55 protein-coding genes, 1 other RNA gene and 1 pseudogene (2 of these 57 running past the window's edge) are annotated in these 56,385 nt (G+C 61.9%); 38 read left to right on the top strand and 19 right to left on the bottom strand.

Going from position 1 to position 56,385, the window contains the following annotated elements:
* From recN to LG281_RS17770, 6 genes are all read left to right on the top strand, one after another.
* Nucleotides 1–745: the 3' end of a DNA repair protein RecN gene (gene recN, locus LG281_RS17745; RefSeq protein WP_404403106.1), read on the top strand. The gene continues 929 nt to the left of window position 1, outside the view; only the last 745 of its 1,674 coding nucleotides appear in the window; its start codon lies beyond the left edge, outside the window; the stop codon is at nt 743–745.
* A 228-nt stretch (nt 746–973) separates the two neighbouring features.
* Entirely contained in the window at nt 974–3,112 is a 2,139-nt protein-coding gene (gene ligA / locus LG281_RS17750) for an NAD-dependent DNA ligase LigA (RefSeq protein WP_404403108.1), read from the top strand.
* 29 nt (nt 3,113–3,141) lie between these two features.
* Nucleotides 3,142–3,414 (top strand): hypothetical protein, encoded by a 273-nt coding sequence (locus tag LG281_RS17755; RefSeq protein WP_404403110.1) that lies wholly within the window; start codon nt 3,142–3,144, stop codon nt 3,412–3,414.
* Between the two features lie 123 nt (nt 3,415–3,537).
* On the top strand, nt 3,538–4,182 hold the full coding sequence (locus LG281_RS17760) for a hypothetical protein (RefSeq protein WP_404403112.1): 645 nt from the start codon (nt 3,538–3,540) through the stop codon (nt 4,180–4,182).
* Nucleotides 4,176–4,661 carry a hypothetical protein gene (locus LG281_RS17765; protein ID WP_404403114.1) on the top strand — a complete coding sequence of 162 codons (486 nt, stop codon included), beginning with the start codon at nt 4,176–4,178 and terminating at the stop codon, nt 4,659–4,661. The genes LG281_RS17760 and LG281_RS17765 overlap by 7 nt, the downstream gene beginning before the upstream one ends.
* Before the next feature lie 19 nt (nt 4,662–4,680).
* Entirely contained in the window at nt 4,681–5,136 is a 456-nt protein-coding gene (locus LG281_RS17770; RefSeq protein ID WP_404403116.1) for a hypothetical protein, read from the top strand.
* Here the strand turns inward: LG281_RS17770 and LG281_RS17775 are convergent.
* Both LG281_RS17775 and LG281_RS17780 read right to left on the bottom strand, forming a co-directional pair.
* Nucleotides 5,102–5,611: a GNAT family N-acetyltransferase gene (locus LG281_RS17775; protein WP_404403118.1), complete on the bottom strand. Its 510-nt coding sequence runs from the start codon at nt 5,609–5,611 to the stop codon at nt 5,102–5,104. The genes LG281_RS17770 and LG281_RS17775 overlap by 35 nt on opposite strands.
* A gap of 15 nt (nt 5,612–5,626) precedes the next feature.
* Nucleotides 5,627–7,456, bottom strand: coding sequence for an aminopeptidase P family protein (locus LG281_RS17780; protein ID WP_404403120.1), 1,830 nt, complete (start codon nt 7,454–7,456; stop codon nt 5,627–5,629).
* Nucleotides 7,457–7,660: 204 nt separating this feature from the next.
* Between LG281_RS17780 and LG281_RS17785 the strand changes: the two genes are divergently transcribed.
* On the top strand, nt 7,661–7,804 hold the full coding sequence (locus LG281_RS17785; RefSeq protein WP_404403122.1) for a hypothetical protein: 144 nt from the start codon (nt 7,661–7,663) through the stop codon (nt 7,802–7,804).
* An 80-nt stretch (nt 7,805–7,884) separates the two neighbouring features.
* Here the strand turns inward: LG281_RS17785 and LG281_RS17790 are convergent, their stop codons facing one another.
* The gene (locus LG281_RS17790; RefSeq protein ID WP_404403123.1) at nt 7,885–8,754 is read right to left on the bottom strand and encodes a 50S ribosomal protein L11 methyltransferase; all 870 of its coding nucleotides are present in this window, start codon (nt 8,752–8,754) and stop codon (nt 7,885–7,887) included.
* A 144-nt stretch (nt 8,755–8,898) separates the two neighbouring features.
* Between LG281_RS17790 and LG281_RS17795 the strand changes: the two genes are divergently transcribed.
* Both LG281_RS17795 and LG281_RS17800 read left to right on the top strand, forming a co-directional pair.
* Nucleotides 8,899–9,189: a putative quinol monooxygenase gene (locus LG281_RS17795; RefSeq protein WP_404403124.1), complete on the top strand. Its 291-nt coding sequence runs from the start codon at nt 8,899–8,901 to the stop codon at nt 9,187–9,189.
* Between the two features lie 92 nt (nt 9,190–9,281).
* Nucleotides 9,282–10,124, top strand: a complete 843-nt coding sequence (locus LG281_RS17800) for a GyrI-like domain-containing protein (protein WP_404403125.1) — start codon at nt 9,282–9,284, stop codon at nt 10,122–10,124.
* On the opposite strand, the gene LG281_RS17805 is transcribed toward LG281_RS17800, so the two are convergent.
* Both LG281_RS17805 and LG281_RS17810 read right to left on the bottom strand, forming a co-directional pair.
* The gene (locus LG281_RS17805) at nt 10,121–10,819 is read right to left on the bottom strand and encodes an HAD family hydrolase (RefSeq protein WP_404403126.1); all 699 of its coding nucleotides are present in this window, start codon (nt 10,817–10,819) and stop codon (nt 10,121–10,123) included. The two genes, LG281_RS17800 and LG281_RS17805, sit on opposite strands and share 4 nt — an antisense overlap.
* Nucleotides 10,820–11,010: 191 nt before the next feature.
* Nucleotides 11,011–11,235, bottom strand: a complete 225-nt coding sequence (locus LG281_RS17810; RefSeq protein WP_404403127.1) for a DUF3072 domain-containing protein — start codon at nt 11,233–11,235, stop codon at nt 11,011–11,013.
* Nucleotides 11,236–11,453: 218 nt separating this feature from the next.
* Between LG281_RS17810 and LG281_RS17815 the strand changes: the two genes are divergently transcribed.
* From LG281_RS17815 to LG281_RS17825, 3 genes are read left to right on the top strand one after another with little or no spacing between them, the layout of a single operon-like run.
* The gene (locus LG281_RS17815; RefSeq protein WP_404403128.1) at nt 11,454–11,966 is read left to right on the top strand and encodes a TadE/TadG family type IV pilus assembly protein; all 513 of its coding nucleotides are present in this window, start codon (nt 11,454–11,456) and stop codon (nt 11,964–11,966) included.
* A gap of 23 nt (nt 11,967–11,989) precedes the next feature.
* On the top strand, nt 11,990–12,634 hold the full coding sequence (locus tag LG281_RS17820; protein ID WP_404403129.1) for a TadE/TadG family type IV pilus assembly protein: 645 nt from the start codon (nt 11,990–11,992) through the stop codon (nt 12,632–12,634).
* Nucleotides 12,628–13,941 (top strand): vWA domain-containing protein, encoded by a 1,314-nt coding sequence (locus LG281_RS17825; protein ID WP_404403130.1) that lies wholly within the window; start codon nt 12,628–12,630, stop codon nt 13,939–13,941. Before LG281_RS17820 ends, LG281_RS17825 begins: the two co-directional genes overlap by 7 nt.
* A 28-nt stretch (nt 13,942–13,969) precedes the next feature.
* On the opposite strand, the gene LG281_RS17830 is transcribed toward LG281_RS17825, so the two are convergent.
* The 3 genes from LG281_RS17830 to LG281_RS17840 all read right to left on the bottom strand — a co-directional run bounded on the left by LG281_RS17830 (nt 13,970) and on the right by LG281_RS17840 (nt 17,690).
* On the bottom strand, nt 13,970–14,467 hold the full coding sequence (locus LG281_RS17830) for a 2'-5' RNA ligase family protein (RefSeq protein WP_404403131.1): 498 nt from the start codon (nt 14,465–14,467) through the stop codon (nt 13,970–13,972).
* A gap of 66 nt (nt 14,468–14,533) precedes the next feature.
* A complete protein-coding gene (locus tag LG281_RS17835) occupies nt 14,534–15,244 on the bottom strand; it encodes a hypothetical protein (protein WP_404403132.1) in 711 nt (236 codons plus the stop codon).
* 7 nt (nt 15,245–15,251) lie between these two features.
* On the bottom strand, nt 15,252–17,690 hold the full coding sequence (locus LG281_RS17840; RefSeq protein WP_404403133.1) for an ATP-dependent helicase: 2,439 nt from the start codon (nt 17,688–17,690) through the stop codon (nt 15,252–15,254).
* A 583-nt stretch (nt 17,691–18,273) separates the two neighbouring features.
* Between LG281_RS17840 and LG281_RS17845 the strand changes: the two genes are divergently transcribed.
* Nucleotides 18,274–20,445, top strand: a complete 2,172-nt coding sequence (locus LG281_RS17845; RefSeq protein ID WP_404403134.1) for an esterase-like activity of phytase family protein — start codon at nt 18,274–18,276, stop codon at nt 20,443–20,445.
* 55 nt (nt 20,446–20,500) lie between these two features.
* On the opposite strand, the gene LG281_RS17850 is transcribed toward LG281_RS17845, so the two are convergent.
* Nucleotides 20,501–22,138: a chloride channel protein gene (locus LG281_RS17850; protein WP_404403135.1), complete on the bottom strand. Its 1,638-nt coding sequence runs from the start codon at nt 22,136–22,138 to the stop codon at nt 20,501–20,503.
* Nucleotides 22,139–22,308: 170 nt separating this feature from the next.
* Here LG281_RS17850 and LG281_RS17855 point away from each other — a divergent pair, with 170 nt between their 5' ends.
* On the top strand, nt 22,309–25,986 hold the full coding sequence (locus tag LG281_RS17855; protein ID WP_404403136.1) for an AsmA family protein: 3,678 nt from the start codon (nt 22,309–22,311) through the stop codon (nt 25,984–25,986).
* Here LG281_RS17855 and LG281_RS17860 read toward each other — a convergent pair.
* The 3 genes from LG281_RS17860 to ssrA form a co-directional block, all read right to left on the bottom strand.
* On the bottom strand, nt 25,981–26,187 hold the full coding sequence (locus LG281_RS17860; protein ID WP_404403137.1) for a ribbon-helix-helix domain-containing protein: 207 nt from the start codon (nt 26,185–26,187) through the stop codon (nt 25,981–25,983). The genes LG281_RS17855 and LG281_RS17860 overlap by 6 nt on opposite strands.
* A gap of 41 nt (nt 26,188–26,228) precedes the next feature.
* Nucleotides 26,229–26,720 (bottom strand): SspB family protein, encoded by a 492-nt coding sequence (locus LG281_RS17865; RefSeq protein WP_404403138.1) that lies wholly within the window; start codon nt 26,718–26,720, stop codon nt 26,229–26,231.
* Nucleotides 26,721–26,952: 232 nt separating this feature from the next.
* Nucleotides 26,953–27,307, bottom strand: a transfer-messenger RNA (tmRNA) gene (ssrA, locus tag LG281_RS17870).
* A gap of 81 nt (nt 27,308–27,388) precedes the next feature.
* Here ssrA and LG281_RS17875 point away from each other — a divergent pair.
* From LG281_RS17875 to LG281_RS17910, 8 genes and pseudogenes are all read left to right on the top strand, one after another.
* The gene (locus LG281_RS17875) at nt 27,389–27,745 is read left to right on the top strand and encodes a VanZ family protein (protein ID WP_404403139.1); all 357 of its coding nucleotides are present in this window, start codon (nt 27,389–27,391) and stop codon (nt 27,743–27,745) included.
* A 19-nt stretch (nt 27,746–27,764) separates the two neighbouring features.
* Nucleotides 27,765–28,559, top strand: a complete 795-nt coding sequence (locus LG281_RS17880) for a thymidylate synthase (protein ID WP_404403140.1) — start codon at nt 27,765–27,767, stop codon at nt 28,557–28,559.
* A gap of 5 nt (nt 28,560–28,564) precedes the next feature.
* Nucleotides 28,565–29,545, top strand: a complete 981-nt coding sequence (locus tag LG281_RS17885) for a DUF4424 domain-containing protein (protein WP_404406816.1) — start codon at nt 28,565–28,567, stop codon at nt 29,543–29,545.
* Nucleotides 29,546–29,581: 36 nt separating this feature from the next.
* Nucleotides 29,582–30,061, top strand: a complete 480-nt coding sequence (locus tag LG281_RS17890) for a GNAT family N-acetyltransferase (RefSeq protein WP_404403141.1) — start codon at nt 29,582–29,584, stop codon at nt 30,059–30,061.
* Nucleotides 30,058–30,576, top strand: a complete 519-nt coding sequence (locus tag LG281_RS17895; protein ID WP_404403142.1) for a dihydrofolate reductase — start codon at nt 30,058–30,060, stop codon at nt 30,574–30,576. Before LG281_RS17890 ends, LG281_RS17895 begins: the two co-directional genes overlap by 4 nt.
* Nucleotides 30,577–30,721: 145 nt before the next feature.
* On the top strand, nt 30,722–31,837 hold the full coding sequence (hflK, locus tag LG281_RS17900) for an FtsH protease activity modulator HflK (RefSeq protein WP_404403143.1): 1,116 nt from the start codon (nt 30,722–30,724) through the stop codon (nt 31,835–31,837).
* Nucleotides 31,834–32,733 (top strand): annotated as a pseudogene (gene hflC, locus LG281_RS17905) (protease modulator HflC); the annotation flags it as partial. The gene hflK and the pseudogene hflC, both read left to right, overlap by 4 nt.
* A 284-nt stretch (nt 32,734–33,017) precedes the next feature.
* Nucleotides 33,018–33,203 (top strand): DUF2065 domain-containing protein, encoded by a 186-nt coding sequence (locus tag LG281_RS17910; RefSeq protein ID WP_404403144.1) that lies wholly within the window; start codon nt 33,018–33,020, stop codon nt 33,201–33,203.
* A gap of 273 nt (nt 33,204–33,476) precedes the next feature.
* Here LG281_RS17910 and LG281_RS17915 read toward each other — a convergent pair whose 3' ends face one another.
* Both LG281_RS17915 and serB read right to left on the bottom strand, forming a co-directional pair.
* A complete protein-coding gene (locus LG281_RS17915; protein WP_404400978.1) occupies nt 33,477–34,448 on the bottom strand; it encodes an IS110 family transposase in 972 nt (323 codons plus the stop codon).
* A gap of 519 nt (nt 34,449–34,967) precedes the next feature.
* Nucleotides 34,968–35,843, bottom strand: coding sequence for a phosphoserine phosphatase SerB (gene serB, locus LG281_RS17920; RefSeq protein WP_404403145.1), 876 nt, complete (start codon nt 35,841–35,843; stop codon nt 34,968–34,970).
* Between the two features lie 10 nt (nt 35,844–35,853).
* Between serB and miaA the strand changes: the two genes are divergently transcribed.
* Complete coding sequence (gene miaA / locus LG281_RS17925) at nt 35,854–36,759, top strand: tRNA (adenosine(37)-N6)-dimethylallyltransferase MiaA (protein WP_404403146.1); 906 nt, start codon at nt 35,854–35,856, stop codon at nt 36,757–36,759.
* Between the two features lie 13 nt (nt 36,760–36,772).
* Here the strand turns inward: miaA and LG281_RS17930 are convergent, their stop codons facing one another.
* From LG281_RS17930 to LG281_RS17940, 3 genes are read right to left on the bottom strand one after another with little or no spacing between them, the layout of a single operon-like run.
* The gene (locus LG281_RS17930) at nt 36,773–37,084 is read right to left on the bottom strand and encodes an NIPSNAP family protein (protein ID WP_404403147.1); all 312 of its coding nucleotides are present in this window, start codon (nt 37,082–37,084) and stop codon (nt 36,773–36,775) included.
* A gap of 48 nt (nt 37,085–37,132) precedes the next feature.
* A complete protein-coding gene (locus LG281_RS17935; protein WP_404403148.1) occupies nt 37,133–38,080 on the bottom strand; it encodes a calcium/sodium antiporter in 948 nt (315 codons plus the stop codon).
* A gap of 12 nt (nt 38,081–38,092) precedes the next feature.
* Entirely contained in the window at nt 38,093–38,575 is a 483-nt protein-coding gene (locus LG281_RS17940) for a YbaK/EbsC family protein (protein ID WP_404403149.1), read from the bottom strand.
* Nucleotides 38,576–38,696: 121 nt separating this feature from the next.
* On the opposite strand from LG281_RS17940, the gene pncA reads away from it, so the two are divergent.
* Nucleotides 38,697–39,296, top strand: a complete 600-nt coding sequence (pncA, locus tag LG281_RS17945; RefSeq protein WP_404403150.1) for a bifunctional nicotinamidase/pyrazinamidase — start codon at nt 38,697–38,699, stop codon at nt 39,294–39,296.
* Nucleotides 39,293–40,606: a nicotinate phosphoribosyltransferase gene (gene pncB / locus LG281_RS17950; protein WP_404403151.1), complete on the top strand. Its 1,314-nt coding sequence runs from the start codon at nt 39,293–39,295 to the stop codon at nt 40,604–40,606. The genes pncA and pncB overlap by 4 nt, the downstream gene beginning before the upstream one ends.
* Before the next feature lie 96 nt (nt 40,607–40,702).
* Here pncB and LG281_RS17955 read toward each other — a convergent pair whose 3' ends face one another.
* Nucleotides 40,703–42,103 carry an MATE family efflux transporter gene (locus LG281_RS17955; RefSeq protein ID WP_404403152.1) on the bottom strand — a complete coding sequence of 467 codons (1,401 nt, stop codon included), beginning with the start codon at nt 42,101–42,103 and terminating at the stop codon, nt 40,703–40,705.
* A gap of 353 nt (nt 42,104–42,456) precedes the next feature.
* Here LG281_RS17955 and LG281_RS17960 point away from each other — a divergent pair, with 353 nt between their 5' ends.
* From LG281_RS17960 to ilvC, 10 genes are all read left to right on the top strand, one after another.
* Nucleotides 42,457–42,729: a YMGG-like glycine zipper-containing protein gene (locus LG281_RS17960; RefSeq protein WP_404403153.1), complete on the top strand. Its 273-nt coding sequence runs from the start codon at nt 42,457–42,459 to the stop codon at nt 42,727–42,729.
* A 455-nt stretch (nt 42,730–43,184) separates the two neighbouring features.
* Nucleotides 43,185–44,945, top strand: coding sequence for an acetolactate synthase 3 large subunit (locus tag LG281_RS17965; RefSeq protein WP_404403154.1), 1,761 nt, complete (start codon nt 43,185–43,187; stop codon nt 44,943–44,945).
* A gap of 20 nt (nt 44,946–44,965) precedes the next feature.
* A complete protein-coding gene (ilvN, locus tag LG281_RS17970; RefSeq protein ID WP_404403155.1) occupies nt 44,966–45,520 on the top strand; it encodes an acetolactate synthase small subunit in 555 nt (184 codons plus the stop codon).
* A gap of 97 nt (nt 45,521–45,617) precedes the next feature.
* Nucleotides 45,618–46,358 carry a pyridoxine 5'-phosphate synthase gene (locus LG281_RS17975; RefSeq protein ID WP_404403156.1) on the top strand — a complete coding sequence of 247 codons (741 nt, stop codon included), beginning with the start codon at nt 45,618–45,620 and terminating at the stop codon, nt 46,356–46,358.
* A 387-nt stretch (nt 46,359–46,745) separates the two neighbouring features.
* Nucleotides 46,746–48,323, top strand: a complete 1,578-nt coding sequence (locus LG281_RS17980) for a diguanylate cyclase (RefSeq protein ID WP_404403157.1) — start codon at nt 46,746–46,748, stop codon at nt 48,321–48,323.
* Between the two features lie 302 nt (nt 48,324–48,625).
* Complete coding sequence (locus tag LG281_RS17985) at nt 48,626–50,143, top strand: diguanylate cyclase (protein WP_404403158.1); 1,518 nt, start codon at nt 48,626–48,628, stop codon at nt 50,141–50,143.
* Nucleotides 50,144–50,477: 334 nt separating this feature from the next.
* Nucleotides 50,478–51,083: an NADPH-dependent FMN reductase gene (locus LG281_RS17990; RefSeq protein ID WP_404403159.1), complete on the top strand. Its 606-nt coding sequence runs from the start codon at nt 50,478–50,480 to the stop codon at nt 51,081–51,083.
* A gap of 95 nt (nt 51,084–51,178) precedes the next feature.
* A complete protein-coding gene (locus LG281_RS17995) occupies nt 51,179–51,700 on the top strand; it encodes a hypothetical protein (RefSeq protein ID WP_404403160.1) in 522 nt (173 codons plus the stop codon).
* A gap of 234 nt (nt 51,701–51,934) precedes the next feature.
* A complete protein-coding gene (locus tag LG281_RS18000) occupies nt 51,935–52,564 on the top strand; it encodes a TetR/AcrR family transcriptional regulator (protein ID WP_404403161.1) in 630 nt (209 codons plus the stop codon).
* 36 nt (nt 52,565–52,600) lie between these two features.
* A complete protein-coding gene (ilvC, locus tag LG281_RS18005) occupies nt 52,601–53,620 on the top strand; it encodes a ketol-acid reductoisomerase (RefSeq protein WP_404403162.1) in 1,020 nt (339 codons plus the stop codon).
* Nucleotides 53,621–53,705: 85 nt separating this feature from the next.
* Here ilvC and LG281_RS18010 read toward each other — a convergent pair whose 3' ends face one another.
* Nucleotides 53,706–54,215 carry an Lrp/AsnC family transcriptional regulator gene (locus LG281_RS18010; protein WP_404403163.1) on the bottom strand — a complete coding sequence of 170 codons (510 nt, stop codon included), beginning with the start codon at nt 54,213–54,215 and terminating at the stop codon, nt 53,706–53,708.
* 38 nt (nt 54,216–54,253) lie between these two features.
* On the opposite strand from LG281_RS18010, the gene LG281_RS18015 reads away from it, so the two are divergent.
* The 3 genes from LG281_RS18015 to LG281_RS18025 all read left to right on the top strand — a co-directional run.
* Nucleotides 54,254–55,426 (top strand): MFS transporter, encoded by a 1,173-nt coding sequence (locus LG281_RS18015; RefSeq protein ID WP_404403164.1) that lies wholly within the window; start codon nt 54,254–54,256, stop codon nt 55,424–55,426.
* Nucleotides 55,427–55,546: 120 nt separating this feature from the next.
* On the top strand, nt 55,547–56,050 hold the full coding sequence (locus LG281_RS18020) for a heme-degrading domain-containing protein (protein ID WP_404403165.1): 504 nt from the start codon (nt 55,547–55,549) through the stop codon (nt 56,048–56,050).
* 280 nt (nt 56,051–56,330) lie between these two features.
* Nucleotides 56,331–56,385, top strand: partial view of a PhzF family phenazine biosynthesis protein gene (locus tag LG281_RS18025; protein WP_404403166.1) — the start only. It continues 839 nt past the right edge of the window; the window shows 55 of its 894 coding nt (coding positions 1–55); its start codon is at nt 56,331–56,333; the stop codon falls past the right edge of the window.

Below are 56,385 nucleotides of genomic sequence, written 5' to 3' on the forward strand. Positions count from 1 at the left end.
AGCGCGCAAGCATCAGGTCGAGTGCGACGCGCTGCCCGATATTCTGGCACAGTTCGAGGCGGATCTGGCGGCGCTTGAAAGCGGGGAGGAGACGCTGGCGGCGCTCGAGGCCGAGATGAAGGCGGCGGAGGGCGCGTATCACGAAGCGGCTGCAGTGCTGAGCCGGGCGCGCGAGAAGGCGGCGGCGGCGCTTTCGAAAGCCGTGGGCAAGGAGTTGCCGGACCTGAAACTGGGAGCCGCGACGTTCATCGTCGACCGGCAGGTGGACGAAACCAGGATCTCCGGAAGCGGATACGACCAGATTGAATTTCACGTACAGACCAATCCCGGCACGAGCCCGGGACCGATGATGAAGGTCGCTTCGGGGGGCGAGCTTTCGCGGTTCCTACTGGCGCTCAAGGTGGTTCTGGCGGACAAGGGATCGGTGCCAGTGCTGATTTTCGACGAGATCGATACCGGCGTCGGCGGCGCGGTCGCCGATGCGATCGGGAAGCGGCTGGCGCGGTTGGCGGAGGCGGTGCAGGTGCTCTCGGTGACCCATGCGCCACAAGTGGCGGCACGGGCCAAGACGCATCTTCTGATCGAGAAGCAGGCGATCGAGGAAGGGGCGTTCATGCGCACGCATGTCAAGCCGCTCGATACCGACGCGCGGGGCGAAGAGGTGGCGCGGATGCTGGCCGGCGCGACGATTACCGACGAGGCGCGGGCCGCGGCAAAGCGGCTGATGAGCGAGGTGTCGGCATGAGCGGTGTGGCGATTGCGTTTGGGGTTTGCGGAACGCCCGGTATCCCGAGGCGAAGGGCGGCCATGCTGGTGGCCTATGCGGGTGCTAAGGGCACTCTCAAGAATACCTGCATCGCCTCGCTTGTCTTTTTCTCGCCCGGGGCATCGCGCGCCTTGCCGGACAAGAAAAATCCGGCGCGATCCGACGCAGGTATTCTTGAGAGTGCCCTAATCTAATGCCGGAGTTCCAATGAGTGCCGAGACCGCGATTGCCGAACTGACGCAGGAGGAGGCCAAGGCCGAACTCGATCGGCTGCATGAGTTGCTCGCGCGGGCGGACAAGGCCTATTTCCAAGACGATGCGCCCGAGATTACCGATGCCGAGTATGATGCGGCCAAGCGGCGGTATCAGGAGATCGAGGCGAAATTTCCCGAACTCAGGCGGGCGGATTCGCTGTCCGAGAAAGTCGGTGCGGCGCCGGCGGAGGGCTTTGCCAAGGTGCGGCATTCGGTGCCGATGCTCAGTTTGGGCAATGCGTTCGACGATGAGGACGTCGCCGATTTCGTCGCGCGGGGGCGGAAGTTCTTCGGGCGGGAGGAGGCGCTCGACCTCGCTTTTACCGCCGAACCCAAGATCGACGGGCTTTCGGCTTCGCTGCGGTATGAGAACGGGGTGTTCGTGCGTGGGGCGACGCGGGGAGACGGGACCGAAGGCGAGGACATCACCGAGAACCTCAGGACGATCGGCGATATTCCCAAGAAACTCAAGGGCTCCGGTTGGCCGGATATCATTGAGGTGCGTGGCGAAGTCTATATGACACATGCGGATTTCGCGGCGCTCAAGGCGCGCTCGGCGGCAGAGGGGGGGCAGGACTACGTCAATCCGCGCAATACGGCGGCAGGTTCGCTGCGGCAGAAGGACCCCTCGGTTACCGCGAAGCGGAACCTCAAGTTTTTCGCCTATGGATGGGGCGAATTGAGCGCGCCTCTGGCCGAGACGCAGTATGACGCGGTGCAAAGGCTGGGCGATTTCGGCTTCGTCATCAACCCGTTGATGATCCGGACGACTTCAACCGAGGAGATGCTGGAGCATTACCGGACGATCGAAGAACAACGGGCGACGCTGGGGTACGATATCGACGGGGTGGTGTATAAGCTCGATAACCTCAAGCTGCAGGAGCGGTGGGGCTTTGTCGCGCGGGCGCCGCGCTGGGCGATTGCGCACAAATTCCCCGCCGAACAGGCGACGACGATCCTCAAGGGCATCGATATCCAGGTGGGACGGACGGGCACGCTGACGCCGGTGGCGCGGTTGCAGCCGGTGACCGTGGGCGGGGTCGTGGTCGAGAATGCGACGCTGCATAATGAGGACTATATCGCGGGGCGGGATAGTACCGGCGCGCCGATCCGGGATGGGTACGATATCCGCGTGGGCGATACGGTGATCGTACAGCGGGCGGGGGATGTGATCCCGCAGATCGTGGCGATCGTGCCCGAGAAGCGGCCAGCGGATTCCAAGCCTTACGAATTTCCGCATGAATGTCCCGAATGCGGATCCGAGGCGGTGCGCGAGGCCAATCCCAAGACCGGAAAGCTCGATGCGCGGCGGCGGTGTACGGGCGAATTGATCTGCCCGGCGCAAGCTGTCGAGCAATTGAAGCATTTCGTCTCGCGCGATGCGCTCGATATCGACGGGCTTGGAGACAAGCAAATCGCGGCCTTCCACGCCGAGGGGCGGATCAAGCAGGCGGCCGATATTTTCAAGCTCGAAGAGGAAGACGGCAAAAGCCTCAAAAAGCTCAAGGATCAGGAGGGGTGGGGCGAAACGTCTGTTCGCAAGCTCTTCGATGCGATAGACGCGCGGCGGGAGCCCGAGCTCGACCGGTTCATCTTCGCGTTGGGGATTCGCCATGTTGGGGAAACGACCGCGACGCTCTTTGCCAAGACCTTCGGGACCTTCAAGGCGTTCCGCGATGCGGCGCAGGCAGCCGGGCGTGGCGACGAGGACGCGCGGGGCGCGCTTTTGGGCATTGACGGGATCGGGGAAACGGTCGTGCAATCGGTCGGCGCCTTCTTTGCCAACGCGCGCAACGAGGCGGCAATCGACGACCTTTTGGCCGAGGTGACGCCGCAGGCCTATGAGGTAGCCGCTGCGGCGGACAGCGCGGTCGCGGGCAAGACGGTGGTTTTCACCGGTTCGCTCGAAAGGATGACGCGGTCGGAGGCCAAGGCGATGGCCGAACGGCTTGGGGCGAAGGTATCGGGCTCGGTGTCGGCCAAGACCGATCTCGTCGTGGCGGGCCCGGGGGCGGGCAGTAAGCTCAAACAGGCCGAAAGTCTCGGTGTGACGGTGATTTCGGAAGACGACTGGTTCGACATGGTCGGGTAGAGCAGGGTCGGCCGCGCAGGAGGGACGCGATGCGCTTTTTGATTTTCTTCGTGGGCCTCGCCTTGGCCTTGCCATCTGCTTCGATGGCGCAGGCGGGCGATACGGCGGCGTTGCTGCGGGCCAATCTTTACGCCGGTGCGCTCGAGGACGGGCTTGCGGAAATGGAGGCGCGGGCGGCGGAGGGCGATGCCGAGGCGGCCTTCGGGGCCGGGCTTTTGACGTTTCTGACCGCGACCGAGGATCTAGCCCGCATTTCTCACACTCCTTGTGCCCTGCGCTGGTTCAAAGTGGCGGCAGGGTAGCCGGAGAGCGCAGTGCGTATTGGACATACGTGCAAGCTCTCTGGCGTACACTGTCGCCACTTTCAACCAGCCCTTCGGGTCGGATTTTGGCGGCCGCCTCCGGGCACGGCGCGAGAAAACCGTATGCCCGATACGCTTTTTCGCGCCGCACCCGTATGCGACTCGCCAAAATCCGACGCAGGGCGCAAGGAGTGTGAGAAATGCGGGCTAGCGCAGGCCATGCTGAGGCATGGGTTCGACCCGGAGCGCGGGATCGTCGTTTCTCCCCTGTTGGGTGCGTTTTCCGCTCCCGGTACCTCCAGGCGTGCGGTCGAGCCTTTGGACTATGCGCAATTGCGCGGCTATCTCGAAGCGTTCGTTGCGGGCATGGACAGCGCCAAGGCGCAGCTTCTTGCCGCGGGCGAGCATGCGGGGTTCGCCGTCGAAATCGATGTCACGCGCATCCGGTTCGATCTCGACGGCGACAGTGTGGGGGACAACCGGGCGACGGTTGGCGCGCTTCTTTGCGACGGTCTGACCATGTCCGGTACGTTCGACCGCGACGATCCCCGGTGCCCGTCCGACGCCATGTTTGCGTTCGATGCCGCCGATGCGATCTGGCTGGCGGGGTATAGCCAGGTGCTCGCGGTGCAGGTGGATTTCCTTCTGGCGCACGATTTCGAGACGACGTTCGACGTTGCGCTGCACCGGGTTTTCCCGGGGGCCGGCTGCCCATGGGCAATACCGGGCGCGGCAGCATTGCGATCGACCCGGAGACGGACATGCTGATCGCGGATGCCATTGCCGGTATCCACACGTTCAACTGGCCGGTTGTCGACCGCGCGCGGCTTGCCGGCGTTCAGGACCGGCTGTTGGAGATCGTTTCACTCTCGCGGCGGAATTGGGAGGCGATCATTGCGGAGACCGACGACCATCTCGAATTCATGCCGTCACCGGCACAGACGCCGGCTCTTGAAGGGTTGACGATCACCAAGCCGATGGTGAGCGCCTGGCTTGGAACGCTCGATGTGTTCGAGGCCATCGTCCGGGGCGAATTGCTGCTGCCGCACTGGCGGTTCCCGGAGATGGGGTTCGATCTCGACGCTTATTTCGCCGAGGCCGAACGGACCGACGCAGTGATGATTTTCACCGGATATGGCGCGTTGCCGTTCATGCGCGAAGGCGAAGTGGCGGGACCCGGGCATTTCGAAGCGGCCAATGCGGTGTTTGGAAATGCGATCTGGGGCTATGCGCTCTGGTTCAACTGACACTCTTGGGAGATGCACGATGACGGCAGCACTATCGAGGATCGGGGCGGCACTCACGCTGTTTTTCGCCGGGATGACGGGCGCATGGGCATATGACACGCCCGAAGAATTGGTCCAGGCGATCTACAAGCCCTTGCTCAAGGGCGAGATGGGCGCGGAGGATATCACGTGGTTCAGTGCGGAGACGCGGGCCGCCTGGGAGGCTTATCTGGAAGAGGACCCGTATGGGCTCGGGTTTTCGCCCATCGTCGACGGGCAGGATTTCGACCTCACCGCATTCGAGATGGGGGTGGCCCAAACGGTCGATGGGCGCGTGGAGATCGCCGTGCGTTTTGAGAATTTCGGCGAGCCGCGCGAACTCGTCTATGTGCTGGTCGATGAGCCGGATGGTTGGGCCGTCGACGATATCCGGTCGCCCGGCGGCGAATATCCCTGGTCGGTCAGGGAGATGCTGGCGCAGGAGACGGCGGAATAGGCCTGGGGGCCACAGGTTTCGCCATGTCTACGAGGATTTCGCCCGGGCGGTTGGGATGTGGGCGGGTGCCGATCTCGGCGAAGCCGCATTTGGCATAGAGGCGCAGGTTCCCTGTCATGCGGCTGTTGGTGTAGAGGCGGATTTCGGGGCGGCCCCGATCCACCGCTTGGTGCTCGGCGAATTCGAGGAGGCCCGTGGCGTAGCCGCGTCCAGCATGTTCGGGCGACACGGCGATGCTATAGACGAGAAGGTGGCCCGCCTTGTCCTCGAGAACGAGCACACCGATGGGGCGGTCCGTTTCGAGGAGCCACACCTCGCCGCGCGCGATCCGGGGCCGGTAGTCCTCGAAGACCGGTTTGGGGATGGCGCCGATGGTGGCCTGATAGGCGGGAATATACGCGTCGGCACTGATCTGCCGGACGATATCGGCCTCGGCGGGAAGGGCGGGGCGGATGGCGAAGTGCTGAGGGTGCATGGCTTGACCGCGCGGTCAGATCGCCGCGGTTGCCCTTTCCAGCCATGCTTTGTCCTCGCCTTCGAGCAGCGGGCCGATCTCCTCGCGGATGCGGGCGTGGTAGGTGTTGAGCCAGTCGCGCTCGGCCTGTTCGAGGAGCGAGAGGTCGATGAGGCGGGTGTCGATGGGGGTCAGGGTGAGCGTTTCGAAATCGAGGTATTTGCCTTCGCCGATTTCGCTCGTTTTTACGGCAACGAGGTTTTCGATGCGGATGCCGTATTGGCCTTCGAGGTAGAAGCCGGGCTCGTTGGAGAGCACCATGCCCTCTTCGAGGGGAACGGTATAGCGCGGGGCGATGCCGGCGGGGCCTTCGTGGACCGAGAGATAGGCGCCGACGCCGTGGCCGGTGCCATGGTTGTAGGTGAGGCCGGCCTGCCAGAGGAATTGCCGCGCGAGAATATCAATCTGCGCGCCGGTCGTGCCGACCGGGAAGCGGGCGCGCGAAATGGCGATCATGCCTTTGAGGACGCGGGTGAAATGGTCCTGCTGGGCGGCGGTAACCGGGCCGGTGGAGAGGGTGCGGGTGATGTCGGTCGTGCCCGAGGCGTATTGGGCGCCGGAATCGACGAGCATCAATTCACCCGGGACGAGCGTACGGTTGGACGTGTCCGAAACGCGGTAGTGGACGATGGCGCCGTTGGGGCCGGAGCCGGAGATGGTATCGAAGCTGATATCGAGCGCGCCCTGGTCGCGGCGGAAGGCTTCGAGCTTTCTGACGATGTCGATCTCGGTGAGCCCGCCCTGAGGCGCACGCCGTTCGAACCAGGCGAGGAAGCGGCCCAGCGCGACAGCGTCGTTGCGCTGGGCCTCGCGCATGCCGGAGAGTTCGACCGCGTTCTTTTTCGCCTTGGGCAGGAGAACCGGATCGCGCTTTTCGATGAGTTTCGCACCGCCTTCGGAGAGGAGCGTGCGCACCTGGTGGGGCGCGGTCGCGGGATCGAACCAGACGGTTTTGCCCTGCGCGGCGAGCGCGGCCAGCGCGACCTCGAAGCCGGCTTTGTCGGCGAGTTCGGCAATGCCGGCGAGCGCGGTGCGGTGCTCTTCGATGAGTTTCGAGGGGTCGACGAAGAGGGTGGGGATACCCGATTTCGCGACGATGGCGAAGCCCAGAACGAAGGGGCTATGGGGCACGTCGCGGCCGCGGATGTTGAAGAGCCAGCACAGCGATTCGGGCAGGGTGAAGACGACCGCGTCGGCGCCTTCGGTCTGCATGGTCTCGCGCAGCCGGGTGAGCTTGTCGGCGCTCGAACGTCCCGTGCGGTTGTGGCCGAGCACTTCAATGGGGCCTTGCGGCGGGTGGGGGCGGTCCTGCCAGATGGCATCGACGGGGTTTTTCGAGGGGACGAGGGTGATGCCGACGGCGGCAAGGGGCTTTTCGAGCTCGGCGATCTGGCCGTGGGTGTGCAGCCAGGGATCGAAGCCGAGCTTCGCGCCTGTGGAGAAATGATCGGCAATCCATTCGCCGGGCTTGGTGTCGGTGGTGTCGACGACCGTCAGGAGGGTTGTATCCGTCTGCTGCGGCGCCTGGATGGTATAGCGGCTGTCAACGAAGAGCGCCGCGGTTTTCGTGCCGATGGCGGCGAGGCCTGCTGAGCCTGAAAATCCGGTTATGTATTCAAGCCGGGCATCGCAATCGGGCACGTATTCGCCCTGGTGCACGTCGGCGCGGGGGATGAGGAAGCCATCGAGTCCCTGTTCGGCGACGCGGGCGCGCAGCGCGGCAAGGCGCGGGGCGACCTGAGACGGGTCGGAACGGACGTCAAAGGTCTGGAAGACGGCGTCGGGGATCGGTGGGGTCTGGTGCATGAAGCGTTCCTCGCGCGGCGGCTGGTGGACCGTATCATCATTTTAGATGATGATACGGTCCACCAGGTTTTTTAAGGCACTTGGGTGGCATGCGGTTTTGGCATGGCTGGGTTGTCCCGAAAGGTCTAACCAACAATCGCGAATGGGTCTATCTCTACCCTCGACGGATAAACGAGAACCCGACCAGGATTTCGGAGACAGACCATGGTTGAAGACAAAAGCTTCTTTCGCAAGGCACTCGACGCGATGATCGAAGCGCGCGGCCGCGAAGCTGCGCGCCAGGTCGACCGGTATGCACGGGTGTACGGGTGCGATTTCGGCGCGTCGAAGAAGAGCACGCCGAACTAAATCAAAATATCGGATTGCCTGGGGATAGTCACGCCCCAACGCGCTTGAGCGCCCCGATGGCTGGCCATCGGGGCGTTTTGCTATGCCTTTTCCAACGTCAGCGTGGTCCACTCGTTGCGGACGATCCGGTCCTTGAGGATCATGCCCTGCTGGCGATAGGCCGCGATGACGCGCTGGGCCTGGGTGTTCAAGAGGCCTGAAAGGATGATCGCGCTGCTTTTTTCGGCGATTCGCCCGATGCCCGGGGCGAGCCCAACCAACGGGCCGGCGAGGATGTTGGCGACGATCAGGTCGTAAGGCGCGTTGCCTTGTATCGTGGGGTGATCGAGCCCGGCGGCGTCGACATCGACGATCAGTTGTCCGACGCCGTTGATGCGCGCGTTCTCGCGGGTGATTTTGACTGCAACGGGATCGATATCGGACGCGACGACAGGGACGCGGCGACGTTTTGCGATGGCGATGGCGAGAACGCCCGTGCCCGTGCCGATGTCGATCGGACGCACGGGATGAGAGCGTTTCAGCACTTTCGCGATGGCCTGGAGACAGCCCGTGGTGGTGTCGTGATGGCCTGTGCCGAAGGCTTGGGCGGCGTCGATGCGGATAGGGATGGCGCCGGCGGGCGGGGCGTTCAGTTCGTGGCTGCCATAAATATAGAAGCCACCGGCCTGGACGGGATGCAGGCCCTCGAGCGAGCGGGTGACCCAGTCGGTCTCCTCGTCGAGCGGGGCGATGGAGAAGCCGACTTCGCCACCCAGGACGGCGCGGGCGAGGGTCTGGAAGGTCTCGAGATCGGGCGGGGAATCGCAGGTGGCTTCGAAAACCCACTCTCCGGTCTTTTCATCCTCATGCGCGGAGGCAGTGAGCGCGAGATCGTCGCGCTCCATGACCGCGTCGACCAGCGCGTAGGCCTGATCCTTGGTGAGGGGCGTGGAAATCTGGTCGTGGGGCATGGGATGCTCAGGATGATGGTTCGATTGCGGTTGTGCAAGCGGGCGGTGGGGAAGTCAACACGGATGGCGCGCAGTGCTTGACAAGGTCATTATTGTGTTCTTCATTTGTTCCTTGTTGTTGTCAGGAATGGGTGAGGGGGACATATGTATGGATTGATCGGGCAGATGCTGGCGGCGCCGGGCAAGCGCGAGGAGCTGATTGGCATCCTCAGGGAGAACGAAGGCGGCATGCCCGGGTGTTTGAGCTATGTGATCGCGCGGGATACGGAGAACGCGGACGCGATCTGGGTGAGCGAGGTGTGGGACAGCGCCGCGAGCCATCAGGCATCGCTCGAACTCGAGAGTGTGAAGGCGGCGATCGCCAAGGCGCGACCGATCATTGCCGGGTTCGGGCAACGGTTCGAGACCGAGCCGGTGGGCGGGATCGGGCTTTAAGGGCACGCAACGCAAAAGCGCAAGACCGGTCAAGCCAGGGGCTGCCGGGCGGCGCATAGTCGCCGGTGTAAAGGCCATCAAAGGAGCATCCGGTGCGGTTCGTGGGTAAGGTTCTGTGGTTCATCGAGAGCCATTTCCAGAAGGATATGGAGCTGGACAGGATCGCGAGAGCCTGCGGCGTATCGCGGTTCCATATGTGCCGGGGGTTTATCTCGGCGACCGGGTATTCGGTGATGGATTATCTGCGCGGGCGGCGGCTGACGGAAGCGGCACGGCAACTCGCGGCGGGGGCGCCCTCGATCCTCGATGTGGCGCTCGACGCCGGATATGGTTCTCATGAGGCCTTTACCCGTGCGTTTCGCGACCGGTTTGGGGTGACCCCGGAAGCGGTTCGGGGCGGGAGCGCGGTGGATCAAACCTTGCTTGTGGAGCCGATCAGAATGGACAGAGCAGCACAAAAAACGACCGAAATCGCCGAACCCCGGCTGGAGAAAGGCGAGGCGATGACCCTTGTCGGGCTGGCCCGGCGGTATCGCTATCAGGAGGTGGCTGGCATACCCGCGCAATGGACCGAATTCCAGGCCTATGAGGGTACGCTCGGCGAGCGGCCAGGGCTCTGGTACGGGCTATGCGACACGTTTGAGGAGGCCGAAGGGACCTTCCGCTATATGTGCGGCGTGCGGGTGGACGATCCGCGCGATGTGCCCGAAGCGCTCGCCGTGATCAAGGTGCCTGCGCAGGACTATCTGGTGTTCGCGCACACCGGGCATATTTCCGGAATACGGGACACGATGAACGCGATCTGGTCGGAGGGTCTGCCCAAGAGCGGCTATGAGCCGGCGGAAAATCGGCCGATGTTCGAGCTTTACGACGAAAAGTTCGACCCGGTCACCGGTCATGGCGGGCTGGAGATCTGGATGCCGGTCAAGGGTTAGCCGAGGCTATCGATCAACGGCTTGAGTTCGGCCAAGGAGCCGATCCTGGCGAAACGGGGCGCGCCGGAGGGTTCGTCGGCGCGCTCATAATCCCAGGTGAAGGTGTGCGGGACATAGGTGCCCCAGCTTCCCGCTTCGATGGCGGGCAAGACGTCCGAGCGCAGGGAATTGCCGACCATCATGGCCTTTTCCGGTCCATCGCCGTGGCGAGCGAAGGCGATGGTGTAGGTCGATGGGGATTTGTCGGAGACGATCTCGACGGCATTGAAGAAATCGCCCAAGCCCGATTGGGCGAGTTTGCGCTCCTGATCGAAAAGATCGCCCTTCGTGATGAGAACGAGGGCGAACCTGCCGGTCAGTGCTTCGAGGGTGTCGTGGACGTGGGGCAGGGTTTCGATGGGGTGCGAGAGCATTTCGCGGCCCGCATTGAGAATGCGGCCGATCAGTTCGGATGGCACCTTGCCGCCGGTCACCTCGATGGCGGTTTCGATCATCGAGAGGGTGAAGCCTTTGATGCCGAAGCCATAATGAGCGAGATTGGCCTTTTCGGCGGCGAGAAGGCGTTCGGACAGGTGCTCGGGATCGGCGTGGTCGGCGAGCAGTTCGGTGAAGTGTTGCTGGGTGAGGCGGAAGACGTGCTCGTTTTCCCAGAGCGTGTCGTCGGCGTCGAAGCCGATGGCGGTGAGCGTGGGCATGCGGCGGCATCTCCTTACGGAGCGGTGGTATACGCTTTGCCTTTGCTGTGGCAAGAGGCGGGCGCACGAGATTGCTGCTGCTTTGCAGGGAGTTGGCGTTTGTTGCCAGCTCCGATCCGGCCCCGCCGCAGGCTCGGGCGTTCGTGGCTCAAATCATGCCACCGGCATGATTTGCCCCTTCGGGTCGCCACTCACCCATCAAGCTTCCTGCGCAAGAGTTTGATGCGGTTCGCGGCTTCGAAGGCTGTCAAATCGTCCCGATAGGCATCCTGTTCGTCGGCTGTTTGCGCGAGATAGATCAATTCGCGGCGCTGCTCTGGCGTCATCCCACCTCCGCCCGTCACGTAGTCTTCCCGGGTCTTCTTGCGGTCGGCGTCGGGGTTGGTGGTCGAGATTCCGGGATGGATGTCGGACATGGGGACTCCGTTGCACTGATACAAACGGTAAACATTCTTCCGGTCATGCCGGTTCCGCTCGCCGATCGATATCAAACCAAAATTATAAGGCCCCCCCGGAGCGGTCATTTGATCTAATGAGATGTTAACGATTACAATTGTACTGCCTCTGTTGAACTGTTTCAGCAGAAGTGCCTGGTTTACGCGTATCTGCTGGAACGCGCAGGGGCTCGGGGGACATGTTGGGCACGTTCAAGCGCTGGCTTGGGGACGAAGCGGCCAGCACTGCTATCGAGTTCGCCATCCTCCTCTGGCCGTTTCTGCTTGTCCTGGCGGGCACGGTTGAGCTCGGCGTCAAATCCTTCATCCAGGCGGAACTGGATCGTGCGCTGGGCGACACGGCGGCCACGCTCTCCATCCTTGCGTCCGATGCCTATGATTCTCAGGCTTTTGTGGAGGATACTCTGTGCTCCATGTCAGGGCCGGTCCTCGACTGCAACGCGCTTGAGATCGGCGCCGTCGTCGTGGCAGGCAGGCTCTTTGACTATCGTAACCTTTCGCTTTCGGGGCAGTGGAATCCCGGGTGCGGTGGCGACGTCATCATAATCGAGCTGACCTATCCCTATAGAGATATCATAATCCCGCTCGCCATCGCCGATATCGTCGAGACCGAGGAGGGCAAGCGCTACCGCAGCAGGACAGTCCTACGGCGCGAGCCGGTTCTTTCAGGGAGCCGTGCATGCTCATCCTAGAGGGCTTCCGGAGAAGCGCTCCAATGCTCCGGTTCGGGCGGGACGAACGCGCCGTCGCCGCGACCGAATTCGCGCTGGTGCTCCCTTTGCTGCTTATTGTGTTCGTGGGCACGATCGAGGTGTCCAACTTCGTCCTGCAAAATCGCAGGGCGCATCAGGCAGCGGTGATGGCGGCGGAGTTCATGAGCCGCGATGGCGACAATGTGCTGACGGTCAGCGAACGCCATATCGTCGAAGACATCTGGATGATCGCCAACCCCACGGCGCATCTCGCAACCCAGCTCAGGGACGAACAATGGGCGAACGGGTATAGCCGATCCTTGTCATCGGTGGCGTTCGGTCCTGCGGAAGAATGCGATTGGGAGGATTGTGAACTCCTGCCCAAAGTCGAGTGGACCTTTCTCTATCAGGATATCATCGACCGGCCCATATATGCGCGGTGCGAACTCGAACTCGTGCCCAACACCGTACCTCTCAATGGTGCGAACATGCATGAGGGCGTGGTTGGGCGGGCGCCGGTCGTCATCGCCCATTTCACCTATCCTTACATACCGCTGTTCCAGGGCTGGCTCTTCCCGACCCTGGAACTTCCCGTAAGCGCTGTGCGCAAGACCCGCAATGGTGTTCTGCTGCGCGTGCAAGAGGACGATCTGGCAGAACGATGTTGAATGCGATCAAGCGCTTTAAAGGCGACGCAACCGGCAATTTCGCCGTCATGACGGCATTGCTCGCGCCCCTTGTCCTTTTGGCGGCGGGCGCTGCAATCGATTACGCGCTGGCGCTGTCGGCCAGCCAAAGGTTGACCGCCGCCGCAAACGGAGCCGTTCTTGCAGCGCTCAGCGAACTTCAGGCCCGGGTGGCGGCCGGTGAGGAATACACCGAGCCGATGATTGAAGAAACGATCGGCAGCTTTTTTGCATCCGCTGCGACCGGTTTGCCGTTTACGGACGTGACCCGTGCCACGCCGGACGTCTCGGTCGATAGGAACAACTATTTTGCCTCGCTTTCCTTTGAGGCGGACTATCGGACCAATCTGATGAAGATCTTCGGGTACGATACGCTCCCGATCTCCAACCGTGCCCAGGCCGTTGTGGGCATGCGCTCGTATGTCAATGTCAGCATTTTGGTGGATACGTCGCAGTCGATGGGCATCGGTGCGACCGACCGCGACCAGCAATTGGTTGCCCAGGCGACCAATTGTGCTTTCGCCTGCCATATAAATCAGGCGCGGGGCAACTCGTCCTACGACCGGGCCCGGAGAAATGGCGCCATCATGCGCATCGACGTGGCGAAAAATGCGATCTTGTCGGCGATCGATACGTTCGCCGAAACACGGGAGTTCGACGATCAGGTCACCGTCGGGCTCTACCGGTTCAGCAATACGCTGACGGAAATCCTCTCGCCGACGGATGTTCGCGCGTCGGACCTTGCCTATGCAAAATCGCTGACATCAAGCGAGATCGCTCTGGACCTGACCCTGGGGGGCACCAATCAGGAGGAGGCGCTGCGCCAGATTGCGAACCGGATACCCGCCGGCGGCACGGGGCGAACCCCCGAAGACCGGCTGCAATATGTTATCGTCGTGACCGATGGCGTTGAAAGTTCGCAAGCCTGGCTGCCCAATTACTGGTTCTTCCACAGCCGCGCGACGCCAAACGATCCTCGTAGGGGCTATGCCCCCCACGAGATGAACTACGCGCTCAACGCCAGTGCGTGCGACGCTCTGCGCGAACGCGGCGTCGAGGTTTATTTCATCTACACGGAGTATCTCGAACCTCGATATGGCCATATCGGCCGGCATGACCACAACCGGTTCGACTTTATCACGAACAGCCTTTTCCCCATCATACCCGAGCGCATGACCAGCTGCGCGGGTTCGGCGGATAACGTGCTCAAGGCCAATACCCCCGACGAAATCCACCAGACGTTCATGGGGCTCGCCCGGCGGCTGTCCTCCCCTTTGCGGCTGTATTGAAGCGGTTTTGGGCGATGGGGCGTGTCTGTCAGGCGTCGAGCTTGAACGCCGCAACGCGGTCCAGACGGTGTTCGGACTGGCGGAGGAGCACGAGTGCGTCGATTGTCCCCTCGGCGGGAAGGGGCAGGGTGGCGGCGCGTGCGAGGGCGGGCTCGATGCCGGAGCGGTCGGGGCTGTTGGCGAGGGTTATGTGGGCGACGAAATCGTCTGCCGGTCGGGAGGGGTGCGGGTTGAGCGTGCGGTAGATGTCTCTGAGGGTGCCGGCGGGCTCGGTGGCGGGGAGGAAGGCGTAGTGACCGTCGGAATCCTCGCCGGGGATGGCAGGGCCGAACCGGACCGTGAAGGCGGGGCGGCGGGCGGCTTGGACGAGGCGCGCGGTGACGGCGTCGACCGGGTCAGCGGTGCCGAAGACGAAGGTGATGTGGGCGGCGATCCGGTTGGCGTGTTCGCTATGCTGGGTGCGGATGGCCTCGATCTGGGCGAGGAGAGCCGGGGCGAGGTGGGGGAAGGCGACGACGTAGAGCATTGGATTACCGCCCTTTCCTAGGGCCTCTTTTGACTGAGTCACGCGTCGGGTTATTGAGTTGGTATATTAGCCGTTCATCCGATCGCGTATTAGGCCCTGCAATCCGTCCAAGATCCGACCGCCGTCATCGTTTAGCCTCTTCCGTGCGTCGCGTTCTCGGTAATCTTTCTCGTGCTCAAACTCGAGCTCTGCCTCAAAAATCGCATCAAACAACAAATCTGCGAGGTTCTTTAGCGCATCGTCAATATCGGACTGCGCAAAAATCCCGAACCGCCTTCGAGCTATTTCGAAGTCCCGCGCGGCACTTCTCGCGGCATCTATGCGTCTGGCCGTCATAACCCTCTGGTACTCTTGATCGACGTCGCCGGAGGACAGTATCTTTTCCCGTTCCCATTTCTGTAAACCCAACTCTTGGAAGTGCTCTTCGATTTGAGTTGCGTTCATTTTGCGGAGCACGGCGTATCGCTGAAAGGGAGAAAGCGATGATTGCGTCACAGCATGAGCATCAATCGCTTTTTCCCAGAGGTCCGGGAGTAGTTCGAATTCGCGTTCGTTAAGCTTAACGTTCCGATCTAGCAGCTTGGCAACTTCGAATTTAATATGCTCAAGTTCCTGCAACTTCGCATGTTCTAGCTCTGTCAGCTGCCTTTTGAATTTCGCATCTAGCCATTTCTCAGCGAAGAGCTTGAAGAACCAGTAAGCGACGGTCACCAGAACGAAGCCGGTAGCGCCGACACTCGCCAAAACTCCAAGTGCTTGCAGAATTACTGCCCCCAATGTGCCCTCACCTCCGCTTCACAAAACTATCCAACACCTTCTTCGGCCCGGCCTTCTCGAAATCAATCGAGAGCTTGTTGCCCTCGACCGCCGTCACCGTCCCATACCCGAACTTCAGGTGAAACACCCGCTCGCCCACATCATACGCCGATGACGGGCCGGATGAGCGCGCCACCAGTTCCCCGTCGATCGTGAGCGGGCCCGGGCTCTTTCTGCCGGCCTGTTGGCGTTGGGCGCGTTGCCAGCCGGGGGTTTCGTAGACGCTGTCGAAGGGGTCGCGGGCGTCGAAGCGGGTGGCGGCGCGGCCGCCATAGGTGTAGCCGCCGTAAGAGGAGCCCGTGTCGGTGACTTCGACGGTGTCGGCGGGGAGTTCGTCCAAAAAGCGGGTGGGGATGGCGGATTGCCAGAGGCCGTGGATGCGGCGGTTTTGTGCCAAAGAGATGCGCGCGCGCTTTTTGGCGCGGGTGATGCCGACATAGGCGAGGCGGCGTTCTTCCTCCAAGCCCGCGAGGCCGGACTCGTCGAGGGCGCGCTGGTGGGGGAAGAGGCCCTCTTCCCAGCCGGGGAGGAAGACGGTGTCGAATTCGAGGCCCTTGGCCGAATGGAGCGTCATGATCGAGACGGCGTCTTCGGCGCCTTCGCCACTGTCGCGGTCCATGACGAGGGCAATGTGTTCGAGGAAGCCGCCGAGGTTTTCGAACTCCTCCATCGAGCGGACGAGTTCCTTGAGGTTTTCGAGCCGGCCCGGCGCGTCGGCGGATTTGTCGTTCTGCCACATGGCGGTGTAGCCCGACTCATCGAGGATCTGCTCGGCAAGCTCGAAATGGGGGATGGTGCGGGTGCGCTCGGCCCAGTCGTCGATTGAGGCAACGAGTTCGCGCAGGGTGGCGCGCTGCTTGGGCTTTAATTCCTCGGTGTCGACAAGCTCGCGGATGGCGGCCAAAAGCGGGATGTTGGCGGCGCGGGCGGTGTCGTGGACGATCTGCACCGTGGCATCGCCCAGGCCGCGCTTGGGGACGTTGATGATGCGCTCGAGCGCGAGGTCGTCGGCGGGCTGGGCGACGATGCGGAGATAGGCGAGCGCGTCGCGGATTTCGCGGCGCTCGTAAAAGCGCGGGCCGCCGATGACGCGGTAGTTCAAACCCAGCGTGATGAAGCGCTCTTCGAATTCGCGCATCTGGAAGGAGGCGCGGACGAGGATCGCCATGTCGTTGAGGTTTTCACCCTGGCGTTGGTATTGCTCGATTTCCTCGCCGATCTGGCGCGCTTCTTCCTCGCTGTCCCAGACGGACGTGACCGAGATTTTTTCACCTTGTTCGCCGACGTCTGTCTGGAGGGTTTTGCCCAGGCGGGATTCGTTGTGGGCGATGAGGTGAGAGGCGGCGGAGAGAATGTTGGAGGTCGAGCGGTAATTGCGTTCGAGCTTGATGGTTTTCGCGCCGGGGAAGTCCTTTTCGAAGCGGAGGATGTTATCCACCTCAGCGCCGCGCCAGCCATAGATGGACTGGTCGTCGTCGCCCACGACGCAGATGTTGGACGTGCTGACGCCGTTCTCGTCGATGGCAGGGCCGGCGCCGCCGCTGTTGGGACCTTTGGCGAGGAGCTGGAGCCAGATGTATTGGGCGGTGTTGCTGTCCTGATACTCGTCGACCAGCATGTAGCGGAAGCGATCGTGGAATTCGGCGAGGACTTCGGGGTTCTCGCGGAAAAGGCGGATGCCTTCCAATAGGAGATCGCCGAAATCGGCGGCGTTCAGGGTTTTGAGGCGCGCCTGATAGTCGGCGTAGATTTTCTGGCCCTTGCCGTTGGCGAAAAAGCCGGCGTCGGCGGGGGAGACGTCCTTGGGCAGGAGGCCGCGGTTTTTCCAGGCGTCGAGCATTCCGGCGAACTGGCGGGCGGGCCAGCGCTTTTCGTCGATGTTTTCGGCGGCGAGAAGCTGTTTGATCAAACGGATCTGGTCGTCGGTGTCGAGGATGGTGAAATCGGGGCGGAGGCCGACGAGTTCGGCGTGGCGGCGGAGAATGCGCGCGCCGATGGAGTGGAAGGTGCCGAGCCAGGGCATGCCCTCGACCGAGGCGCCGACCAGTTGCCCGATGCGCTCCTTCATCTCGCGGGCGGCCTTGTTGGTGAAGGTGACCGCGAGGATCTGGCCGCCGCGGGCCTTGCGGGTGGCGAGGATGTGGGCGATGCGGGTGGTCAGAACGCGCGTCTTGCCGGTGCCCGCGCCCGCGAGAACGAGCAGCGGCCCATCGGTGGTTTCCACGGCCTCGCGCTGCTCGGCGTTGAGCCCCTTGAGGTAGCCGGGCTCGCGCGGTTGGAGCTGGCTTGTGATGGGGCCGGAGGGACGATGTGGCGGGGCAGCGGTCATGCGGGGCGAGGGCTTCCTATTGGGGGCAGGCGCTCCGAGCCCGTCTCGAAGCGCGTGATGCCGGTCTGCAAATGGCATTTTTCTGCGCTCCGGTGCTCACGTACTTCACGTACGCTCCGCTCCGGTGCTCGAAAAGCACCATTTTCGACTCGGCCTGACGCGCTTCGAGACGGACTCGAAAAAAAGGGCTTGCGCCGAATCTCATTTTGTTCTCACCGCACATATATAGGCCGAATGGGGGCAAAAGTATATGCACAGGCGGGTTTGGGCACGGCAATCGGGTGAAGAAATCGCCTACGGATGTGGCATTGTTGGACGCACTGCGCCTGCCCCCTATCTCTGTCATCCTCGCGCTTGACGCGAGGACCCGCAGCGTTGCCGTGTCCCGAGCAGGAGTTGGGCGCACTGCGCAACCGCAAAGCCCCCAAACCCCGCTCAGGGTGCTTCGATCTTGCGGGTCCTCGCGTCAAGCGCGAGGATGACGGAGTGGGGGGAGATGTTGGCGCGCAAGCCTCTTGCGCAAAGCCGTAGAGCAGGCTCGTCGCCGGACAAGCGCTGCATCCGATTACCCTGAAGGTTCACGCTGTCACAAGAGTGTAGCGTGGGCTCAATAGAGACGGTTCCGTGATCCACACAATTTTATGGACGGGGGACCATCTTTATGTCCAAAGCCACTTTGCTGACGGCTGTCGCCGCGGGCCTTCTGGCCTCGGTTGCCATGCCGGTCAATGCGCAGGTTTTCAATCGTATCGCCAGCTTCGAAGTCGCGCTCAACGCGCCGGAAGCCGAGGCGACGTCTTCGGAGATCATCGCCGCTTCGGAAGACGGCATGACGATTGTCTATTCCGATAGCCCGGGCAGCGGGATCGGGTTTGTCGATATCAGTGATCCGGCCAATCCGCAGGCGGCGGGCTATGTCGCGGTGGACGGTGAGCCGACTTCGGTGACGGTGATCGGTGACAAGGTTTATGCGGGCGTCAATACGTCTGAGAGCTTTGTCGAGCCTTCCGGGCATATCGCGGTGATCGATATCGCGAGCCAGGAGATCGTGGGGACCTGCGATGTCGCGGGGCAGCCTGATTCTGTAGCCGGGTCGCCGGACGGATCTTTGCTTGCGGTCGCGATCGAGAACGAGCGCGACGAGGATCTCAACGACGGCGAAATCCCGCAGATGCCGGCGGGCAATGTGACCATTTTCCCGATTACCGACGGGATGGCCAATTGCGATGCGATGATGGAAGTCGATGTCACTGGCCTCGCCGAGGTCGCGCCGAGCGATCCGGAGCCCGAATTCACCGATTTCAACGCGAACAACGAACTGGTCGTCTCATTGCAGGAGAACAACCATTTCGTCGTGATCGATGGGGAAACCGGAGAGATCGTTTCGCACTTTTCCGCCGGTGCTGTCGATCTCGCCAATATCGACACCGAGGAAGAAGGCGCGCTGCGGTTTACCGATAGCCAGGAAGGCCGCGTCCGCGAGCCGGACGGGGTGCGGTGGATCGACAATGACCGCTTCGTCGCTGCGAACGAGGGCGACTATAATGGCGGGTCGCGCGGGTTCACGATCTATTCCAAGGATGGCGCGGTACTGTTCGAATCCGGGCCTGCGATGGAATACATCACTGTGACGCTCGGGCATTATCCGGAGGATCGTTCGGGCAATAAGGGCGTCGAGCCCGAGGGTATGGAAGTCGCGACGTTTGGCGAGGATACGCTGATCTTCGTTATGCAGGAGCGCTCCTCGGTGATTGCGGTCTATCGCGATACGGGTGGCGAACCTGAATATATCCAGTCGCTCCCATCGGGCATGGGGCCGGAAAGCGCTGTGGCAATTCCTTCGCGCAACCTTCTGGTTTCGGCCAATGAGGAAGACATGCGCGAAGATGGCGGCCCGGGCAGCCATGTGATGGTTTTCGAATACGGTGAAGGCGAAGCGGCGTACCCGACCATTGTTTCGGAGATGGTCGACGGGTTGCCGATCGGCTGGGGTGCGCTTTCGGGGCTTGTGGCTGGCGAAGAAGGGACGCTTTATGCGGTCTCGGACAGTGCCTATGGGGCTGAGCCGGCGATCTTCACCATCGATGCGCGCGCGCATCCGGCGGTGATTACGGGCAAGACGATTATCACGCGCAACGGCGTTCCGGCGCAGAAGATCGATCCCGAGGGCATCGCGCTCGACGGTGAGGGTGGGTTCTTCGTGGCCTCCGAAGGCCGGTCGGACCGGCTCATTCCGCACGCGATCTACCACGTTGGTGCCGATGGCGAGATCGAGGACGAGATCGCGCTGCCGGTCGAATTGCTCGATAATGAAATCCGCTTCGGCTTCGAGGGCGTGACGGTTGTCGGGGAGGGCGACGATGCGACGCTCTGGATGGCCGTGCAGCGCGAATGGCGCGATGACGAGAAAGGCTTCGTCAAGCTGGTCTCGTACAATCTCGACAGCGAAGAGTGGGGCGCGGTCAGCTATCCGCTCGACGCGCCGGTCAATGGCGGCTGGGTCGGGCTTTCCGAAATCACGGCCTTTGGCGACCATGTCTATATCGTCGAGCGCGACAACCAGATTGCGCAGAATGCGGCGATCAAGAAGCTCTACCGGGTGGCGGTGGCCGATCTCGCGCCGGGTGAACTCGGTGGCGAATTGCCGGTGGTTGCCAAGGAAGAGGTCCGGGATTTCATTCCCGACCTGCAGAGCTTTAACGGCTATGTCGTCGACAAGATCGAGGGCTTCGCGATTGCGCCCTCGGGCGAAGGGTTCGTCGTGACCGACAATGACGGTGTGGACGACAGCTCGGGCGAGACGTTCTTCTGGTCCATCGGGCCAGTCGAATAAGCGCTGCGCCTGGCGCAAGGCTCGGGGCCCGGGAGCGATCCCGGGCCTTTTTTGTTTAGCTATGCTCTTCGCGCGAATAGGCGACGAGCGCCTTGTTGAAGCGCGCGAGGGCGTCGACGTGATGGGCGTGGCCGACGAGTTGGCCGGTCTTCGCGTCGACGACCGGGAGGCGCGACCGGGATGTGGTGTCGAAGGCCTTGAGGGCGGCTTCGAGTGTATCGCGCGGGCGCAGAAAGGGCGTGTCGCGGGTCGTGTCGAAGTCCCGGTCTTCGTCCTCCGTGGGCGGGATCATGAAGTCGCGGACGCGGATGAAGCGGGCGGCGTGTTTGTGAGGGCCTTCGTCGAGGACGAGGCCGCGCGTATAGAGCTGCCAGTGGAAGAATGAGCGGCCCATCACCGCCTGGCAGAGGCCGGTCGAGAGAGCGACGGCGAGCAGGAGCGCCAGTGAGAAGGCGAAGCCGCCGGTCAGTTCGAAAATCATGACGGCGGTGGAGATCGGCGCGCCGAGGACGGCGGCGGCGACCGCGCCCATGCCGATGACCGCATAAAGGCCGACCGAGGATGCATATTGGGGGAAAACCGAGGTCGCGATGATGCCGAAGGCGCCGCCGGTCATGGCGCCGAGATACAGGGTGGGCGAGACCACGCCACCGCCGGCGCGCGAGGAGAGCGTGATCGCGGTGGCAACGGTTTTGCCAAAGATCAGCGCGACCATGAGCCAGAGGTCCATGGAGCCGGCGAGCGCGATGGTCGTCGCTTCATAGCCGACGCCCAGGACGTGGGGAAACCCCAGTGCGATCACCCCGACGAGGAGGCCGCCGATGGCGGGGCGGATCCAGATGGGCAGGCTGGTGCGCTTGGAGAGCCAGTCGCCGCCGATGAGTGCGGTCTGAAAGAGGATGGCGACTACGGCGCAAGTGATCCCCAAAAGCGCGAAGGCGGGAATCTCGAAGTAGGAGGTGATCTGGTAGTCGCCGATAATGAAGGCGGGGGCTTCGCCGAACCAGGCGCGCGAGATGACGGCGGCGATGACCGAGCCGATGACCAGCGGCACGAAGGCACTCATGGCGAAGTGGCCCAGAATGACCTCGTGGGCGAAGAGGACGCCGGCGATGGGGGCGTTGAAGGATGACGAGATCACCGCCGCGACGCCGCAGGCGAGAACGATGCGCCGGGCAGCGGCCGAGAGGTTGAAGGTCCGCGCGAAGATGCGCGAGACGGCGGCTGCGGCGTAGACGACCGGGCCTTCGCGTCCGGCGCTGCCGCCGGAGCCCAGCGTGATCGCGGAGATGGCGGTCGCGATGATGGCGTCTTTGGTCGAGAAGGTTTCCTGCTCCCGGGCGCGCAATTCGATGACGTCGGCGACGCCGCCGGACCGGCCGGGCGGGCGCCAGAAATAAAGAATGACGCCGACGACGATTCCCCCGCCGAGCGGACCAACGGCCGGCCACCACCAGGGGAAGCCGGCAAGGGCGGTGACGACGTTTTCCGAAGCCGTGCCCAGCCAGACGGACTGGGCGAGACCGATGGCGAGGCGGAACGCGATGCCCAAAAGGCCGCCGGCGAGGCCAAGGCCTACGGCCAGCGCCCAGAGACGGGGCTGGTGCAGCATCAAGAAACCGGCAAGGTGCGGGCGCACCCAGCGGCGCATGACGCCTATGACCTGTCGTGTCGTTTTACCCAGATGTACCATCCGCGAGCCCCGATCCCATTGGATGCCTCCCGTGATACGGCGGCTGTGGGGTGATCTCAAGGGTATGTCCGTACGTGTTTCAAAATAGCGGAATATCGGTGTGAAACCGGTTTCCAGTTGCCGGTGGGATATTCTAAAGTCCCGGTGCCGAACGTTTTTTAAGGAAGCCAGTGGCCAATCGCATCTACATCGCTATCGGTTCCCTGGCGATCCTGATCCTGGCGGCCGCCTTCATCGTTCCGCTGTTCGTTCCGTGGAACGACTACAAGGGCCGCATGGAGGCAATGGCGGCGGATGCACTCGGGCTCGAGGTGTCGATTGCCGGGGACATGGATTTCGTGCTGCTGCCGCAGCCCCGGTTGCGCATGCGGGAGGTGCGGTTGGGGCCGGCCGGGAACCCGCTTGCCGAGGCGCGGCTGGTGGAGGCCGATTTCTCGCTGATGGATTTTCTGCGTGACCGGTTCCGCGTGACCGAGCTGTCGCTGATCGGGCCGCAGCTCAACCTTACCGTCAATGCGCAAGGGGCGCTGGAGACGCCGATCACGCTGGCGGAGACGGCGAGCGCGTCCAATGTTTCGATCGAGAATGCGCGGATCGAGGATGGGGCCGTGAGGCTCACCGATATGCGCTCGGGCGAGAGCTGGCAGGCCGGGGCTTTCAACGGCGAGTTGCGCATGACGGGGCTGCGCGGGCCTTTTACGATGCAGGCTCTCGCGGAATTCGAGGGCGTTCAGTATGGTGTGCAGTTCGGCACTTCGACGATGAATGCTGAGGGGGCGATGCAGGTGACAGCATCCGTGCGCCCGGTGTCGGGCGCGTTTTCGGTTGCCGCCGAAGGGCTTCTCGAGACTGGTACCGTGCCGCGTTTCGAGGGCCAATTGCGCTATAGGCGCGCGGCGGCAGAAGATACGGCGGCAGGCGACGCAGTGTTGCGCAGTCCGGTCACCGCGGGACCCGATGCCATTGTGCTGGAAGACTTCGTATTTCTGCCGGACGAAAATCAGGCGACGACCCGGCTCACGGGAACGGCGACGATGGATCTGGGAGCGGAGCCGTGGTTCGATGCCCAGATTTCGGGCGGCGTCGTGACGCTGCTGCCGCCGGTTGTCGTGGAAGACGACACCGAGGCTCAGCCGTTCGAGCTCATACGGCTTCTGCGCACCATGCCGCAGCCGATCATCCCGCCGCTGCCGGGGCGCGTGAGCGTCGAGGTGGGTGAACTCGGTTTGCGTGGGATCGGGGTGCGGGATCTGCGGTTTTACGCGACGAGCGACGGCGAGGTCTGGACCGTCGAAGAGCTTTCGGGGCGGCTGTCCGGGGATACAACGGTTAAATTGACCGGGACGCTGGGACGGGCTGCGGGGTGGCCGGCGTTCGACGGCACGCTGGCGATGGCGTCGGGGCGGCTGGATTCGCTCTCGCTCATGTGGCAGCGGCCGCGGGATGCCGAGGCGCTTTTCGGCCTGCCGGGATCGCTCAACGCGCGGTTTCGGCTGGCAAAGGACGGATTGTGGCTCGAAGAGGGACTTTTCGCGCTCGGAGAAACGACGCACGAATTCGCTGCACAGATGCGGTTCGGGGATGCGCCGCGGCTCGACATCAACGCCGACCTTTCGACGCTCAATTCCAGACAGAGTTCGGCGCTTATCGCGCTCCTGCCACCGATCGATCCCGCCGGTCCGTTCGGGGTCAGCTTTCCCGAAGGGCGGCTCGATATCAGGGCCGAGGCAGGGGCGATTGCCGGGCAGAATTTTGCCGATCTGGCGCTTACGTCGCGCTGGGGTGGGGACGGGGTGACGATCGAGGGGCTGCAGGTCGAGGATTTCGGCGGCATGGCGCTCGAAGGATCAGGGCGCATGACGGGTACGCTTGCGGCGCCGGTGATTTCGGGAAGCGGACATATCGGGCTTGTGCGCAACGCGCGGGTGATCGATGCGGTTTTCGGCGGTGCAGCGGATAATCCCCTGCGCAGGGCGGCATACGCAAGTCTGCCGGCGGAGCTCGATGTCGTGCTCGATCCGCCAGGCGCGGACGGGGCCCAGTCGGTCAACGTCACGGGCCGGGCCGGGGGTGTCGATATCGAACTTACCGCGGGGCTTGCGGACGGCGTTGCGGCATATGATCGGGGCAGGATAACACTCTCGCTCGAAGCGATGGCGGACAGCGGCGCGGCATTGCTCGAACAATTGGGATTGGCGCCGGTCATTGCGGGTGTCGACGGCGCGATCCTGTCGGTCGATGTCTCGGGCGACCTGCGAGACCGTCTGGACGGAGAAATCACCCTAGAGGGCGGGGGGGAGCGGATCGACTATGCGGGGTCGTTGATGATTTCGGACCCGCGCGAAATTCAGGGGCAGGGTGAGGTTTCATTCCTTTTCGAGGATACCGCGGCGCTCATGGACCTAGCAGGCGCGGACGGGGTGTGGCTTCCCCGAATTGAAGGGGACGCGCAGATCGGGTTCGTGGGCACGGACAGCGTGACGATTGAGGGAATCGATGCGCTGGCGGGAGAGCGGGGGCTTTCGGGCCATCTCACTTACGCCACGCAGGCCAGTTCAGCGCTCTTGAGTGGCGCGTTGCGGTTCGAGGCGCTGGATGTCGAGACGCTGGCGGCGATGCTGGGCGGGCCGGCGGCGCTGATCAACACCATGCCTGGGTCGTGGCCGGACGGTCCGATTGCCATCGGGCAGACACCCCGGCAGGCGCGGGGGCGCGTCGCGGTGTCCGCGCCAGCGCTCTATGCGGGTGACGATGCTCTTATCGAGGCGCTGGCATTCGATTTTTCGTGGGAGGCGGAAAATATCAGGCTGCGCGGGCTTTTTGGAGAATTCGGCGGCGGTACGATCCAGCTCGATGCGGCATTGTGCTGCGCATCGGCGCTGCCAGACAAGAGCGTTTCGGGGCGCTTTACGCTCAATGGTGTGACGCTCGACGCGCTGCTGCCCGAGACACCGTCGGAGATTCTCGAGGGCACACTGACGTCAGGGGGCAGTTTTCAGGGGAGCGGGGACAGCTATCGTGCACTGATCGGTTCGCTTAACGGAGAGGGGAGCTTTTCGGTTTCCGGGCTTTCGGTGGGACGGCTCTCACCGGATGTGTTCGAAGCGGCGGCGGGGCTCGACAATCTTGTCGAGATCGAACCGCAAGCGCTCGAAGATATTGTTGTTTCCGCGCTCGATGCGGGCAGCTTCACGGCGGAGGAGGCCGGGGGGCTGTTTTCGCTCGTGGGCGGCGATATCGCGATCAGCAATCTCGCCATCGATGGAGACGACGCGCGGCTTCTGGGCGGCGGTACGCTCGATCTCGAAGGCTTGTCGCTCGACACCGAGGTTACGCTGGCGGCGACAGAGAATCCCGGTGGCAATGGGCTGATTACCGAAACGACTGGCCGGATCAGCGTCCTGCTCGACGGGCCGCTCGCCGCGCCAGAGCGCACGCTCGATCTCACGCAGATGGTCGATGCGATCCAGATGCGGGCGTTGGAAATGGAGCTCGACGAGCTCGAAGCGCTCAGGGCCGAGCAGGAGGCGCGCCAGCAGGCGCTTGCGGAGGAGCAGGCGCGACTGATGGAGGAAGAAGCGCGGCGGCAGGCCGAAGAACTCTTGCGGCAGCAACAGGAACAGGCACAGTGGTTGTCTCCCGAACAGCAGCAGGCGCTCGATGCGGTTGGCAGCGCGCTCAATGGGGATACGGCAGGGCCTGAAGGTGGCGCGCAGGGACCGCAGGACAAGGAGGTGCCCGTTCAGGGGCCGCTCGATCTGACCTTGCCGGAAGAAGCCGCTGAGGATCCGCCTCTGCCATCGGTCCTTACGCTTCCCGAAGGGATGTTCTTGTTTCCGCCTTTATGACGGGCTGCGGTACCATTCGAGCACGGTTACGCGGATGGCGGATGAAAGGTTCGCGGTTTTTCGGGACTCGTCGATCTCTTCGATGAGCCCGGTGAGGGGGATGCCGCGGGCAGCCGCTATCGCGTCGAGGGCGTCCCAGAATTCGGGCTCGAGCGCGATCGAGGTCCGGTGGCCGGCGATGGTGAGGGAGCGCTTTTGCACTTTAGAGCCTGCCTATAAGTGTTGGCGGCTTTTCGCTGACCCTACTTCTTGCGGAAGGAATCGAGGCTTACGACTTTTTCGCCCGTTCCGTCTTCAGGCTCAGCGTCGACCGGCGCTTCGGTTTCTTCGGACGGCGCGTCCTTCGAGGTGGCTTCGCTTGTGCTGGACTCGCCACCGTTGGCGACTTCGAACTGGAGGCCGAACTGGACCGAAGGATCGAAAAAGCCCTTGATCGCCGAGAAGGGGACGAAGAGCATCTCATTGATGCCGTCGAAGGATAATCCGACTTCGAAGCCGGTATCGGTGACCTTCAGATCCCAGAACTGGTTCTGCAGGACGATGGTCATTTCCTTGTCGTACTGTTCGAGCAGACGCTGGGAGATGCGCACACCTGGTGCACGGGTGACGAAGGAAATGAAGAAGTGGTGCTCGCCGGGAAGTCCCGTGCGGGAGACCTCATTCAAGACTTTCCGCACGACACCGCGCAGGGCCTCCTGGGCCAGAATGTCGTAGCGGATATGGTCTTCGGCCATGTTCAACCGGGCTCCTCGATGCTTTGCCGCCGATGCGCGGGGGTGCGGAGAATCTTCCGCGCATTTTTCATTCCGATTATATCGGAATGAAAGTGCTAATTTCATTTTATCACGTTCCCGAACCGGAAAAGTGGTGTCCGTCCCCGGATCGAGTCCGGAACATGCTTTTCCCAGGAACGCTTCTGAGTCCCCATACAGACCCAAAACCGGCGAAAAATTCAAGCAAAAGGAAAATGCAGGCTTCTGTTGCCAGGTGCCTGCGGACCCCGCCTACACCTTGCTAGAGGTGCAGGGCTTTTATTCGAAGCTGTCGCGCCGCATTACGCAGCGAGACGGGCCTCAGCATAGTTGTCGTTGGCAACTATAAGGTTCGGTCCGATAACGGTGGTACCATACCGAGCGAAAGCTGCACCCTTTACGCCCTCGTCGATCCTGTTTCGCCCCCATAAATACTCTTCTCGGAAGAGTAATGGTGGAGGCGCCGGGTACTGCCCCCGGGTCCGATGGGTTTATTACGATGGCCATTTATCGCCATAGCCGTTGCCGGCAGGTCTAATATAGGCGGGTAGGGGGGCGATGGGAAGGGGGAGGTGAAACCCTTTGGGGAAGTTTGGCAGTATGACCGGTACGTGCTTTTCCTCAGTCCGGGAACGCCGTATGACGGTTGCATGACCAATTCGACCGCGATCAAGATTCTCGCCTGGGCCATTTTTGCCGTCTTCCTGCTCCTCACGCTGGGGCCTGTCGGCTGGCGGCCGCATGTCCATGGCTTTGCCAATCTCGAACGGTTCGTGGGGTTTGCGGTCGCGGGATTCGTTTTTGTCCTGGCCTATCCCAGACGGACCATCCTCGTTCTGGCTGGCCTTGCGGCGGTGATCGTGGGACTGGAAAGTCTGCAATTGCTGCGTCCGGACCGACACGGCACGATTCTGGATGTGGCCTATAAATTTGCAGGGCTCGCGCTAGGTGTTGGCTCGGGCTGGATCGTGGCGCGGCTGATGATGCTCAGGCGCCGGCGGTCCTAGAATCAGATATTGTGGGTATATGAAGCAATATCTCGACCTCTTGCGGCATGTGATGGAAACCGGCGTCGACAAGGCGGACCGGACGGGGACGGGCACGCGGTCGGTCTTCGGCTACCAGATGCGGTTCGATCTTTCCGAGGGTTTCCCGCTCCTGACGACCAAGAAGCTCCATATCCGTTCGATCGTTTATGAGCTTTTGTGGTTTCTGCGTGGCGACACCAATGTGCGCTGGCTGCAGGAGCGTGGGGTGAAGATTTGGGACGAGTGGGCCGATGAGAACGGCGATCTCGGTCCGGTCTATGGCAGCCAGTGGCGCAGCTGGCCCGCGCCGGACGGGCGGCATATCGACCAGATTACGCAAGTGATCGAGCAGATCAGGGCCAGGCCGGATTCGCGCCGGCACGTGGTGACCGCATGGAACCCGGCGGAGGTCGACGATATGGCCCTGCCGCCCTGCCACTGCCTGTTTCAGTTCTACGTGGCGAACGGCAAGCTTTCGTGTCAGCTCTATCAGCGCTCGGCGGATATCTTCCTCGGCGTGCCGTTCAATATCGCGTCCTACGCGCTTTTGACGCACATGATCGCCGAGGTGACCGGTCTCGGGGTGGGCGATTTCGTCCACACGCTGGGGGACGCGCATATCTATACGAACCATTTCGAACAGACCCGCGAGCAGCTTTCGCGCGCGCCCAAGCCATTGCCGAGGCTCGAGATCAAGACGAGGCGCGATTCCATTTTCGATTTCGCGTTCGAGGATTTCGAGGTCGTCGGTTATGATCCGCATCCGCACATCAAGGCGGAGGTTTCGGTGTGAGGCGTATGGTTGCATTTGCGGTGCTGGCCGGGATGGCTGGCGGCGCGTTCGGGAACGATACGGCGGCAACGCTGGGAGCCGGGGGACTTGCGTTCGCGCAGAACGACAATATCGCCATGGTCAGCGAAGAGCTTTATCTCTCGCTCGACGAGGTCCGGGTGACATACGAATTCGAGAACCTGACCGATGAAGATCAGGAAGTTCTCGTTGCCTTTCCGATGCCGGATATCACGGGAGAGTATGAAGGTATCGTCGGGTATCCCTCGGACAACCCGGAAAACATCTTCGAGTTTTCTACGACATTCGAAGGCGAGCCTGTCGCGGCCGAACTGCATCAGAGTGTTTTCGCACTCGGGGTGGACCGGACCAAGGACCTGGTCAAACTCGGCGTTCCGCTCGCGCCGCACGTCATTGCGACCGAGGAGGCGATCAACGCGCTGCCGGACGCAGACAAGGCCTATCTGGCAGGGCTGGGGTTGGTCTCGGATATGGGGTTCGGTGAGGATGAACCCCATTATTTCCCCGCATGGACGCTCAAATCCGCCTATACGTGGACGGCGGTGTTCCCGGCGGGCGAAACCGTGACGGTGGAGCACCGGTATACGCCGGGCCTCGGGGGAACCGTGGCCGTCTCCTTCCTTTATGACGATGGCGGGCAGACGCTCGCGGATTACGAGCGGCGCTATTGCCTCGATCCGCCGGTGATCAACGCGGTGCGGCGCAATATGGTGTCGCCGGAGGATCCCTGGTCGGCGCCCTATACCGAAGCCTGGCTCGAATATGTGCTCTCGACCGGCCGGAACTGGGCCGGGCCTATCGGCACGTTCCGCATGATCGTGGACAAGGGGAGGCCCGAGAACCTCGTCTCGTTCTGCGGCGAGGGGATCGAGAAAACCGGGCCGACGACGTTCGAGGTCGTCTACAAGGATTTCTATCCATGGGACGATATCGAGGTGCTGTTCCTTGTGCGCCACGACATGAATTAGCGCATACTCTCCCCGCACTGCATGTTAAGAGGACCGATGGCCCCAACGATTAGACGCGCCGAACGAGACGATGCGGCGCTTGTGCTTGAGTTCATCGTCAAACTCGCGGACTTCGAAAAGCTCAACGACGAGGTGAGCGCGACGGAAGAGGATATCGTCAGGACGCTGTTCTGCGATGAGCCGCGGGTTTTTTGCGAGATCGCGGAAGTTAACGGCGAGCCGGTCGGGTTTGCGCTTTGGTTCTATACCTTTTCGACGTTCCAGGGGCGGCACGGGATCTGGCTCGAGGATCTTTACGTCGAGCCACATGCACGCGGGAACGGTGTCGGCAAGGCGCTGCTGGTCAACCTTGCCCGGCGCTGCAAGGCCGAAGGGTTGGGACGGTTAAGCTGGTGGGTACTCAACTGGAACGAGAGCGCCATTGCGTTCTATCGCGCGCAGGGGGCAGTGCTGCATGACGAATGGACGACCTGCCGGGTGAGTGGGCCGGAACTCGAGGCGCTGGCGGAGCAATGAGCGATATTTGCATTTCGATGATCGCAGCGGTTGCCGCCAATGGCGTAATCGGGGCTGAGGGCGCGATGCCCTGGCACCTGCCAAGCGATTTCGCTTTTTATAAGTCGGTAACCATGGGGAAGCCGCTTGTCGTGGGGCGCAAGACGTTCGAAAGCATCGGCAAACCGCTGCCGGGGCGGACAAATATCGTGGTGACGCGCAATAAGGACTACGCGCCTGACGGTGTTATTGTCGTTGGCACGCTTGAAGAAGGCATTGCACAGGCCAAGGCAATCGCGCGGCGTGACGGTGTGGACGAAATCTTTATCAACGGTGGCGCGGAAATCTACCGACAGGCGATGCCGATGGCCGATCGGTTATATCTGACGCATGTGCAACTTTCGCCTGAAGGTGATACGGTTTTCCCGGAGATTACGCCGGAAACCTGGGAGGTCGAGACGCTTTCGGATATTGTGCCGGGGGAACGGGATACGGCGGCATTCGTTGTTAAAGTTTACGACCGCAAACAAGGCTGAGCGCACGCGGGGCGTGATGAAAAACACGCTAACCACTTTAGCGCGTTCACATTCCGCCATCCGGTTTTCATTGATCGCGTGCATAGGGTCTCCTATATAAACCGGCACGCGTAAAAGACTTTCACGACAAACCGAAAGGGACGAAATGCCGTGGGAAGACAATAGGGGCGGGCTCAAAATCCGCAGCGGCGGGCCGTGGGGTCAAACGCCCGGCGGCGGTGGCGGCGGTGGGCCGCGCCGGCCAAGTGGCGGCAACAATACGCCGAACCTCGAAGATATCCTGGCGCGTGGACGCCAGCAGTTCGGGGGCGGTCTTCCCGGCGGACGCTGGGCGATCATCGGGGGTATCGCGGCGCTGCTCATTTTCTGGGCCAGCCAGGCGATCTACACCGTCGCCCCGCAGCAACTCGGCGTCGAATTGCTGTTCGGCAAGCCCAAGGCTGAATATTCCACGCCCGGACTGCATTTTCACTGGTGGCCGGTCGAGCGTGTGGAACTGGTCTCCATTACCGAAAACCAGACCCGTATCGGGAGCAGCGGTTCCTCAACGAGCGATGCCGGGCTGATGCTTTCGGGCGATCAGAACATCGTCAATATGAGTTTTTCGGTTCTCTGGAGAGTAGGGGATCCGAGGGCGTATCTCTTCAACGTGCGTCAGCCCGATCTCATGGTGCAGCAAGTTGCCGAGAGCGCGATGCGTGAGGTTGTCGGCCGCCGGACGGCGCAGGACGTCTTCCGCGACGACCGTGCCGGCATTGCCGTCGAAGTCCAGGGAATCACGCAGAATATTCTTAACAGCTACGGTGTGGGGGCTACGATCTCCAACATCTCGATCGAGAACGTCGCGCCGCCGACCGAAGTGGCCGACGCGTTCGACGAGGTGCAGCGCGCGCTGCAGGATGAGGACCGCTTCCAGGAAGAAGCCCGGCAATACGCCAATACGCTTCTGGGTAGCGCCCGTGGTCAGGCCGCTTCGATCCGCGAAAGCGCCGCGGCGTATCGTGATCGGGTGATCAACGAGGCCCAGGGTCAGGCCGCCCGATTCGTCTCGGTTTACAACGAATACCGCAACGCGCCAGAAGTCACGCGGCAGCGCATTTTCCTTGAAACCATGGAAGAGGTGCTCGGTGGGACAACCAAACTCATCGTAGAGGAGGGCGCGTCGGGCACCGGCGTTCTGCCGTATCTTCCGCTGCCGGAATTGCGGCCTGGGGGCAGTAGCACCGGGGCGGCCACATCGACCGGAGGTGACCAGCAATGAATAGGCTCGTAATCGTCGTCGTCGCACTGGTCATCGCAGCCTATGTGCTGATCTCCTCGCTTTTCGTCGTCAATGAGCGCGAGCAGGCGCTTGTGACACGGTTCGGTGAAATCACGCGGGAAATCCGTGACCCAGGGCTCTATTTCAAGGTCCCGACCGATTTCGTCGAACAGGTGCAATATATCGACAAGCGCCTGCTGCGTTACGATCTCGAACGGATCCGGCTCCAGGTGTCTGGCGGTCAGTTCTATATCGTGGACGCATTCATCACCTACAGGATCGTCGATCCTGTTGCCTTCCGCCAATCGGTGCTCGGTTCCGAGCAATTGGCCGAACAGCGTATCGCAACCCGGTTCGAAGCTGCGCTGCGTACGGTTTACGGCCTGCGCGAATTCGACGCCGCATTGTCCGAACAGCGGACCGAGATGATGCGCGAGGCGCGCGATCTCGTGGCTCCGGACATGGTCGAACTCGGCATCGAGGTGGTCGACGTGCGTATCCTCGTTACCGACCTGACACCGGAAGTGTCCGCGCAAACCTATGAGCGGATGCAGGCCGAACGTCTGGCCGAAGCCGCGCTCATCCGGGCCCGTGGCCAGGAGCAGGCGCAGATCCTTCGGGCGATCGCCGACCGCCAGGCGGTGGAAATCGTTTCGGCGGCCAACCGCGATTCCGAAATCATCCGCGGTGAGGGTGACGCCGAGCGCACCCGCCTCTTTGCGGAGGCCTTCGGGCAGGATGAGTCGTTCTTCGAGTTCTACCGCGCGATGGAAGCCTACCGTGTGGCGCTCGGGGACGGTTCGACCACGATGCTGCTTTCGCCCAATTCGGCGTTCTTCAGCCAGTTTGGATCCAGTGGTGCGTTGCCCGAACTTGGCGCACCGACCACGGGGCCGATCGATATCGGGGTTGAAGGTCCGTCCGAGCAGCCGATAGAGAGCCAGGATATCGAAGACCTGCTCTCTACCGAGACTTTGGTCGACGACCAGGGCGGAGCGCAGTCCGTTACGCCATCGGACGACGGAGCGGTCGACGATCTCGAGCAGTTGCTCGAGACCGAAAACCTCGGTACCGAATCCCAGGGTGGCGAGGATACTGAAAGCGCGCCGGCACAATAACCAGTCGCCGGTATCTCGAAAGGCGCGCCGACCGGCGCGCCTTTTTTGTTGAAGGATGAACGATGAGTGATCTGTTTGCCGCGCTCGCGCTGGCCATTGTCATCGAGGGGCTGCTTTATGCGGCCTTTCCCGACCAGATGAAGCGGATGATTACGCAGATGCTCGAGATCCCTTCGGGGCATCTGCGCTGGTATGCGCTCGCAATCGCTATGGTGGGGCTGGTCTTCCTCGCGTTCGTGCGGCTTTAGAGCCTGACCCAAAAGTTTGACGGGTCAGGCTGTTGGGGGAGGGTTCGGCGTACGGGTGTAGCGCTACGATCAGTGTCAACCCTTCGAAATCGCCGTGCCAGGGCAATCGCTTGAAGAGACGCCTCTCCACCACCCCTCGCCGCCCCCGACTTGATCCTGCGACATTCACACATTTCCGTTTGAGACCCAATCCTTACCATACGCACGGTTCCCCTTCTCCCCTTGAGGGAGAAGGTGGCCGCGAAGCGGTCGGATGAGCATCTGTGTTTTGTGTCAAGGCGCGATTGGGTGCCATTTCCGGTTTTGGGCGATCAGGGTATTTGCGAGCACGATGAGTTTTCGCATGACTGCGACGAGGACGACCTTGGGCCGTTTTCCGGCTGCCTTGAGGCGTTTGGCGAAGATGGCGAGGCCGGGTGCGTGGCGGCTGGCGGAGAGGGCGGCCATGTAGAGCGCGTTTCGCACATGCCGGCGCCCGCCGCGAATGAAGCGCGGAGCTTGGGCTGCGCCACTGTCGCGTGCGAGCGGAGCGAGCCCTGCAAGGCTGGCGGCCTGCTTGGCCGAACACGTGCCGAGTTCATCCATGCCGGTCAGCAGGGCGGTTGCGACGACCGGCCCGATGCCGGGGATCGAGAGGAGGATGGCCCGTTTGTGTGCCAGGACCTCATCGGCGGCGATCCGCGCCTCGATTTCGGCGTCGAGCCTGCATATATGGGTGCGGCAACTGGCGATGCGGCGGCGCAGCTCGGTGCGCAGAAACGCCGTGGTGGTGCAGGACAACCGATTGACGAGCGCGGTGTGTTCGGCGGTTGCCGCGGTGCGCGCACCCACCAGTTCGCGCAAATGCTCCAGAGCGATCGGACACGGCGCGGTGACGCCGGGATCGAGCGCGGCGCCCATCCGCGCCACCATCCGGGCGTCAAGCGCGTCGGTTTTGGCCAGCGTGCCGCTCGCCTCGGCAAACAGCCGGGCCCGCAGGGGATTGACGAGACAAACGGGCAGGCCCGCGGCGTGCAGGCTGCGCTGTACGGCACGATGGTACTTTCCGGTCGCCTCCATCACGACCCGTGCCACCGGCTGGCCGCTCAGAACACGTTTGATCCGCTTGTGCCCGACGCGATCATTGCTCACGCGCAGGCTTTGGCCGGAAGGATGCAGGTACACGTCCAGCCAGTCTTTACATACGTCAATACCGACATACACTGGCGGTATCGCGTTGGGTTCGGGCATTTCCCTGCCTTGCATGCGGGACTCGCTCCCATTCATCTGTTCAGGACCAGCGCGAAGGACGAACGGACCCATCTCATCCGCGGATCCCAAATCCAAGGGGTGCTCGGTCCCGCTCGTCCGGCTTCCGGCGGATGGCCATCCGCCGGGAGCCACCGCAACAGTTTCACAAACGCGGCAAAAACAACATGCAAGGGGTGCGCGGCGGCGGCAAAGCACTGATGTTGTGCAACTTGAAGCGCCGCAGGCACCCCTCATCCGACCGCTTCGCGGCCACCTTCTCCCTCAAGGGGAGAAGGAAAATCGTGCTTGTGGCATGGGTTGGTGCCTCAAACGGAGATGTGTGAATCCGGTAGGATCAAGTCGGGGGCGGCGAGGGGGCAGGCTGGCTTCAAGCGATGGCCCTGTGACGGCGGCGGGTGGCGGCGCGCATGCCTCTTGCGCCAAGCCATGCGCAGGCGCGTCACAGGGCAGAACCACTTGGAAATCGGGGATAGTCCGGGGCAACCCAAAGGACGAGCCTTTCGGTTTCCAGTCTCATCTCACGATGTCTTCGTCGGCGTAGCCCTGGAGATAAAGGAGCGCGGTCAAATCGCCGTGGTCGATGCGGACTTCCGCCTGCTCGGCGACCATCGGCTTGGCGTGGATAGCAACGCCCAGACCAGCGGCATTGAGCATATCGAGGTCGTTCGCGCCATCGCCTACGGCCATGGTGAGCGCGGGGATGATGCCCCGGGCCCGCGCAAGAGAGACCAGTGTGTCGCGCTTGGTGTCCTTGTCGACGATGGGTTTTTCCACGGTGCCGGTGAGCTTGCTTTCGGTGTCGAACTCGAGGACGTTGGCGCGGAACTCGTCGAAACCGATGCGCTTGGCGAAGTATTCGGCAAAGAGCGTGAAGCCGCCCGAAACCAGCGCGGTATAGGCGCCGTAGGCGCGCATGGTCTGGATAAGCGCGCGCCCGCCCGGTGCGAAGGTGATCCGTTCGCGGCGAACCTCTTCGACGATTTTTTTATCGAGCCCCTTGAGGAGCGCCACGCGGGTATCGAGTGCCTGGGCGAAATCGAGCTCGCCGCGCATCGCGCGCTCGGTAATCTCGGCCACCTGCTGTTTGATGCCAAGCGCGGCGGCCAATTCGTCTATGCATTCCTGCTCGATCATGGTGGAATCCATATCGGCGACGAGCAGTTTCTTGCGGCGGTTGGCGAGGGGCACGAGGGCGGCGTCGATGGGGGCGCTGCCGATCACCTCTCGCGCCATCTCGGTGGGCCTGGCCGCGCGCGGGGCGACAATTTCGCAGGCGATGCCTTGCGCAAGCCAGTTGATTTCGCCATGCGTTTCCCTATGGACCGCATCGACCAGCGCCGGGGTGAGGACCGGTTCGGTGGGATTGGCGATGAGGCATAGAACGGACATTCAACACACCATGACGGCTGACACTTCCAGGCGAGCGGTTTTGATAGCGGGTCCGACCGCGAGCGGCAAGACGGCGCTCGCGGTCGAGATGGCTCAGGCGCGCGGTGGGGCCATCATTAACGCCGATTCTATGCAGGTCTATGGCGTGCTCGACAGGCTGACGGCGCGCCCGAACGCCCAGGAGTTGGCAGCGGCGCCACATTTTCTGTTCGGGCATGTCGATCCGGGTGTCCGGTATTCGACCGGGGCGTGGCTGGCTGATGCAGAGAAAGTGATTCAAGCGATTCATGCAGAGAATCGGGATCTGATTTTTGTTGGTGGAACAGGGCTTTATTTCGATTCTTTAATAAATGGGTTTGCTGAAGTTCCGCCTATCCCGGACAAAGAGATTCAGGCGGTTGAGAAACTGATTCAAGGTATGGATGCCGAAAAACGGCGCGCGTTTCTGCGTGAATACGATCCTGAACTGGCCGAGCGGCTGGAGGTTGCCGATCCGCAGCGGGTCGTGCGGGCGGTGTCGGTCAAGCGTGCGACGGGACGAACGCTGAGCGCGTTCCAGCGCGAGACCGGCGGCGGGTTGCTGTCTGGTTATGTGCTCGAAAAAATCGTGCTGATGCCCGAGCGGGCGGTTCTGCGCCGGCGAATCGCGGAACGGTTCGAGGCGATGATGGAGAGCGGGGCGGTCGAAGAGGTCGAGGCGCTGCTTGCGCGCAAGCTCGACCCCAGCCTGCCGGCGATGAAGGCGATTGGGGTCAAAGAGATTGCAGCCTATCTGGCTGGTGAGATGACGCGGGACGAGGCGGTCGATAAGGCGGTCACGGCGACGCGGCAATATGCCAAACGGCAGTCGACATGGTTCCGTAACCGAATGGGGGACTGGCGGTTCCTCGATCCGTTCGCGCGGCAGGACAGCTAACGAGCTGCGGGAGCTATGCGGTCTCGGTCAGCGGGCGCAGAAAGTGCCGGTCGTATCGTCTTATGCAGTCCATGCGCTCGGCGAATGCGATAGCTTTCTGACAGTCGGCGTCCGTGAGGCTCTTTTGGCGGTAGGCTTCGTAGTCGGCCAAGGAGGGGAAAGAGAATAGGCAGACCGCGAGGTCGTTCGCACTCTCGTGGGGTAAGAAATACCCGTGGTGGGTGCCGCCGAACTTTTCCACCAGCGGAATCCACATGCGAGCATATTCCTCGAATTCGGTGACCTTGGCGGGATTAAGTTCGTATCGGACGTAACAGGTAATCAATGCGGTTTTCCTTATATCTGGGGGTAGGCGCCGGTGCGGGCCGAAGCGCTATAGCGCTCCGGCGCCGAGCCAGCCGATATAGCCCGCATAGGCAATGAGGAAAACCGCACCTTCCCAGCGCTCGATGCGGTTGGCGGTGTAGGCGAAGGCGATCAGGCCCACGGTCGCCGCCAGCATCACCCAGATGTCGAGGTGCAGGATTTCGGGGGGCACGGGGATCGGCTTCACGAGGGCGGTGATACCCAGTATGGCGAAGGTGTTGAAGATGTTCGAGCCGATGATGTTGCCCAGCGCGAGGTCTGTATGCTTGCGGAGGGCCGCGATGACGGAGGTGACGAGCTCGGGCAGGGACGTGCCGACGGCAACGACCGTGAGCCCGATGATGGTTTCGGAAATGCCGAGGGCTGTCGCCAGTTCGATGGCGCTGGATACGAGGAAGCGCGCGCCCAAAAGCGTGAGCCCCAGACCGGCAAGGGTGAGAAGCAGCGAAACGAGCACACCGCCTTTTGCGGCGGTCTGAGCGATTTCCGCTTCGGCCTCGCGGACGGCCCGGCTCTGGTGTTCAACGAGATAGCTACGGACGACGTAGGCAGCCAAGAGGCCGACGAGCACGAATCCGGCGATCCGTCCGAGCGATCCGGTCACGACGATGATTAACGTTACGATTGCGGAGACGATCAGCACGCCGCCATCGCGGCGCAGGACGCCCCGATCGACATGGACAGGATAAACGATGGCGGCGATGCCGAGGATCAGGAGGATGTTAGCGATGTTCGAACCGACGACATTGCCCATGGCGATGCCTGGCGCGCCATCGAGAGCGGCCTGTACGGAGGTCAACATCTCGGGGAGCGAGGTGCCGAAGCCCATGAGCGTGAGGCCGATCAGGAGCGGGGACATGCCGAGCCGGCGCGCGATGGCGACAGAACCGCGAACGAAGCTTTCGCCCCCGGCGACGAGCAGGACGAGACCGAGGGTCAGGAACACGTAGACCATTGCGCGGATTTCCTAGGTGACGGCGATGCGGGTGGCGCCTGTGGTGCGTTCAAGCGCGTCGGGGGCGACTTCGAAGACCGAACGCGGATCGCCAGCAGAGGCCCATACCGTTTGGTAGTTGAACAGATCCTCGTCAAGATAAATCGGGAGCGGTTCGGGATGGCCGAAGGGGGAGACGCCGCCGATGGGGAAGCCTGTGGCCCTACGTACGAGATCAGCGTCCGCGCGGGCGAGCTTTTCGCCGATCAGGCGCCCGACGCGCTTCTCGTGGACGCGGTTGGCGCCCGACACAAGGACCATATAGGGCGTACCGGTGTCCGTCCCCCTAAAGAGCAGGGTTTTGACGATGCGGCCCAACTCCACGCCGAGCGCATCGGCGGCCATTTGCGCAGTGGTGGCGAGTCCGGTGAGGACGGTCACCTTCCCAGGCAGGTCGTGGCGGGCGAGCGCTTCGGCGACGCGCTTTTCGGACGCTCTGAGTTCGGGTGTGGGCATTTGTGTCATGGGGACAAATGGATACATCGGCCAGAGATGGGGTCAAGCGGCTTGCACATGAGGAGTTGACGAACCCCGCGAGGATTGCAGAAGTGATACCCGAACGAAAATGGAGGCCGTGATGAGCCGGAATGCGCTGCTTGTCATCGATGTGCAAAACGACTTCTGTCCCGGCGGCGCGCTGGCCGTCGATGATGGCGATGCGGTCGTGCCTGTCATCAATGGGCTCGTCGGGCAGTATGAGCACGTGATCCTGACGCAGGATTGGCACCCGGCAGGGCATTCGAGCTTTGCGTCGAGCCATCCTGGGCGGGCGCCGTTCGAGGATATCGAAATGCCGTATGGTCCGCAGCGGCTCTGGCCGGACCATTGCGTGCAGGGAACCACCGGCGCGGCGTTTCATCCCGATCTCGAATGGACCAAGGCGGAACTCGTGATCCGTAAGGGCTTCCGAACGGACATCGACAGCTATTCGGCGTTTTTCGAGAACGACCATGAGACGCCGACAGGGCTTACCGGCTATCTGCGCGAGCGCGGGATTACCGATCTGACACTTGTCGGGCTGGCCACGGATTTCTGCGTGGCATTTTCGGCGCTCGATGCGGTCAAGCAGGGGTTCAAGGCCGAGGTGCTGTTGGAGGGGTGCCGGGGCATCGATATCGCGGGATCAATGGACGATATGCTCGGCCGGATGCGCGATACAGGGGTAGTGCTGAAGTGAGTTCGACCAGCAGAACAGACATCGCGCGGCGGGTCTTCAACCATACGTTCAAGCTCGACCCGATCATCCGCTCGCTGCTCGATACGGACTTCTACAAGCTCCTGATGCTGCAGATGATCTGGGGGCTGTATCGCGATGTCGATGCGACCTTCTCGCTGACCAACCGCACAAGACGGGTCAAGCTTGCCGAAGAGGTCGATATCGGGGAACTGCGCGAGCAGCTCGACCATGCGCGGACGCTGCGGTTCACCAAAAAGGAGATGATCTGGCTGGCCGGTAACTCGTTTTACGGCACCAAGCAGATCTTTACGCCGGACTTTCTCAACTGGCTTGAGGATTTCTCGCTCCCCGACTACGAACTTTCCGAGAGGGACGGACAGTTCGAATTGCATTTCCACGGCAAGTGGGTCGAAACCACGATGTGGGAGATCCCTGCGCTCGCGATCATCAACGAATTGCGCTCGCGTAACGCGATGCGGGGGATGGGGCGGTTCGAGCTCGATGTGCTTTACGCGCGGGCCAAGGCCAAGACCTGGGAGAAGGTCGAGCGGCTAAAGAAGTTGCCCAACCTCAAGATTTCCGATTTCGGGACGCGGCGGCGGCACAGCTTTTTGTGGCAGCGCTGGTGCGTGGAGGCGTTGAAGGAAGGGCTCGGGGATGCGCTTTCCGGGACGTCGAATGTGCTTCTGGCGATGGATACGGACCTCGAGGCGCTCGGCACCAATGCGCATGAGCTGCCTATGGTGGCCGCGGCACTGGCCGAAGATGACAATGCCTTGCGCAAGGCGCCCTATCAGGTGTTGCGCGACTGGCAGAGCTATTATGGCGGCAACCTTCTGATCGTCCTGCCTGACGCTTTCGGTACGTCGTCGTTCCTTGAGAGCGCACCCGACTGGGTGGCGGACTGGACGGGGTTCCGGCCCGACAGTGCGCCGGCGATAGAAGGTGGCGAGAAGATCATCGACTGGTGGCGGTCCAAGGGGTGCGATCCGCGCGAGAAGCTGCTGATCTTTTCAGACGGGCTCGACGTGGACGCGATCGAGGAGGCGTATCACCATTTCGACGGCAAGGTGCGGATGACCTTCGGCTGGGGCACCAATCTTACCAACGACTTTGCCGGTGTGGCGCCTAATTATACGCCGCAACTCAAGCCGATCTCGATGGTGATCAAGGTGTCGAGCGCCAATGGGCGGCCCGCCGTCAAGCTCTCGGACAACCCGGCCAAGGCGGTTGGCGACGAGCGTGAGATCGCGCGCTATCTCAAGGTGTTCGGCGCAGAAGATATGGTCGAACAGGAAGTCCTGGTTTAGGGGGCCTCTGCACGGAGGATTTGACGAGTTCACACGGTGATCGTAGCGCAGAGGCCAGCCACACGCACGGCGAGGGCGTGCCTCAAGCAGGTGCGCCTACGCGGCAACCATACGCCTGCGGGCGAGCAGGCCGAGCTGCTCGCGCATGGCGAAGCGGGCCGTGAGGATAACCGCGACGAAGCCGAGCCCGGCTGCGAGTCCCGTCCAGACGCCGACGCCGCCAAGCCGGCTGGCATCGCCCAGCCACCAGGCAATCGGCATGCCCACGAGCCAGTAGCCGATGAGCGCGATGATCATCGGCACGGTCGTGTCCGCGAGCCCGCGCAAGGCGTGTGCGGCAACCACCTGGGCGCCGTCGACGATCTGAAAGACGCCAGCCATCACTAGGAACGTGCCCGCGAGTGCGAGCGCGTTGGCGTTGCCCGGATCGGTGGGGTCGAGGAAGAACCGCACGAAAAAACCGGGCATGGTCAGGAAGAGGGCGCAGGTGATGCACATGAACCCGACCCCGACCATCATCGATGTCCAGCCGGCCTTGCCTACGGCGTCGTCGCTGCCGGCACCGAAGGCGAGGCCGACGCGGACGGTTGAAGCCATGCCTACGCCCAGCGGTACCATGAAGGCGAACGAGGCGCATTGGAGCGCGACCGCGTGCGCGGCGAGCGCATCAGTGCCCAGCCAGCCCACGAAGATCGCCGCAATGGCGAACATGCCGACCTCGGCCATGATGGTGAGGCCGATCGGGGTACCGATGCGGAAGATTTCGACGAAACGCGGCCAGTCGGGCTTCCAGAGGCGCACGAGGATATAGAAGCGCTTGTAGCGGCGGTGGAGAAGCGCATAGGCGAGCAGGAGGCCGAACATCACGGCGTTGGTGACGACGGTCGTGATCGCCGCGCCTAAAAGTTCAAGTCGTGGAAAGCCGAAATTTCCAAACATCAGCGCATAATTGCCGACGGCGTTGACGATGACGCCGGCGATGGTCGTATAGAGGATGATCTGGGTTGAGCCGAGTGCTGAGAGGAACGAGCGCAGGACGAAAAGCCCGAGGCCAGGAAACAGCACGAAAACGGCGACATGCATATAAAGCCCGGCCAGGGCCGCAAGGTGCGGTTCCTGTCCAGCCGCAAGCAGGATGGTTTCGATCTGCCAGATGAGCGGGAGCAGCGCGAGGGCGATCACGATGGCAGCCCAGAAACCCTGACGTACCGAGCGGCGGACGTTCTTGATCTTGCGCGCGCCGATGGCTTGCGCGGCGAGCGGCGCGACGGCGGAAACGATGCCGCCACCCAGAAGCAGGAAGGGCATGAAAAAGGCAGTCGCCAAAGTGCCGCCGGCAAGGAATTCAGGGCCGAGCCAGCCCATCATGATGACATCGGTTGTAAACAGAGCGTTCTGGGCCACTTGAGCCACAACAAGCGGCCAAGCGAGCAGAAATGTCGCGCGGAATTCATCGGACCAGCTCTGCGCTGGACGTTCGGTCAATGCCTGTGACATGGGATGGCCTCTCCGAGCCTGGTCCCGGATTATGCCGGGAAGCCGATTTGGATACACGCGAATCGCTTTTTTGTCAGGCCCTAACCCGCATTCGACTCGCCAAAATTCGACGCAGGGCACAAGGAGTTTGAGAAATGCGGGCTAGGTTCTATTTATTTAGCGTAACTGCCCGATTGTCGGCTAACTCTTGAGTATGACAATGAAATCGCGCAAAGTGCGCGCATTACGGCGGCGTCGGAACCTCAAGTTGAACGAGGCGTTGACGTCGTAGCTCGCCAATGTGGAACAAAGGGCGGTAGCGCTACATTTACGGGGAGCGGTTTTGATAATTTGTCAAATGGAGGCTTTTTGACATGAAGAAACTCAGCATTATTGGCGCCGCGCTGACGGCGCTTCTGGCCGTTTCGGCCTGCACCACGACCGAGAAGACCGCTGCGGTCGGTGCCGGTGCCGGTGCGGTGATCGGCGGTGTCGCGACCAATTCCGTCGCAGGTGCCGCTGTGGGCGCTGCGGTCGGCGGTGTTGCCGGCGCGCTGGTTGGACAGGTCGCCGGTCAGCCGGAGCAGTGCTACTTCCGCGCTTCGGATGGCAGCCTCTACATCGCGGACTGTCCTCCGGGCGTCTAAGGACACTCGCACCAATAACTGCGTCGCCTCGCTTGGTCTTTTTGTCCCTGGCGGCGTCGCGACCGAGCCGGAAATATCTCGATATTCCCGGCTCATCGCTCCTGGCCAGGACCAAAAATCCCGGCGCGATCCGACGCAGTTATTGTTGCTCGTGCCCTAATTCGACACGTTCTAAAAGGGCCCGCGCCGACGGATCGGTGCGGGCCCTTTTGCTTTTCGCTTTTTGGGGTTGACCCTGCACGCTGCTGGGAATACCTATAGCCTCGTTTTTCATTTAATGGAGCGTGTCCCCCAAATGCGGGCAGGACTCATTCTCGTAGTAGGCAGGCGCATCGCAACATGAGGACCTAGGGTTCTCGTGCGATTTGCGGTGCGCAACACAGGGTCCCGAACGGGGCCTTTTTTATTATCTAAGCCCCGGCGACGACGGGGTGGTATCAAGGGAGTGGCTCAAGATGGCCGAGCAGATAACCGGCGCGGAGATGGTGGTCCAGGCGCTGATCGATCAGGGTGTCGAACATATATTCGGATACCCCGGCGGTGCCGTACTGCCGATCTACGACGCGATTTTCCAGCAGGACAAGCTTCAGCACATTCTCGTCCGGCACGAACAGGGCGCCACGCATATGGCCGAGGGTTATGCGCGTTCGACGGGCAAGTGCGGCGTCGTTCTGGTGACGTCGGGGCCGGGAGCAACCAATGCGGTGACCGGTTTGACCGACGCTCTGCTCGATTCCATTCCGCTCGTTTGCATTTCGGGGCAGGTTCCAACCCCTCTCATCGGTTCGGATGCGTTCCAGGAGTGCGATACGGTCGGGATCACGCGCAACTGCACCAAGCACAATTATCTGGTCAAGGACATCAAGGACCTGCCGCGTATCCTGCACGAGGCGTTCTATATCGCGACGTCGGGGCGGCCAGGGCCCGTCGTCATCGACATCCCGAAGGATGTGCAGTTCGCGCTCGGCGCGTATCACAAGCCCCAGGCCAAGATGAGCCACCCCACCTACAAGCCGCAGGTCGAGGGCGATCTCGAGGCCATTCAGGTCGCCGTCGATCTGATGCTCAAGGCCGAGCGGCCCGTGTTCTATACAGGCGGCGGGGTTATCAATTCCGGGCCGGAGGCGAGCCGCAATCTGCGTGAACTCGTTGAGCTGACGGGTTTTCCGATCACTTCGACGCTGATGGGGTTGGGTGCATACCCGGCTTCGGGAAAGCAGTGGCTCGGGATGCTGGGCATGCACGGGACCTATGAAGCCAACATGGCGATGCATGACTGCGACCTGATGATCTGCCTCGGGGCGCGGTTCGACGACCGGATTACCGGGCGGATCGACGCGTTCTCGCCGGGCAGCCGGAAGATCCACGTCGATATCGACGCCTCCTCGATCAACAAGAATATCCTTGTCGATGTTCCGATCGTTGGGGACGTCAATGCTGTGATGGAAGAGATGATCCGCATCTGGCGGACCAAAACCAACGCGCCGCGCACCGAGGCGATCGCGCCGTGGTGGAAGGCCATCGATAAGTGGCGCGGCGTCAATTCTCTGGTCTTTACGAACTCCGACACCATCATCAAGCCCCAGCACGCGATCCAGCGGCTTTATGAGGCGACGAAGGGCCGCGACGTCTACATCACGACCGAGGTGGGGCAGCACCAGATGTGGGCCGCCCAGCACTTCGGTTTCGATGAACCCAATCGCTGGATGACATCGGGCGGGCTTGGGACGATGGGCTATGGGCTGCCGGCCGCAATCGGTGTGCAGGTCGCGCATCCGGATGCTCTTGTTATCGACATTGCCGGTGAAGCCAGCGTGCAGATGACGATGCAGGAGATGTCGACCGCGATGCAATACGAACTGCCGGTCAAGATCTTCATCCTCAACAACGAATATATGGGCATGGTGCGCCAGTGGCAGGAACTGCTGCATGGCGGGCGGTATTCGCATTCCTATTCGGAATCGCTTCCCGATTTCGTCAAGCTTGCGGAGGCTTATGGCGGGCACGGCATCCGGTGCGAGGATCCCGCAAAGCTCGACGATGCCATCGACGAGATGATCACCGTCAAAAAGCCGGTGATCTTCGATTGCCGGGTGTCCAAGGAAGAAAACTGCTTCCCGATGATCCCATCGGGCAAGCCGCATAACGAGATGATCCTGCCCGATACCGCCAATATCGGATCGATCATCGACGAAAAGGGAAAGATGCTCGTTTAGGGGCGGTGAGGACAATGAACATGAACGCCAATCTTCTGCCGACGGGGTCGGCCTATTTCCTTACCCCGCAAACCCAGGACGCCGAGCGGCATACGCTGACGGTGCTGGTCGACAACGAGCCGGGCGTCCTCGCGCGGGTCGTGGGGCTGTTTTCAGCGCGCGGGTTCAATATCGATTCTCTCACCGTCAGCGAGACCGAGCACGACAAGCACCGTTCGCGGATCACGGTCGTTACGGTCGCAACGCCCAAGGTGCTCGCGCAGATCAAGCTGCAGCTCGAGCGGCTGGTGCCGGTGCACAAGGTGCATGACCTCACCGCCGAAGGAAACGCTATCGAGCGCGAACTGGCGCTGGTGAAGGTTGCCGGGACCGGAGAGAACCGCGTCGAAGCGCTGCGGCTGGCCGACGCGTTCCGCGCGCAGGTGATCGATGCAACGACCGAGAGCTTCGTGTTCGAGGTGACGGGCAAGACCTCGAAGATCGAGCAGTTCATCACATTGATGGCGCCGCTGGGGCTTGTCGAAGTGGTGCGCACCGGGCTTGCGGCGATCACTCGCGGCGAGAAGGGAATGTGATCGGCTGAAAGTCTCGGTTTGCCCGCGGCTTAATTCGCGATAGAGGGACAGATGTACGGTAATCGTACATCTGTCCCTTTGTGTAGGCGCTACCGTAATGACCAAGCTCTCCGTCAATCTCAATGCCGTCGCCCAGCTGCGGAACCGCCGGAATCTGCCCTGGCCGAGCGTAACGGGGATGGCGCGTATCGTGATTGGCGCGGGGGCGGATGGGGTGACAGTGCATCCGCGGCCCGATGAGCGGCATATCCGGCGGTCCGATGTTTACGATCTTCGGAAACTTCTGGCGGACGAGGCGCCCGAGATCGAGTTCAATATCGAGGGCTACCCTACCGAAGATTTCATAGTGCTGATCGAAGATGTTGATCCGGATCAGGTGACATTGGTGCCCGACGATCCGAGTCAGGCGACCTCGGACCATGGATGGGATTTCGTCGGGAAGGGCAATTTTCTCACTGATGTGGTGCAGCGGCTCAGAAAGCCGGGACGTCGGGTTTCGCTGTTTTGCGATCCGGACGCGGGCGCGGCGGGGGTTGCGGCAGCCAAGGCTACAGGCGCGGATCGCGTGGAGCTTTATACCGGGCCATATGGCGGGTGTTACGACGAGCCGGTGCGCGCCGAGGCCGAACTTCAAACGCTCGCCGGGACGGCTCGGGCGGCCAGGGCCGCCGGGCTCGGTGTCAATGCCGGGCACGATTTGACACTAGCCAATCTGCCGGCCTTCCGGGCCGCCGTGCCTGGGGTCGACGAGGTTTCGATCGGGCACGGGATCACGGCGGACGCTTTGATATACGGTTTTGCCGATGCCGTGCGCAAATACAAGGCTGTGCTTGGCTGAGAACGCTAAGAGCCCGATTTAAAAGTCGGTCGGGTCGGTCTGGCGGGTCTTGTTTGCCCGTGGGAGGTGGAAACTCGAAGTCAATATGGCTGATATTGCCTCCGATTTTCCACCTCCCACGACCAAAAATCCCTCGCCAGCCCTCCGCCGCCGACTTTTAAATCAGGCTCTAATGCCTTGCCGCACCTGAAATGGCAGGTTCATCCTGTCATTTCAGGTGAGGACAACAAGGCCACGTCATTATGTCTTCTGCCCGGCTGAGCCGCTGATTCTTCAGGGCTCCTTTACGATGTTTGCTGTTCTGATGTCCAGATCTTCGCAATTCCGGCTTCGTTAACACTTAAAGGCAAGAATCGGCTGGTTTCGCGCGCGAAGGACTTGGGCAACATGTTCGACATGGAATTCGATCGGGCTTGGGACGAATGTTGTACCGGTCGCGCCTCGGTGGCTCTGGCACGGATGCGGACCCTTGCCGATCAGCTCGACGATGCCGATCCGGCGCTGATTTGCCGTTGCGAATGGCTCACGGCCTGGGCGTTGTGCAGACTGGGCGAACTCGAAGAAGCATTTGCCCATGCGCGCCTCGCCAGGCTGGCTTCGTCCGAACTGGAGCCCGCGGTTCAGGCAAAAGCGGCGACGCTTTACGGAATGCTCGTTTGCCGTCTCGGGCTCAACGACGAAGCGTATACGGTTCTGGCCGCTGCGTCGGAGTTGGCCAAGGAGAGCGGGGACGATTGGGTTCTGGCCTTTTCCCTCCATTCGCTCGCAGACACGATATGGATGGGCGGGGATCCGGAAAGCGCATTGGAATTGACCGGGCGCACGATAGCCATTGCACGGTCGTTGAACGATCTGCACCTGGTGAGTTGGATCCTGATCAAGGATGGATGCATCCTGACACAGCTCGGCGACACGGCGAAAGCCGCAGGCGACGAAGCTGGATTTGTTCGCTGGTACGAGAAGGCCATCGACGTCACGCTGGAAGCCCGCGACTTGGCGCGGGCCAATGGCGATTGCTGGGCCGAGCGGACCGCGCTGGCAAACGCCGCCGAATATGTCGGGTATCTGGGGCGGTTCGAAGAGGCTCACCAGCTTCTTGAGCGCTGGACTGCGGTCGGTGGTGACGAGACCGATCGCATGATGCATCATTATTTGGCGACATGCAGTGAAATCTACCTTCGCGAAGGCAAGATCGAGGCTGCGTGGGATTGCTGCCAGCAGGCTCTGGACATGTCCGAAGAGGGGGTGGCGAACGACCACGTTCACACCTGCGTGAAACTGCTTTCCAAGATCCATGAAGAGCTTGGGAACTTTGAAACGGCGCTGCAGCTTTACAAGCGCTATCACAATCTTCAGCAGACGTTCGAGGGCGAGCGGGTCAAACAGCGCGCGCGGGTCGCGGCCATCATGAGCGATACCGAGCTTCTGAAAAAGCAGGCCGCGCAATCGGAGTTGGACGCGTTGACCGATCCACTAACCGGGGTGGGCAATCGGCGGCGGTTCGAGCGCGTGCTCGAGGCGCATGAAGCGGAGGGGCGCACCAATTTCGCCATCGCCTTCGCCGATCTCGACCACTTCAAGGCGATCAACGACCAGTTTTCCCATGCGGTGGGCGATGAGGTCATCCGGGCCTTCGCGCAGTTGCTACAGGAGAGCTGCCGCATCGACGACCTCGTCGCAAGGGTTGGCGGGGAGGAGTTCGTGCTGCTGCTCGAGGACACCAACATGCGCGGCGCGGCCGCGGTGTGCAGGCGGCTGCAGACGCGTATGCGCAAGCACGATTGGTCGCGAATCGCACCGGGGCTGACCGTGACGGTCAGCATCGGCGTGGCATTGGCTTCGGAAGCAGGGCGTTCACAGGACCTTCTGGCGCTCGCCGACGCCAGGCTTTACCGCGCCAAGGCCGACGGTCGGAACCGGGTAGTGATCGAGGGGGCGGGAGCCGACAGGGCAGGCGTGGCCTAGTGGGTTGTATTGTTTAGAACGACGACACAACCCACCAGATTTTTCTTTGACGTGGCCTTGTTATCCTCACCTTCAATGACAGGACGAACCTGTCATTGAAGGTGAGGCAAGACACTGGTGTCTCAGCGCGTTTTGCTGTCGATTTTCTTTTGTGCAACTCAAGTTTGTTCCCCTATGGTCTGGATTTCTTAAGAATTCACGGGTGAATATATCCCGGATCTTGGCAGTGGGGGTCTGGAATGTTCGATCGGGAGCTCGATCAGGCTTGGATTGAATGTGGCTCGGGAGATCCGGAGCGCGCGTTGAAGCGTATTCGTGCTGTCGCGGATCAGTTGACCGCCGACGCCGAACCGGCGCTTGTCAACCGGTGCGAGTGGCTGTGGGCGTGGGTGCTGCATCGCCTTGGCGAAATGGAGGAGGCTTTCGCCCACGCCAAGAAGGCCAGAACCGCATACGTTACTCTTCCGCTTTCCGTTCAACTTACCACGGACGCCCTTTACGGGGTGCTGTTGGCCATATTCGGACTCAATGACGTGGCTTATGCCGAAGTCGAGCAAGCGATCTCAAGGGCCGGCGAAGATGCAGACGGTTGGGCATATGCCCTTTGCGTATACGCCCTGTCATTGGCTGTCAGCCAGGGTGGGGATAAGCTGGCGGCCCGGGATTTAAGCACACGCAGCATTGAGCTTGCCCGGGCCGCTAGCGATACGCATCTGGAGAGTTGGTTTCTCGTGAATTTGGGGACCATTCTCGCCGATATGGCCGACGATGCGGGCGATGACGGCGATACGGATACGTATACGGCACTTTATGAGCAGGCGATTGCCGTTACCGAAGATGCATTCAAGCTGGCCGATGCCAATTCCGATAGCTGGGCGGTGCAAGTGGCACTGCCCAATGCCGCTGAATATGCCGCCTATATCGGTCAGTTCGAACGTGCTCATGGCTATTTGGGGCAATGGGAGAATGCTGGCGGCTACAAGAGCGCGCGGCGCTGGGCGCAGTACTATTATACGCTTGGCGAAGTGCTCTTTCGCGAGGGTAAGCCGGATGAAGCCTTACCATATTGCGCACGCGCCGTCGTAATTGCCGAGAAATTGCCGGATGGCGATCAAAAGCATTTCATGGTCCGACTGCTGTCGGATGTGCATGAAGCGCTGGGGGATTTCCAAACCGCGCTAAGGCTGCACAAGCGCTATTTCAACCTGTACCGGAAGTTCGAGGGCGAAAGGGTCAAGCAGCGCGCGCGGGTCGCGGCCATCATGAGCGATACCGAGCTTCTGAAAAAGCAGGCTGCCCAATCGGAGTTGGACGCGTTGACCGATCCACTAACCGGGGTGGGCAATCGGCGGCGGTTCGAGCGCGTGCTTGAGGCGCATGAAGCAGAAGGGTACACCAATTTCGCTATCGCCTTCGCCGATCTCGACCACTTCAAGGCGATCAACGACCAGTTTTCCCATGCGGTGGGCGACGATGTCATCCGGGCCTTCGCCCAGTTGCTACAGGAGAGCTGCCGCATCGACGATCTCGTCGCAAGGGTCGGTGGGGAGGAGTTCGTGCTGCTGCTCGAGGACACCAACATGCGCGGCGCGGCCGCGGTGTGCAGGCGGCTGCAGACGCGCATGCGCAAATATGATTGGTCGCAAATCGCGCCAGGGCTCAGCGTAACGGTCAGCATTGGCGTGGCGTTGTCTTCGGAAGCAGGGAATTCAAGGGATCTCCTTGCGCTTGCCGATGCGCGGCTTTACCGCGCCAAGGCTGAAGGCCGGGATCGAGTCGTGACCGAAGGTGTAGAGCCGGACAGCGCCGTCGTCGCGTAGCGCGCGCCTATTCTGACTGCAATCTATGGAGGCGGTGGCAGGCTGCTTTCCGGGTTTCGCCCGGGCAGGATAGGGATGCGGCGCCGACTTGGACCGGTTTGGTATAACGATTACATTGTTTCCCAAGAGCGAACGATGTCCGGTGGTCTCAGTGGGCGGTGAAGAAAAATCTTTTTAATACAAAAGCTTGCGTGCCGAGTGCCTTGGTCACGTTGGTATTCGGTAGGCAGGATTGTGTTCTTTGGTGACACCAATGTGCCTACTTGAGGTTCTCGGTAGAAGTTTCATATCCAGCGTTACTTACTATTTGTAACCAGGCATAGGGAACTTTAAAATGTCCAAGCCAAAGATCGGTATCATCATCTCCTCGACGCGCGACACGCGCTTTGCCGACAAGCCGGCGCAGTGGATTCTCGACCTCGCCAAGCAGCGCGGCGACATCGAGGCCGAACTGATCGATCTGCGCGATTACGACCTGCCGTTCTTCAACGAGGCAGCCTCCAACCTCTGGATGCCCAGCACGGACGAGCGAGCGGTTGCCTGGCAGAACAAGATCGCGCAGTACGACGGGTTTATCTTCGTGGTTGCCGAATACAACCGCTCGATCACGGGCGCTCTCAAGAACGCGATAGACCAGGCCTATAACGAATGGAACCGCAAGCCCGCGGCCTATGTCGGCTACGGTGCCGTCGGCGCGGCACGCGCCATCGAGCATCTGCGTCTGATCAATGTCGAAACGCAAATGGCGCCTGTACGCGCGGGCGTGCATATCGGCGGGTCGGATTTCTTCAAGGTGCATCCGCTCGGCGCGAACGGGCCGATCTCGGATATCGAGGCCGGTATTCTGCCCGGCGCGAACGACATGCTTGAACAGCTTGTCTGGTGGGCCAACGCCCTCAAGGTCGCCCGCGAGGAAGACGCGCGCGTCGCCGCTGAATAATGCGATTTTTTGGTGGCCTCTATTTGGCCATTCTCATGCCACTGATTATAGGGGTCGCCGTCTGGCGGCCCTTTTTGTTTGCAAGGGTGGCATTCATGTTCGAATGGATTGAAGGGGCGGGCACTTTCGTCAAGGGCGCGGCTGTCGTTGCGCTGGGGGCGGTGGGGCTCGGCGAAGAGCCGCCGACCCATTACCGGCTGGACGGCATGCTTGCGGGATTCGCGGAGGCCTGCTCGATTTCGCCGGACCTCGAGCAACTCTGGGCCGCCATGGCGCGCGGAGAGGCGCTGGCGCTGCCTGCTGACGGTTCGGATTATTTCGATGCGGCCGAAGTGCATATTGCCGAGGACTATCGGGAAATCCGCCTGCCGGTACGGGGGCTCTGGAAAGACCACAAGGTCGCGGCGCTGACGGCGGTTGCCGGCAACGACAACGGCATCAGCTCGTTCAGCGTTCATTTCGCGCCGGATCAGCCGACATTGGTGGCCACGTTCGGCCCGCTCGCGGATGCCGCAAGCGCGAAGATGGCAGCCGATCCGGATAACTTTGCCGGATTCTCCACCGATTTCGGGACGTTCAACGGCATTGCTCAGTATTACTGCGATTTCTCGACGTAATCAGCGTGGCATGTCGGGGCAAACGAAGGGTACGTGGCTGATCGAAAAAGCGGCATAATTCCGCCTTGCAATTTGCCGAACCGTACCGTACGGTACGGTCAGTTGCAGCGGTTGCTCAATCCTGCCGACGGCGCGCGTCCGGGCTATTTACCAGCATGGTTTTGCAGGGTGCCGTCAAGGCGGGCCGGCGGTCGGCTTCGTCATCAACACAACCAAGAGGCGATTATTTCTGTCATGACCCCCATGGCGCTGACCATCGGCGACGAGACCCTTTCGGACCGTCAGAAGGACGTGCTCAACGCCGCATTGTCCCTGCTGGTCGAGGGGGGCGATGGGCTGACGATGACGGGTGTGGCCCGGCGCGCGAGTTGTTCGAAGGAAACGCTCTACAAATGGTTCGGCGACCGGGACGGGCTTTTGACGGCGACCGTCCAGTGGCAGGCGGCCAAGGTGCGCATGGTGCCGGTGGACCGCGAAACCCTCGACAAGCGCACGCTGGCGATCGCGCTCGAAAAGTTCGGGCGCAATCTCTTGAGCGTTCTGGCCGGGGATGTTTCGGTGGCGCTCAACCGGCTGGCGATCAGCCATGCGGGGCAGGAAAAGCGGAACCTTGGCGCGATCGTTCTGGAAAACGGACGGTTCGCCATGGGCAAGCGCCTGAAGCCGGTGCTTGAAGCCGGGCGGGACGCGGGGCTTTTGGCGTTCGAGGACAGCGAAACCGCGTTCCGGACCTATTACGGGCTTGTGGTGCGCGACGTGCAGCTTCGGCTGTTGCTCGGCGAGCATCTGGACCTAGGCGAGACCGAGATCGCGTCCGACGTCAAACGGGCGCGGGAACAGTTTTTCACGCTCTACGGAGCATGAACCAAATCCAAGACATGCGACAAGTGGGAGAATCCAATGCGCGTCTACTATGATCGGGATGCCGATCTCAACCTTCTCAAATCCAAGAAAATCGCCATTATCGGCTATGGCAGCCAGGGCCGCGCGCATGCGCTCAACCTGCGCGATTCGGGCGTGACTGAAATCGCCGTGGGTCTGCGCGCCGGATCCTCGACGGTCAAGAAGGTCGAGGCCGACGGGCTCAAGGCGATGACCGTCGCCGAAGCGGCCGCGTGGGCTGACGTGATGATGATGGCGACGCCGGATGAATTGCAGGCCGACATCTATCGCGACGAAATCGCGCCCAATATCCGCGACGGCGCCGCGCTTGCCTTCGCGCACGGGCTCAACGTGCATTTCGGGCTGATCGAACCCAAGGACACTGTCGACGTCCTTATGATCGCGCCCAAGGGGCCTGGCCATACGGTGCGCGGCGAATATGAGAAGGGCGGCGGGGTGCCGTGCCTGATCGCGATCCATCACGACGCGACCGGCAATGCCCATGATATCGGCCTCGCTTACGCCTCGGGTGTCGGCGGCGGACGTTCGGGCATCATCGAAACGACCTTCCGCGAAGAGTGCGAGACCGACCTTTTCGGGGAGCAGGTTGTGCTCTGCGGCGGTCTGGTCGAACTGATCCGTGCCGGGTTCGAAACGCTGGTCGAAGCCGGTTACGCGCCGGAAATGGCGTATTTCGAGTGCCTGCACGAGGTGAAGCTGATCGTCGACCTGATCTATCAGGGCGGTATCGCGAACATGAATTACTCGATTTCGAACACGGCGGAATGGGGCGAATATGTCACCGGCCCGCGCATCATCACTTCGGAGACCAAGGCCGAGATGAAGCGCGTGCTTGCCGATATCCAGTCGGGCAAGTTCACCTCCGAGTGGATGCAGGAATGGCATTCGGGCGCGGCCCGCTTCAAGGCCACTCGCCGCAATGCCGACAACCACCAGATCGAAGCGGTCGGAACCAAGCTCCGCGACATGATGCCGTGGATCAAGGCCGGCGCGCTGGTGGACAAGTCGCGGAACTAGCCGTGACCTTCCTCGCCTTTCCACAGACAGGCGGGTGCTTATGCGGTGCCGTGCGTTATAGACGCACGGCGCTGCCGAGCGGGCTCTATGGCGTTTCGGGCATTGGGCCGCGCTCGAGATATGTCCCCAGGACGACGTAGCTGTGCGTCGAGCGCACGCCGTCGATCTCCTGAATTGTCGAGAGCAAGGTTTCGAGACCGGACGGCCCGGAGGTCCGGACCTTGAGGATCAGGCATGTATCGCCGGTCGCGGTATGAATTTCCTCGACATCCGCCAGTTCCCGCAGCGCAAGGACCGGCTCGGTCATGCCCCAGCCCTCGGTCATGACGTGCACGAAGGCAAGGAGCGGGCACCCGATCTTGGGGCCGTCGAGCTTGGCGACCGTGCCGGTGATAACGCCATCGCGCTTGAGGCGCTTGACCCGCTCGTGCACGGCCGGGGCGGAGAGATGCACCTTTTCCGAGAGTTCGGCGTAGGACTGGTCGGCGCGCTCGGCCAGCAGCCTTAATAGCATTCTGTCGGTGCGGTCGAGACCGGAGGGATGCGGCGCCTCGGGCCGAACAGCGTTCGTTTTTGCAGGGCGAACATCTGACATGTGTTGATCCTTATACCGCGATCATGCGTATATGCCTTATGACATGTCGCCAGAATATCATTTCTCCGAACTTTATTAAAGAATATCGCGTCGTTGCGCTTTTTGCTGCGGTGGTCGCGGTTGGGTCGAATGCCTTTATTCTCAGCCCCATCCTGAGCGAGGTCGCCCAAGGGTTGCGCACGGAGCCATTCCGTGTCGCGTGGGCCATCTCGGCGTTCGGCGCAGCGACCGCGTTGTCGTCCTTCTTTTTGTCGCCGGTCAGCGACCGCGTATCGCCGCACCGGACACTCGGCATGGCGGCGGTGTTGCTCGCGATTGCGCAGGTTTCGAGCGGGGCCAGCCAGAATTGGGGATGGTTGTGCGCGTCGCAGGCCGTGGCGGGAACCGCCGTGGGGATCCTGCTGCCGGGCACCTATGCGGCAACGGCTGCCACAGCGCCATCGGGACGCGAAGCCGCGCGCTTGGGGTTTGTCCTCACGGGCTGGGCGCTCTCGCTTGTCCTGGCGGTGCCGCTCGCCGCGTTTATGACCGAACGCTGGGGCTGGCGCGTCGTTTACGCCGTTCTTGCGGCTGTCAGCGCGACGGTGGCGGTGTGGCTGTTTACCGCCCTGCGCGGTACCGCGCCCAGGCTGCCCGGTCGAACATCGCCCTGGCAGGCCATTCGGTTGCCGGGCGTGGCGTTCCTTCTGGCGGTCATCTTCGGTTATATGACGGCATTCTATGGAACGTATGCCTTTTTCGGCGAGGGTATCCGGAACGCATTCGGCCTTTCTGCCGAAGGGGGTGGGGTGTTCGTTCTCGCTTACGGGTTGGGCTTCGGCCTCGCGGGGCTCGGGCTCACGATGACGTCGCCGCGGATTTCGCCGGCCTATGTGCTGTCCATCCTGTGCGCCATTGCCGTTGTGTATTTTGCCTGGGGTTTTGCGCTTGGCGACATGGCGGTTGCCTTTGGCGTCGCCATGGTCTGGGGCGTACTCAATCAGCTTGGGCTCAATGCACTGATCGTTCTTCTGAACCGGCGCGCGGAGCGCGCCCGTGGGGCCGTCATGGGGCTCAACAGCGCCGTCACCTATCTGGCGGTTTTCGCAGGTCCGGTTGTGCTGGGAACCGTTTATACGCGGTCCGGCTTTACGGCGGTGACGACCCTTGCGGGCGTCCTCGTCGCCGTGGCTGCCGTGGGATATTGGATGTCACGCCGGGCCACACGGTGATCCGCTTACTTCGATTGCGAAGCGGTCGGCAGTTCTGGCCAGGCAAAGCCATCGGAAATTGCGGCTGTCGTGACCTCGCCCCGTGCGCTATGAGAGACGCGCAACACCGGCGAGGGAGGCATGGACGCAATGAACCTCAATGCGATCATCGCGCAGGAAGATCGCTTGGTCTTCTCGCGGTTCGATGAGGCCGCGGCATTCGAAATCGGTACGGCCATTCGTGATATTGCGCTGGCGGAAGGGCATTCCATCGTTTGCGACATACGGCTCTGGGATCGGCCTTTGTTCTATATGGCGCTACCCGGCACGACGGCCGATAATCCCGATTGGGTGCGGCGCAAGGCCAATGTCGTCAGGCGTTTTTCCAAGAGCACGTACCGGATGGTGCTCGAGCGTGGGGCGGGAGAGGGCAATCGGGCCTTTCCGGGCGATAGCGGGCTTTCACCTCAGGACTATGTGCTCGCCGGTGGCGGGTTTCCGGTGCGGATCGAAGGCGTCGGCGTCGTTGGGGCGATTATCGTTTCGGGGGCGCCTGAGGATGTCGATCATATGCTTGTCGTCAGGGGGATTTGCGGGCACCTTGGCATTGATGCTGATTCGCTGCGGCTCGTCGCTGCCGAATAGCCGAGGGCTAGGGCGTGTCATCAGTTATGGACAGGGGTTTGATTTTGCATAAATCGTTCAATACCAAGGTTTTTTGCGCCGCGCAGGGTTATCCCCTTCGCGCGCGAAAAGCCGCCGGGAGTGAACGATTTATGCAAAACCCTCCGGGCGGGCCATATTCGGGTGATTTATCGCGAACAGTCCGGCTTGAAGGCGAGAAGCCTTCGGCCCCGGACTGTCCACGAAAATCCCTCCGAATATGGCCCGTCAAACCCCTGTCCATAACTGATGACACGCCCTGATGAAGCTGAGATATTATCTGCTCGACGTGTTTACGCGCGACCGTCTGTGCGGCA

This window comes from Pelagibacterium halotolerans, from assembly GCF_044811015.1.
GTDB lineage: Bacteria > Pseudomonadota > Alphaproteobacteria > Rhizobiales > Devosiaceae > Pelagibacterium > Pelagibacterium halotolerans_A.

Bases quoted from the DNA above. Each gene is read 5' to 3' on its own strand.
- ligA (WP_404403108.1), top strand. From the start codon at position 974: ATGAGTGCCGAGACCGCGATTGCCGAACTGACGCAGGAGGAGGCCAAG.
- LG281_RS17755 (WP_404403110.1), top strand. From the start codon at position 3,142: ATGCGCTTTTTGATTTTCTTCGTGGGCCTCGCCTTGGCCTTGCCATCT.
- LG281_RS17760 (WP_404403112.1), top strand. From the start codon at position 3,538: ATGCCCGATACGCTTTTTCGCGCCGCACCCGTATGCGACTCGCCAAAA.
- LG281_RS17765 (WP_404403114.1), top strand. From the start codon at position 4,176: ATGCTGATCGCGGATGCCATTGCCGGTATCCACACGTTCAACTGGCCG.
- LG281_RS17770 (WP_404403116.1), top strand. From the start codon at position 4,681: ATGACGGCAGCACTATCGAGGATCGGGGCGGCACTCACGCTGTTTTTC.
- LG281_RS17775 (WP_404403118.1), bottom strand. From the start codon at position 5,611: ATGCACCCTCAGCACTTCGCCATCCGCCCCGCCCTTCCCGCCGAGGCC.
- LG281_RS17780 (WP_404403120.1), bottom strand. From the start codon at position 7,456: ATGCACCAGACCCCACCGATCCCCGACGCCGTCTTCCAGACCTTTGAC.
- LG281_RS17785 (WP_404403122.1), top strand. From the start codon at position 7,661: ATGGTTGAAGACAAAAGCTTCTTTCGCAAGGCACTCGACGCGATGATC.
- LG281_RS17790 (WP_404403123.1), bottom strand. From the start codon at position 8,754: ATGCCCCACGACCAGATTTCCACGCCCCTCACCAAGGATCAGGCCTAC.
- LG281_RS17795 (WP_404403124.1), top strand. From the start codon at position 8,899: ATGTATGGATTGATCGGGCAGATGCTGGCGGCGCCGGGCAAGCGCGAG.
- LG281_RS17805 (WP_404403126.1), bottom strand. From the start codon at position 10,819: ATGCCCACGCTCACCGCCATCGGCTTCGACGCCGACGACACGCTCTGG.
- LG281_RS17810 (WP_404403127.1), bottom strand. From the start codon at position 11,235: ATGTCCGACATCCATCCCGGAATCTCGACCACCAACCCCGACGCCGAC.
- LG281_RS17815 (WP_404403128.1), top strand. From the start codon at position 11,454: ATGTTGGGCACGTTCAAGCGCTGGCTTGGGGACGAAGCGGCCAGCACT.
- LG281_RS17820 (WP_404403129.1), top strand. From the start codon at position 11,990: ATGCTCCGGTTCGGGCGGGACGAACGCGCCGTCGCCGCGACCGAATTC.
- LG281_RS17825 (WP_404403130.1), top strand. From the start codon at position 12,628: ATGTTGAATGCGATCAAGCGCTTTAAAGGCGACGCAACCGGCAATTTC.
- LG281_RS17830 (WP_404403131.1), bottom strand. From the start codon at position 14,467: ATGCTCTACGTCGTCGCCTTCCCCCACCTCGCCCCGGCTCTCCTCGCC.
- LG281_RS17840 (WP_404403133.1), bottom strand. From the start codon at position 17,690: ATGCCATTTGCAGACCGGCATCACGCGCTTCGAGACGGGCTCGGAGCG.
- LG281_RS17845 (WP_404403134.1), top strand. From the start codon at position 18,274: ATGTCCAAAGCCACTTTGCTGACGGCTGTCGCCGCGGGCCTTCTGGCC.
- LG281_RS17850 (WP_404403135.1), bottom strand. From the start codon at position 22,138: ATGGTACATCTGGGTAAAACGACACGACAGGTCATAGGCGTCATGCGC.
- LG281_RS17865 (WP_404403138.1), bottom strand. From the start codon at position 26,720: ATGGCCGAAGACCATATCCGCTACGACATTCTGGCCCAGGAGGCCCTG.
- LG281_RS17875 (WP_404403139.1), top strand. From the start codon at position 27,389: ATGACCAATTCGACCGCGATCAAGATTCTCGCCTGGGCCATTTTTGCC.
- LG281_RS17880 (WP_404403140.1), top strand. From the start codon at position 27,765: ATGAAGCAATATCTCGACCTCTTGCGGCATGTGATGGAAACCGGCGTC.
- LG281_RS17885 (WP_404406816.1), top strand. From the start codon at position 28,565: ATGGTTGCATTTGCGGTGCTGGCCGGGATGGCTGGCGGCGCGTTCGGG.
- LG281_RS17890 (WP_404403141.1), top strand. From the start codon at position 29,582: ATGGCCCCAACGATTAGACGCGCCGAACGAGACGATGCGGCGCTTGTG.
- LG281_RS17895 (WP_404403142.1), top strand. From the start codon at position 30,058: ATGAGCGATATTTGCATTTCGATGATCGCAGCGGTTGCCGCCAATGGC.
- hflK (WP_404403143.1), top strand. From the start codon at position 30,722: ATGCCGTGGGAAGACAATAGGGGCGGGCTCAAAATCCGCAGCGGCGGG.
- LG281_RS17910 (WP_404403144.1), top strand. From the start codon at position 33,018: ATGAGTGATCTGTTTGCCGCGCTCGCGCTGGCCATTGTCATCGAGGGG.
- LG281_RS17915 (WP_404400978.1), bottom strand. From the start codon at position 34,448: ATGCAAGGCAGGGAAATGCCCGAACCCAACGCGATACCGCCAGTGTAT.
- serB (WP_404403145.1), bottom strand. From the start codon at position 35,843: ATGTCCGTTCTATGCCTCATCGCCAATCCCACCGAACCGGTCCTCACC.
- miaA (WP_404403146.1), top strand. From the start codon at position 35,854: ATGACGGCTGACACTTCCAGGCGAGCGGTTTTGATAGCGGGTCCGACC.
- LG281_RS17935 (WP_404403148.1), bottom strand. From the start codon at position 38,080: ATGGTCTACGTGTTCCTGACCCTCGGTCTCGTCCTGCTCGTCGCCGGG.
- LG281_RS17940 (WP_404403149.1), bottom strand. From the start codon at position 38,575: ATGCCCACACCCGAACTCAGAGCGTCCGAAAAGCGCGTCGCCGAAGCG.
- pncA (WP_404403150.1), top strand. From the start codon at position 38,697: ATGAGCCGGAATGCGCTGCTTGTCATCGATGTGCAAAACGACTTCTGT.
- LG281_RS17955 (WP_404403152.1), bottom strand. From the start codon at position 42,103: ATGTCACAGGCATTGACCGAACGTCCAGCGCAGAGCTGGTCCGATGAA.
- LG281_RS17960 (WP_404403153.1), top strand. From the start codon at position 42,457: ATGAAGAAACTCAGCATTATTGGCGCCGCGCTGACGGCGCTTCTGGCC.
- LG281_RS17965 (WP_404403154.1), top strand. From the start codon at position 43,185: ATGGCCGAGCAGATAACCGGCGCGGAGATGGTGGTCCAGGCGCTGATC.
- ilvN (WP_404403155.1), top strand. From the start codon at position 44,966: ATGAACGCCAATCTTCTGCCGACGGGGTCGGCCTATTTCCTTACCCCG.
- LG281_RS17975 (WP_404403156.1), top strand. From the start codon at position 45,618: ATGACCAAGCTCTCCGTCAATCTCAATGCCGTCGCCCAGCTGCGGAAC.
- LG281_RS17980 (WP_404403157.1), top strand. From the start codon at position 46,746: ATGTTCGACATGGAATTCGATCGGGCTTGGGACGAATGTTGTACCGGT.
- LG281_RS17990 (WP_404403159.1), top strand. From the start codon at position 50,478: ATGTCCAAGCCAAAGATCGGTATCATCATCTCCTCGACGCGCGACACG.
- LG281_RS17995 (WP_404403160.1), top strand. From the start codon at position 51,179: ATGTTCGAATGGATTGAAGGGGCGGGCACTTTCGTCAAGGGCGCGGCT.
- LG281_RS18000 (WP_404403161.1), top strand. From the start codon at position 51,935: ATGACCCCCATGGCGCTGACCATCGGCGACGAGACCCTTTCGGACCGT.
- ilvC (WP_404403162.1), top strand. From the start codon at position 52,601: ATGCGCGTCTACTATGATCGGGATGCCGATCTCAACCTTCTCAAATCC.
- LG281_RS18010 (WP_404403163.1), bottom strand. From the start codon at position 54,215: ATGTCAGATGTTCGCCCTGCAAAAACGAACGCTGTTCGGCCCGAGGCG.
- LG281_RS18015 (WP_404403164.1), top strand. From the start codon at position 54,254: ATGACATGTCGCCAGAATATCATTTCTCCGAACTTTATTAAAGAATAT.
- LG281_RS18020 (WP_404403165.1), top strand. From the start codon at position 55,547: ATGGACGCAATGAACCTCAATGCGATCATCGCGCAGGAAGATCGCTTG.